The sequence below is a fragment of the Pseudomonas sp. NPDC090752 genome (assembly GCF_055584805.1).
This window is the reverse complement of sequence record NZ_JBVJLI010000009.1, coordinates 112,576-168,052: the sequence shown is the minus strand read 5'-3', so window position 1 is coordinate 168,052 and position 55,477 is coordinate 112,576. Positions and strand designations below refer to the sequence as shown.

At 62.5% G+C, this 55,477-nt stretch carries 53 protein-coding genes and 2 pseudogenes (2 of these 55 running past the window's edge); 42 read left to right on the top strand and 13 right to left on the bottom strand.

Annotation, left to right across the window (positions count from 1 at the left end):
• Positions 1-213, bottom strand: partial view of a GspE/PulE family protein gene (locus ACZ6YA_RS14535; protein WP_465897815.1) — the start only. The gene continues 1,473 nt to the left of window position 1, outside the view; only the first 213 of its 1,686 coding nucleotides appear in the window; its start codon is at positions 211-213; its stop codon lies beyond the left edge, outside the window.
• A gap of 199 nt (positions 214-412) precedes the next feature.
• Between ACZ6YA_RS14535 and ACZ6YA_RS14530 the strand changes: the two genes are divergently transcribed.
• The gene (locus tag ACZ6YA_RS14530) at positions 413-883 is read left to right on the top strand and encodes an Lrp/AsnC family transcriptional regulator (RefSeq protein ID WP_465897814.1); all 471 of its coding nucleotides are present in this window, start codon (positions 413-415) and stop codon (positions 881-883) included.
• Positions 884-985: 102 nt separating this feature from the next.
• On the opposite strand, the gene ACZ6YA_RS14525 is transcribed toward ACZ6YA_RS14530, so the two are convergent.
• On the bottom strand, positions 986-2,362 hold the full coding sequence (locus ACZ6YA_RS14525; RefSeq protein WP_465897813.1) for a CYTH domain-containing protein: 1,377 nt from the start codon (positions 2,360-2,362) through the stop codon (positions 986-988).
• 115 nt (positions 2,363-2,477) lie between these two features.
• Between ACZ6YA_RS14525 and argE the strand changes: the two genes are divergently transcribed.
• Positions 2,478-3,620 carry an acetylornithine deacetylase gene (gene argE, locus ACZ6YA_RS14520; RefSeq protein WP_465897812.1) on the top strand — a complete coding sequence of 381 codons (1,143 nt, stop codon included), beginning with the start codon at positions 2,478-2,480 and terminating at the stop codon, positions 3,618-3,620.
• 125 nt (positions 3,621-3,745) lie between these two features.
• The gene (gene argA, locus ACZ6YA_RS14515) at positions 3,746-5,044 is read left to right on the top strand and encodes an amino-acid N-acetyltransferase (RefSeq protein WP_400803910.1); all 1,299 of its coding nucleotides are present in this window, start codon (positions 3,746-3,748) and stop codon (positions 5,042-5,044) included.
• A 159-nt stretch (positions 5,045-5,203) separates the two neighbouring features.
• On the opposite strand, the gene ACZ6YA_RS14510 is transcribed toward argA, so the two are convergent.
• Together ACZ6YA_RS14510 and ACZ6YA_RS14505 are read right to left on the bottom strand one after the other, a co-directional pair.
• The gene (locus ACZ6YA_RS14510; protein WP_465897811.1) at positions 5,204-6,580 is read right to left on the bottom strand and encodes a glutamine synthetase family protein; all 1,377 of its coding nucleotides are present in this window, start codon (positions 6,578-6,580) and stop codon (positions 5,204-5,206) included.
• Between the two features lie 272 nt (positions 6,581-6,852).
• Positions 6,853-7,113: a hypothetical protein gene (locus ACZ6YA_RS14505; protein ID WP_465897810.1), complete on the bottom strand. Its 261-nt coding sequence runs from the start codon at positions 7,111-7,113 to the stop codon at positions 6,853-6,855.
• A gap of 41 nt (positions 7,114-7,154) precedes the next feature.
• Between ACZ6YA_RS14505 and ACZ6YA_RS14500 the strand changes: the two genes are divergently transcribed.
• The 7 genes from ACZ6YA_RS14500 to ACZ6YA_RS14470 all read left to right on the top strand — a co-directional run bounded on the left by ACZ6YA_RS14500 (position 7,155) and on the right by ACZ6YA_RS14470 (position 15,455).
• A complete protein-coding gene (locus ACZ6YA_RS14500) occupies positions 7,155-8,513 on the top strand; it encodes a glutamine synthetase family protein (RefSeq protein ID WP_400803905.1) in 1,359 nt (452 codons plus the stop codon).
• 48 nt (positions 8,514-8,561) lie between these two features.
• Complete coding sequence (locus tag ACZ6YA_RS14495) at positions 8,562-9,923, top strand: aspartate aminotransferase family protein (protein WP_465897809.1); 1,362 nt, start codon at positions 8,562-8,564, stop codon at positions 9,921-9,923.
• Positions 9,924-10,092: 169 nt separating this feature from the next.
• On the top strand, positions 10,093-11,190 hold the full coding sequence (locus ACZ6YA_RS14490) for a polyamine ABC transporter substrate-binding protein (RefSeq protein WP_465897808.1): 1,098 nt from the start codon (positions 10,093-10,095) through the stop codon (positions 11,188-11,190).
• 160 nt (positions 11,191-11,350) lie between these two features.
• Positions 11,351-12,445: a polyamine ABC transporter substrate-binding protein gene (locus tag ACZ6YA_RS14485; RefSeq protein WP_465897807.1), complete on the top strand. Its 1,095-nt coding sequence runs from the start codon at positions 11,351-11,353 to the stop codon at positions 12,443-12,445.
• A gap of 60 nt (positions 12,446-12,505) precedes the next feature.
• Positions 12,506-13,648, top strand: coding sequence for a polyamine ABC transporter ATP-binding protein (gene potA / locus ACZ6YA_RS14480; protein ID WP_403133669.1), 1,143 nt, complete (start codon positions 12,506-12,508; stop codon positions 13,646-13,648).
• Complete coding sequence (locus tag ACZ6YA_RS14475) at positions 13,645-14,565, top strand: ABC transporter permease subunit (protein ID WP_465897806.1); 921 nt, start codon at positions 13,645-13,647, stop codon at positions 14,563-14,565. Before potA ends, ACZ6YA_RS14475 begins: the two co-directional genes overlap by 4 nt.
• On the top strand, positions 14,562-15,455 hold the full coding sequence (locus tag ACZ6YA_RS14470) for an ABC transporter permease subunit (protein ID WP_465897805.1): 894 nt from the start codon (positions 14,562-14,564) through the stop codon (positions 15,453-15,455). The genes ACZ6YA_RS14475 and ACZ6YA_RS14470 overlap by 4 nt, the downstream gene beginning before the upstream one ends.
• Before the next feature lie 106 nt (positions 15,456-15,561).
• On the opposite strand, the gene ACZ6YA_RS14465 is transcribed toward ACZ6YA_RS14470, so the two are convergent.
• Positions 15,562-16,017: an REP-associated tyrosine transposase gene (locus tag ACZ6YA_RS14465; RefSeq protein WP_465897804.1), complete on the bottom strand. Its 456-nt coding sequence runs from the start codon at positions 16,015-16,017 to the stop codon at positions 15,562-15,564.
• A 313-nt stretch (positions 16,018-16,330) separates the two neighbouring features.
• Between ACZ6YA_RS14465 and ACZ6YA_RS14460 the strand changes: the two genes are divergently transcribed.
• The 16 genes and pseudogenes from ACZ6YA_RS14460 to ACZ6YA_RS14385 form a co-directional block, all read left to right on the top strand.
• Positions 16,331-17,419: an efflux RND transporter periplasmic adaptor subunit gene (locus tag ACZ6YA_RS14460; RefSeq protein WP_465897803.1), complete on the top strand. Its 1,089-nt coding sequence runs from the start codon at positions 16,331-16,333 to the stop codon at positions 17,417-17,419.
• On the top strand, positions 17,416-18,483 hold the full coding sequence (locus ACZ6YA_RS14455) for an efflux RND transporter periplasmic adaptor subunit (RefSeq protein ID WP_465897800.1): 1,068 nt from the start codon (positions 17,416-17,418) through the stop codon (positions 18,481-18,483). Before ACZ6YA_RS14460 ends, ACZ6YA_RS14455 begins: the two co-directional genes overlap by 4 nt.
• Positions 18,480-21,545 carry an efflux RND transporter permease subunit gene (locus tag ACZ6YA_RS14450; RefSeq protein WP_465897799.1) on the top strand — a complete coding sequence of 1,022 codons (3,066 nt, stop codon included), beginning with the start codon at positions 18,480-18,482 and terminating at the stop codon, positions 21,543-21,545. The genes ACZ6YA_RS14455 and ACZ6YA_RS14450 overlap by 4 nt, the downstream gene beginning before the upstream one ends.
• Positions 21,546-21,772: 227 nt before the next feature.
• The gene (gene oscA, locus ACZ6YA_RS14445; RefSeq protein WP_264311110.1) at positions 21,773-21,955 is read left to right on the top strand and encodes a sulfur starvation response protein OscA; all 183 of its coding nucleotides are present in this window, start codon (positions 21,773-21,775) and stop codon (positions 21,953-21,955) included.
• 48 nt (positions 21,956-22,003) lie between these two features.
• The gene (locus ACZ6YA_RS14440; protein WP_465897798.1) at positions 22,004-23,008 is read left to right on the top strand and encodes a sulfate ABC transporter substrate-binding protein; all 1,005 of its coding nucleotides are present in this window, start codon (positions 22,004-22,006) and stop codon (positions 23,006-23,008) included.
• Between the two features lie 185 nt (positions 23,009-23,193).
• Positions 23,194-24,012 carry a sulfate ABC transporter permease subunit CysT gene (cysT, locus tag ACZ6YA_RS14435; RefSeq protein WP_400803877.1) on the top strand — a complete coding sequence of 273 codons (819 nt, stop codon included), beginning with the start codon at positions 23,194-23,196 and terminating at the stop codon, positions 24,010-24,012.
• 13 nt (positions 24,013-24,025) lie between these two features.
• A complete protein-coding gene (gene cysW / locus ACZ6YA_RS14430; RefSeq protein WP_279929372.1) occupies positions 24,026-24,898 on the top strand; it encodes a sulfate ABC transporter permease subunit CysW in 873 nt (290 codons plus the stop codon).
• Between the two features lie 3 nt (positions 24,899-24,901).
• Positions 24,902-25,891 carry a sulfate/molybdate ABC transporter ATP-binding protein gene (locus ACZ6YA_RS14425; protein WP_008093195.1) on the top strand — a complete coding sequence of 330 codons (990 nt, stop codon included), beginning with the start codon at positions 24,902-24,904 and terminating at the stop codon, positions 25,889-25,891.
• Between the two features lie 365 nt (positions 25,892-26,256).
• A complete protein-coding gene (locus ACZ6YA_RS14420) occupies positions 26,257-27,045 on the top strand; it encodes an energy transducer TonB (RefSeq protein WP_465897797.1) in 789 nt (262 codons plus the stop codon).
• 30 nt (positions 27,046-27,075) lie between these two features.
• A complete protein-coding gene (locus ACZ6YA_RS14415; protein WP_465897796.1) occupies positions 27,076-27,795 on the top strand; it encodes a MotA/TolQ/ExbB proton channel family protein in 720 nt (239 codons plus the stop codon).
• A gap of 1 nt (position 27,796) precedes the next feature.
• On the top strand, positions 27,797-28,198 hold the full coding sequence (locus ACZ6YA_RS14410; RefSeq protein ID WP_465897795.1) for an ExbD/TolR family protein: 402 nt from the start codon (positions 27,797-27,799) through the stop codon (positions 28,196-28,198).
• 316 nt (positions 28,199-28,514) lie between these two features.
• Positions 28,515-29,096, top strand: a complete 582-nt coding sequence (locus ACZ6YA_RS14405) for an alpha/beta hydrolase (protein ID WP_465897794.1) — start codon at positions 28,515-28,517, stop codon at positions 29,094-29,096.
• 64 nt (positions 29,097-29,160) lie between these two features.
• Positions 29,161-29,991 carry a sigma 54-interacting transcriptional regulator gene (locus ACZ6YA_RS14400; RefSeq protein ID WP_465897793.1) on the top strand — a complete coding sequence of 277 codons (831 nt, stop codon included), beginning with the start codon at positions 29,161-29,163 and terminating at the stop codon, positions 29,989-29,991.
• A gap of 174 nt (positions 29,992-30,165) precedes the next feature.
• Positions 30,166-30,951, top strand: a complete 786-nt coding sequence (locus ACZ6YA_RS14395; protein ID WP_465897792.1) for a MetQ/NlpA family ABC transporter substrate-binding protein — start codon at positions 30,166-30,168, stop codon at positions 30,949-30,951.
• A gap of 195 nt (positions 30,952-31,146) precedes the next feature.
• A pseudogene (locus ACZ6YA_RS14390) lies at positions 31,147-31,287 on the top strand (amino acid ABC transporter permease); the annotation flags it as partial.
• Positions 31,276-31,611 (top strand): annotated as a pseudogene (locus tag ACZ6YA_RS14385) (type 2 periplasmic-binding domain-containing protein); the annotation flags it as partial. The pseudogenes ACZ6YA_RS14390 and ACZ6YA_RS14385, both read left to right, overlap by 12 nt.
• Positions 31,612-31,741: 130 nt before the next feature.
• Here the strand turns inward: ACZ6YA_RS14385 and ACZ6YA_RS14380 are convergent.
• Entirely contained in the window at positions 31,742-34,105 is a 2,364-nt protein-coding gene (locus ACZ6YA_RS14380; RefSeq protein ID WP_465897791.1) for a penicillin acylase family protein, read from the bottom strand.
• An 86-nt stretch (positions 34,106-34,191) separates the two neighbouring features.
• Between ACZ6YA_RS14380 and ACZ6YA_RS14375 the strand changes: the two genes are divergently transcribed.
• The gene (locus ACZ6YA_RS14375) at positions 34,192-34,758 is read left to right on the top strand and encodes a sugar O-acetyltransferase (RefSeq protein ID WP_465897790.1); all 567 of its coding nucleotides are present in this window, start codon (positions 34,192-34,194) and stop codon (positions 34,756-34,758) included.
• Here ACZ6YA_RS14375 and ACZ6YA_RS14370 read toward each other — a convergent pair.
• A complete protein-coding gene (locus tag ACZ6YA_RS14370) occupies positions 34,737-35,306 on the bottom strand; it encodes a DUF6436 domain-containing protein (RefSeq protein WP_465897789.1) in 570 nt (189 codons plus the stop codon). The genes ACZ6YA_RS14375 and ACZ6YA_RS14370 overlap by 22 nt on opposite strands.
• Positions 35,307-35,532: 226 nt before the next feature.
• Between ACZ6YA_RS14370 and bipL the strand changes: the two genes are divergently transcribed.
• Positions 35,533-36,459 carry a phospholipase BipL gene (gene bipL / locus ACZ6YA_RS14365; RefSeq protein ID WP_465897788.1) on the top strand — a complete coding sequence of 309 codons (927 nt, stop codon included), beginning with the start codon at positions 35,533-35,535 and terminating at the stop codon, positions 36,457-36,459.
• On the opposite strand, the gene ACZ6YA_RS14360 is transcribed toward bipL, so the two are convergent.
• The gene (locus ACZ6YA_RS14360; protein ID WP_465897787.1) at positions 36,460-37,212 is read right to left on the bottom strand and encodes a DUF2059 domain-containing protein; all 753 of its coding nucleotides are present in this window, start codon (positions 37,210-37,212) and stop codon (positions 36,460-36,462) included.
• Positions 37,213-37,322: 110 nt separating this feature from the next.
• Between ACZ6YA_RS14360 and ACZ6YA_RS14355 the strand changes: the two genes are divergently transcribed.
• Positions 37,323-37,958 carry a 2OG-Fe(II) oxygenase gene (locus ACZ6YA_RS14355; protein WP_465897861.1) on the top strand — a complete coding sequence of 212 codons (636 nt, stop codon included), beginning with the start codon at positions 37,323-37,325 and terminating at the stop codon, positions 37,956-37,958.
• Positions 37,945-38,454 carry a 2-thiouracil desulfurase family protein gene (locus tag ACZ6YA_RS14350; RefSeq protein WP_465897786.1) on the top strand — a complete coding sequence of 170 codons (510 nt, stop codon included), beginning with the start codon at positions 37,945-37,947 and terminating at the stop codon, positions 38,452-38,454. Before ACZ6YA_RS14355 ends, ACZ6YA_RS14350 begins: the two co-directional genes overlap by 14 nt.
• Here ACZ6YA_RS14350 and ACZ6YA_RS14345 read toward each other — a convergent pair.
• On the bottom strand, positions 38,393-38,908 hold the full coding sequence (locus ACZ6YA_RS14345) for a substrate-binding periplasmic protein (protein WP_465897785.1): 516 nt from the start codon (positions 38,906-38,908) through the stop codon (positions 38,393-38,395). The two genes, ACZ6YA_RS14350 and ACZ6YA_RS14345, sit on opposite strands and share 62 nt — an antisense overlap.
• Positions 38,909-39,105: 197 nt before the next feature.
• Between ACZ6YA_RS14345 and ACZ6YA_RS14340 the strand changes: the two genes are divergently transcribed.
• Positions 39,106-39,582 (top strand): DUF4399 domain-containing protein, encoded by a 477-nt coding sequence (locus ACZ6YA_RS14340; RefSeq protein ID WP_465897784.1) that lies wholly within the window; start codon positions 39,106-39,108, stop codon positions 39,580-39,582.
• Positions 39,583-39,747: 165 nt separating this feature from the next.
• On the opposite strand, the gene serA is transcribed toward ACZ6YA_RS14340, so the two are convergent.
• Positions 39,748-40,977 carry a phosphoglycerate dehydrogenase gene (serA, locus tag ACZ6YA_RS14335; RefSeq protein ID WP_400796149.1) on the bottom strand — a complete coding sequence of 410 codons (1,230 nt, stop codon included), beginning with the start codon at positions 40,975-40,977 and terminating at the stop codon, positions 39,748-39,750.
• 171 nt (positions 40,978-41,148) lie between these two features.
• On the opposite strand from serA, the gene ACZ6YA_RS14330 reads away from it, so the two are divergent.
• The 4 genes from ACZ6YA_RS14330 to ACZ6YA_RS14315 all read left to right on the top strand — a co-directional run bounded on the left by ACZ6YA_RS14330 (position 41,149) and on the right by ACZ6YA_RS14315 (position 45,342).
• Positions 41,149-42,546, top strand: a complete 1,398-nt coding sequence (locus ACZ6YA_RS14330) for an FAD-binding oxidoreductase (RefSeq protein WP_465897782.1) — start codon at positions 41,149-41,151, stop codon at positions 42,544-42,546.
• A gap of 25 nt (positions 42,547-42,571) precedes the next feature.
• Positions 42,572-43,237: a fumarylacetoacetate hydrolase family protein gene (locus ACZ6YA_RS14325; RefSeq protein WP_465897781.1), complete on the top strand. Its 666-nt coding sequence runs from the start codon at positions 42,572-42,574 to the stop codon at positions 43,235-43,237.
• Positions 43,238-43,422: 185 nt separating this feature from the next.
• Complete coding sequence (locus tag ACZ6YA_RS14320; RefSeq protein WP_465897780.1) at positions 43,423-44,340, top strand: SdiA-regulated domain-containing protein; 918 nt, start codon at positions 43,423-43,425, stop codon at positions 44,338-44,340.
• Between the two features lie 90 nt (positions 44,341-44,430).
• Entirely contained in the window at positions 44,431-45,342 is a 912-nt protein-coding gene (locus tag ACZ6YA_RS14315) for an SdiA-regulated domain-containing protein (protein ID WP_465897779.1), read from the top strand.
• Between the two features lie 106 nt (positions 45,343-45,448).
• Here ACZ6YA_RS14315 and rpiA read toward each other — a convergent pair whose 3' ends face one another.
• Complete coding sequence (gene rpiA, locus ACZ6YA_RS14310; RefSeq protein WP_465897778.1) at positions 45,449-46,123, bottom strand: ribose-5-phosphate isomerase RpiA; 675 nt, start codon at positions 46,121-46,123, stop codon at positions 45,449-45,451.
• A 146-nt stretch (positions 46,124-46,269) separates the two neighbouring features.
• Here rpiA and ilvA point away from each other — a divergent pair, with 146 nt between their 5' ends.
• Together ilvA and ACZ6YA_RS14300 are read left to right on the top strand one after the other, a co-directional pair.
• Entirely contained in the window at positions 46,270-47,784 is a 1,515-nt protein-coding gene (ilvA, locus tag ACZ6YA_RS14305) for a threonine ammonia-lyase, biosynthetic (protein ID WP_465897777.1), read from the top strand.
• Positions 47,785-47,822: 38 nt separating this feature from the next.
• Complete coding sequence (locus ACZ6YA_RS14300) at positions 47,823-48,248, top strand: DUF2269 domain-containing protein (protein ID WP_465897776.1); 426 nt, start codon at positions 47,823-47,825, stop codon at positions 48,246-48,248.
• 83 nt (positions 48,249-48,331) lie between these two features.
• Here ACZ6YA_RS14300 and ACZ6YA_RS14295 read toward each other — a convergent pair whose 3' ends face one another.
• Positions 48,332-48,988 (bottom strand): histidinol-phosphatase, encoded by a 657-nt coding sequence (locus tag ACZ6YA_RS14295; RefSeq protein WP_465897775.1) that lies wholly within the window; start codon positions 48,986-48,988, stop codon positions 48,332-48,334.
• A 141-nt stretch (positions 48,989-49,129) separates the two neighbouring features.
• Between ACZ6YA_RS14295 and ACZ6YA_RS14290 the strand changes: the two genes are divergently transcribed.
• Both ACZ6YA_RS14290 and ptsP read left to right on the top strand, forming a co-directional pair.
• Positions 49,130-49,609 (top strand): RNA pyrophosphohydrolase, encoded by a 480-nt coding sequence (locus tag ACZ6YA_RS14290; RefSeq protein ID WP_003249017.1) that lies wholly within the window; start codon positions 49,130-49,132, stop codon positions 49,607-49,609.
• A 22-nt stretch (positions 49,610-49,631) separates the two neighbouring features.
• Complete coding sequence (ptsP, locus tag ACZ6YA_RS14285; protein WP_465897774.1) at positions 49,632-51,911, top strand: phosphoenolpyruvate--protein phosphotransferase; 2,280 nt, start codon at positions 49,632-49,634, stop codon at positions 51,909-51,911.
• Positions 51,912-52,027: 116 nt separating this feature from the next.
• Here the strand turns inward: ptsP and ACZ6YA_RS14280 are convergent, their stop codons facing one another.
• Positions 52,028-52,774, bottom strand: coding sequence for an NRDE family protein (locus ACZ6YA_RS14280; protein WP_465897773.1), 747 nt, complete (start codon positions 52,772-52,774; stop codon positions 52,028-52,030).
• 130 nt (positions 52,775-52,904) lie between these two features.
• Between ACZ6YA_RS14280 and ACZ6YA_RS14275 the strand changes: the two genes are divergently transcribed.
• The 3 genes in view from ACZ6YA_RS14275 to ACZ6YA_RS14265 are tightly spaced (at most 48 nt apart) and all read left to right on the top strand, a layout consistent with a single transcriptional unit that may run on beyond the window.
• Positions 52,905-53,687: a sulfite exporter TauE/SafE family protein gene (locus tag ACZ6YA_RS14275; protein WP_465897771.1), complete on the top strand. Its 783-nt coding sequence runs from the start codon at positions 52,905-52,907 to the stop codon at positions 53,685-53,687.
• Between the two features lie 16 nt (positions 53,688-53,703).
• Positions 53,704-54,513, top strand: coding sequence for a prolipoprotein diacylglyceryl transferase (gene lgt, locus ACZ6YA_RS14270; RefSeq protein ID WP_012312269.1), 810 nt, complete (start codon positions 53,704-53,706; stop codon positions 54,511-54,513).
• A 48-nt stretch (positions 54,514-54,561) separates the two neighbouring features.
• A protein-coding gene (locus ACZ6YA_RS14265) for a thymidylate synthase (RefSeq protein WP_465897769.1) crosses the window boundary here: on the top strand, positions 54,562-55,477 show its 5' portion. Its footprint extends 56 nt past the window's final position; the window shows 916 of its 972 coding nt (coding positions 1-916); it begins with the start codon at positions 54,562-54,564; its stop codon lies beyond the right edge, outside the window.

Sequence of the window (55,477 nt, the reverse complement as noted above, 5' to 3'; positions counted from 1 at the left end):
CCACAGGCAAAGGCTGTCCAGGTGCAAGCGCTGGCCGGGACGCAGGCGATCTTCGAGGTTCAGGGCGGCAATGGTTTCGAGGGGATGGCGAGTCGGCTGCGTGGCAGCGAGATCGAGCACCTGCCGTGCATCGCGGGTGTTCAGGTGTTGGTCGGCCTGCAGGTCATTCAACAGGCGTTCGAGGTCGAGGGATTGATCGTCGGGCTTGCGCATGGCGGCATCCGTGCCAGGTGATGAGTTCCTGGTAAAGGCTAGCCGGGCTTGCTGTGCCGAGCGTTGGTAAAGGGTTTCGGGATCTTGCCGGGATGACTGCCGCCGGAAACTGCAGGCGATAGTTTTTCGTTATGATTTGACCAATTCGCCTCATTGGCAGATTTTTCAATTCAAAAATTAAGAGTTTGGGGGATTAATGATGCAAGGCGAACTCGATGCCTATGACCGGCGCATTCTGCAACTGCTGCAAGAGGATGCATCATTGTCCAGCGCGCAGATCGCCGAACGCGTGGGCCTGTCGCAATCGCCCTGCTGGCGCCGCATACAGCGGCTGAAGGAGGAGGGAATTATCCGTGGGCAAGTGACCTTGCTCGACCGCAAGAAGGTCGGCCTGAACACGCAGATTTTCGCCGAGGTGAAACTCAACGCCCATGGCCGTTCCAACTTCACCGAGTTCACCGAGGCGATTCGCGGTTTTCCGGAAGTGCTGGAGTGCTATGTGCTGATGGGGGCGGTGGACTTTCTGCTGCGTATCGTTACGCAGGACATTGAAGCCTATGAGCGATTTTTTTTCGAGAAGTTATCGAATGTGCCGGGGATTCAGGAGGTCAATTCGATCGTGGCGCTGTCGGAGATCAAGTCCACCACCAGTCTTCCGCTTATGCGGTGAAGCTTTCGCGGGGCAAGCCCGCTCCCACAGGTTCCCACTGATCCCAAGAACAGTGGATTTCCTGTGGGAGCGGGCTTGCCCCGCGAAAGGTGCGACGCGCAATCAAGCCTTGAGCAGGTGCTTCCAACCACGGCTCTGATCGACCGCCCGAGCCTGCTCGATACGCGCTTCAAGCAACTCGCCAGGCTCTTCACCCAACGACAGCTCTGCCAGTTCATGCAGCTTCTTCAGGTCGCCATACAAGCGGTCCATCTGCGGCGCTTCCAGCACCTGGCGCGCATGGTGCAGCCAGGCCAGCAGTTGTTCGATACGCGGCAGCTGTTCAGCCAGGTCTTCCGGACGCTGGGTATAAAGCCCCAGCTTCAGCGCGCGGCCTTCTTCACCCAGCAGATGGGCCAGCCAACTGGCCAGCTGCGCCTTGCCCTGACGCTCGCCACGGCCTTTGCGCTCTGCGGTCCAGGCGCGAGCCAGCAACCAGCGCGAGGTTTCCAGGGAGAACTGGCCCCAGCGCACGTCTTCAAGCTCTTCGAGGAACTGCTCAGGCGCGGCGCGGCGGATGTCTTCGTCGTCATTGCCAGCTTGCACAAGTGGGCGCCAGTCTTCCAGAAGCGCGTCGAGGTTGGCGCGCAGGTCGCGGGTGGTAGCGCGTGGCGCGGCCTGGCCGAGACTGGCGACCAGTGCACGCAGTTCGGCCAGGCACTGCACCCAGTCCTGCAGCAGGCGCCAGTGGCCATTGTGGCGATACTGTTCGGCCAGGCGCTGGCTGCTGCCGAGCAACTGCCAGGCGAGGGCAGTGAAGGCATCGTCCACCGCCATTTCCGCGTCCAGCTCGGTGCTGGGCAGGCCCAGTTCGTAGCTGTCTGGCTCCAGCAGGCGATAACCGCGCTCGGCCTTGCTGATGTCGCACGGCATCAGCGGCAGGCTGGCAGCCAGCTCCGCGGCCAGCTCCAGCAGGGCTTCGGGTTCACCCTCGCGCAGTTCCAGCTCCAGCTCGCAGATCTCTTCCTTGCGCTTGCCGGCGATCACGAAGCCCTGGTCCAGCGCTGCCTCGATCACCACCTTGCTCTTACCCCGCCCCCAAGCGATCTCGGCGAACTCGCGGGTGAAATCGGTGGTGAACAGGGGCTTGATGGTTTTCTTGTCCAGCTCGGCGAGTTGCTCGGGCCAGCAAGTGGCATCGAGCTTCTTCAGGTCGAGCTTGGCCTTTTCCAGGTTCCACTCGTACTCGTTGCGCTCGGACAGCCCCGCCACGCTTTGGCCGCGGCACTTCAAGGTCTGGATGATCACCTCACCGTCGCGGCGCAGACGCAGGGCAACGCGGGCGGCGGAAAGCTCGCGCTCCGGGGTGTCGAAGTACTGGTTGAGCAGTTCGCGGGTCTGCCAGCCGGACTTGTTGCGCTTTTTCAGCAGAGGGTGCTCGCGCAGTGCGGCCAGGGTCTCGCGGCTGGCGCGGAGCTTGAGTTCGGTTTCTTTGTGCATCGCAGGCTCGAAGGGAAGGCGTGATTGCCGTGCAGTCTACAGGACTGGGCTGGCAACGGTTTATTCCTTACGGCGGATAGCCCTATGATGGGCAACGCTTTCGAGGAGTACGCGCATGCCATTGCCAACGCTGAAAGACCAGTTTGCCGCTTTGATCGCCGCGCCCTCGGTCAGTTGCACCCAACCCGCGCTGGACCAGTCCAACCGCCAGGTCATCGACCTGCTGGCCGGCTGGTTGGGCGACCTGGGTTTCAGCTGCGACATTCAGCAAGTCAGCCCCGGCAAGTTCAACCTGCTGGCCAGCCGCGGCAGCGGCCCAGGCGGGCTGGTGCTGGCCGGCCATAGCGACACGGTGCCGTACGACGAGCAATTGTGGGCCAGTGACCCGCTGAAGCTGACCGAAGCCGACGGCCGCTGGGTTGGCCTGGGCAGCTGTGACATGAAAGGTTTTTTCGCGCTGGTCATCGAAGCGGTAATCCCGCTGCTGGAGCATGACTTCAAGCAGCCATTGCTGATCCTGGCCACCTGTGACGAAGAAAGCTCGATGTCCGGTGCCCGTGCCCTGGCCGAGGCCGGCCAACCGCTTGGCCGTGCGGCGGTGATCGGCGAGCCGACGGGCTTGCGGCCGATCCGCATGCACAAGGGCATCCTCATGGACCGCATCGATATCCTGGGCCGCAGCGGCCATTCCTCCGACCCCAACCTTGGGCGCAGCGCGATGGAAGCCATGCACGCGGTAATGGGCGAGCTGATGGGCCTGCGCCGGCAGTGGCAGGAAACCTATCGCAACCCGCAGTTCAGCGTGCCCACGCCGACGATGAACTTCGGTTGTATCCACGGCGGTGACAACCCCAACCGCATCTGCGGCCAGTGCGCCCTGGAATTCGACCTGCGCCCGCTGCCAGGCATGGATGCCGAGCAACTGCGCGCGGCCATCCGTGAAAAACTGCAGCCAGTGGCCGAGCGCCACGAGGTGCGCATCGATTACGCGCCGCTGTTCCCAGAGGTGCCGCCTTTCGAGGAAACCGCCGATGCCGAGCTGGTGCAGGTGGCCGAGCGCCTGACCGGCCATCGCGCCGAAGCGGTGGCGTTCGGCACCGAAGCACCTTATCTTCAGCAGCTGGGTTGCCAGACCATCGTCCTCGGCCCTGGCGACATCGCCTGCGCCCACCAGCCGGGCGAATACCTTGAAATGTCACGAATCGAGCCTACCGTGCGTCTATTACGTGACCTGATCCGGCACTACTGCCTCAATTAAACGTCCACCCTGTTGATTCGTTCTTGCCTAGAGGAGACCGCGCGTGACCGCAAGCCTGTTCCGACGATGATCCTGAACGCCGTGTGATCCAACGTTCTCCGTCCACTTTATCCACAGGCCCTGTCATGCCCGATTACGTCAACTGGCTGCGTCATGCCTCCCCGTACATCAATGCCCATCGCGACTGCACCTTCGTGGTCATGCTCCCCGGCGATGGGGTGGAACACCCGAATTTCGGCAACATCGTCCACGACCTGGTGCTGCTGCACAGCCTCGGCGTGCGCCTGGTGCTGGTGCATGGTTCGCGCCCGCAGATCGAGAGCCGCCTGGCCGCCCGTGGGCTGACCCCACACTACCACCGCGGCCTGCGCATCACCGATGCGGCGACCCTGGACTGCGTGATCGATGCTGTAGGTGCCCTGCGCCTGGCCATCGAGGCGCGTCTGTCGATGGACATCGCCGCTTCGCCGATGCAAGGCTCACGGCTGCGCGTGGCCTGCGGCAACCTGGTGACTGCACGGCCTATCGGCGTGCTCGAAGGGGTGGACTACCACCACACCGGCGAAGTACGGCGCATCGACCGCAAAGGCATCAGCCGCCTGCTCGACGAGCGCTCCATCGTGCTGCTGTCGCCGCTGGGCTACTCGCCGACTGGCGAGATCTTCAACCTGGCCTGCGAAGACGTGGCTACCCGCGCCGCCATCGAGCTGGGCGCCGACAAGCTGCTGCTGTTTGGCGCCGAACCTGGCTTGCTGGACGAGCAAGGCAAGCTGGTGCGTGAGCTGCGCCCGCAGCACATCGCGCCGCACTTGGCGCGACTGGGCACGGATTACCAGGGCGAGCTGCTGGATGCCGCTGCCGAGGCTTGCAAGGGGGGTGTGGCACGTAGCCATATCGTCAGTTATGCCGAAGACGGTGCGCTGCTTACCGAACTGTTCACCCGTGGCGGTGGCGGCACGCTGGTGTCGCAGGAGCAGTTCGAGGTGGTGCGTGAGGCGACCATCGAGGATGTCGGCGGGTTGCTGGAGCTGATCAGCCCGCTGGAAGAGCAGGGCATCCTGGTGCGGCGCTCGCGTGAGGTGCTGGAGCGGGAAATCGAGCAGTTCAGCGTGGTCGAGCGTGAAGGCATGATCATCGCCTGTGCGGCGCTGTATCCGATTGCCGACTCGCAGGCCGGTGAGCTGGCGTGCCTGGCGGTGAATCCCGAGTATCGTCATGGTGGGCGTGGGGATGAGCTGCTGGAGCGGATCGAGAGCCGGGCGCGGGCCTTGGGTTTGAATACCCTGTTCGTGCTTACCACGCGGACTGCGCACTGGTTCCGTGAGCGTGGCTTTGCGCCAAGTGGCGTGGAACGGCTGCCGGCAGCGCGCGCATCGTTGTACAACTATCAGCGTAATTCGAAGATTTTCGAGAAGCAGATCTGACGTGTATTGCTAGTTCCGGCCTCTTCGCGGGCAAGCCCGCTCCCACAGGAACGCCACAGCACTTGAAGGTTGTAGATTACTTGTGGGAGCGGGCTTGCCCGCGAAGCAGACGACACGGTCCCGAATGAAAAACGCCGCCCCAGAGGGCGGCGTTTTCGTTTACACGGTATGCAGATACCAGTTGTACTCAAGGTCGGAGATCGAGTGTTCGAACTCCTCCAGCTCGCTCTCCTTGCACGCGACGAAGATGTCGATGTACTTCGGATCGATGTACTTGTTCAGGATCTCGCTGTCGTCCAGCTCGCGCAGGGCATCGCGCAGGTTGTTCGGCAGGCTCTGCTCCAGCTGCTCGTACGAGTTGCCTTCGATCGGCTCGCCCGGCTCGACCTTGTTGGTCAGGCCATGGTGCACACCGGCCAGCACGGCGGCCATCATCAGGTACGGGTTGGCGTCGGCACCCGCCACGCGGTGCTCGATGCGCACTGCGTCCGCCGAACCTGTAGGCACGCGCAAGGCCACGGTACGGTTGTCCAGGCCCCAGCTCGGCGCGTTCGGCACGTAGAACTGGGCGCCGAAACGGCGGTACGAGTTGACGTTCGGGCAGAGGAACGCCATGGACGCAGGCAGGGTCTCGAGCACACCGCCGACAGCGTGACGTAGCGCGGCGTTCTGCTCGGGATCCTCGCTGGTGAAGATGTTGTTGCCATCTTTGTCCAGCACCGAGATGTGTACATGCAGGCCATTGCCAGCCTGGCCCGGGTAGGGCTTGGCCATGAACGTGGTGTCCATTTCATGGTCGTAGGCGATGTTCTTGATCAGGCGCTTGAGCAACACGGCATAGTCACAGGCCTTGAGCGGGTCGGCGACGTGGTGCAGGTTGACTTCGAACTGCGCCGGGGCGCTTTCCTTGACGATGGCGTCGGCCGGAATGCCTTGCTCCTTGGCACCTTCGAGGATGTCCTGGAGGCAGTCGGCGTATTCGTCGAGGTCGTCGATCAGGTACACCTGGGTCGACTGCGGGCGCTTGCCCGAGATTGGCGAGCGCGGTGGCTGCGGGCGGCCGTTCACGTTCTCCTGGTCGATCAGGTAGAACTCCAGCTCGAACGCGGCGCAGATGGTCAGGCCCAGGTCGTCGAACTTGCTCACCACCTGGCGCAACACTTCACGAGGGTCGGCGAAGAACGGCTCGCCTTCGATCTCGTGCATGGTCATCAGCAGTTGAGCGGTCGGGCGCTTTTGCCAGGGCTCGTTGCACAGGGTATCGGGGATTGGGTAGCAGATGCGGTCGGCATCGCCGATGTCCAGGCCCAGGCCTGTGCTTTCAACGGTCGAACCGTTGATGTCGAGGGCGAAGAGGGAGGCCGGCAGGTTGATGCCTTTCTCGTAAACCTTGTGGAGGCTGGTGCGCTCAATGCGCTTGCCACGCACCACACCATTCATATCTGCAATCAGAAGGTCAACGTAGAGAACCTCAGGATGTTCCTTAAGGAACGCGTTCGCTTCGTTAAGCTGAACGGCACGCGGGGGTACCGACATGATGCAACACCTTTGTTGTTAAAAATATCAATCAAGGGGGGCTTGCAGGACCAGTCAATCGAAAAGCCTTACTGATGTCAAGCCAACCCCATGATGCCCTGAAATGGCACATCTACGGCAGATTTGCTGCATATCGGGGCGTGCCATTATCCGCTATTTCCCTGCAGAAGGGCTATCTCCGACATGCCGTGTTTTATTTTTTACGGAGGTGTTGTGTAAAAAAATGAACAAGGCTAAGCTCGGTCACAACCCAAAACACAATAATACGAGGGTCACATGGTCCGCTTGTCGCGACCTGAAAGCGCTGCGTTTGCAGTGCGCTCGGGCATCCCTGTCGTTTCTGCAAGCCTCAATCGCACTGTGGCCGTCCTGGCCGCAATAATTGACGTTTTGCGCGCCTGGCCCACCCCTCGTAGCGGCGTTTCGCTTCCTTTCTTGTCTTCCTGCCTTTCAAACTCATTACGGACACGCTTGTTTTCAGTGTATCCACTGTGCGCGTGCTCGCCGGTTTTTGCTTTAGCAACCCAGTCCATCCAGAATCAGAGCGCGGACCACATTACCTCCTGAGGTATCTATGAGTAACAACCTCGACCAGCTCACCGATTGGTTGAAAGAGCACAAGATCACCGAAGTCGAATGCCTGATCAGCGACCTGACCGGCATCACCCGTGGCAAGATCTCGCCAACCAACAAGTTCATCGCCGAAAAAGGCATGCGCCTGCCCGAGAGCGTGCTGCTGCAGACCGTGACCGGCGATTACGTCGATGACGACATCTATTACGAACTGCTCGACCCGGCCGATATCGACATGATCTGCCGCCCCGACGAAAACGCCGTGTTCCTCGTGCCGTGGGCCATCGAGCCGACCGCGCAGGTGATCCACGACACCTACGACAAAAAGGGCAACCCGGTCGAGCTGTCGCCGCGCAACGTCTTGAAGAAAGTGCTGCAGCTCTACGCCGACAAAGGTTGGCAGCCGATCGTCGCGCCGGAGATGGAGTTCTACCTGACCAAGCGCAGCGAAGACCCAGACTTCCCGCTGCAGCCGCCGGTTGGCCGCTCGGGCCGTCCGGAAACCGGCCGCCAGTCGTTCTCGATTGAAGCCGCCAACGAATTCGACCCGCTCTTCGAGGACGTCTACGACTGGTGCGAACTGCAGCAGCTGGACCTCGACACGCTGATTCACGAAGACGGCACGGCGCAGATGGAAATCAACTTCCGTCACGGCAACGCCCTGCACCTGGCCGACCAGATCCTGGTGTTCAAGCGCACCATGCGCGAGGCGGCGCTCAAGCACAATGTGGCCGCCACCTTCATGGCCAAGCCAATGACCGGCGAGCCGGGCAGCGCCATGCACCTGCACCAGAGTGTGGTCGATGCGGTCACCGGCAAGAACATCTTCAGCAATGAAGACGGCAGCATGAGCGAGCTGTTCCTCAACCACATCGGTGGCTTGCAGAAGTTCATCCCCGAAGCGCTGCCGCTGTTCGCCCCCAACGTCAACTCGTTCCGCCGCTTCCTGCCCGACACTTCGGCGCCAGTCAACGTCGAGTGGGGCGAGGAAAACCGCACCGTCGGCCTGCGCGTACCGGATGCCGGCCCGCAGAACCGCCGCGTCGAGAACCGCCTGCCTGGCGCCGATGCCAACCCTTACCTGGCCATCGCCGCCAGCCTGCTGTGCGGCTATATCGGCATGGTCGAAGGCATCGCCGCCAGCGCGCCGGTGCAGGGCCGCGGCTACGAGCGGCGCAACCTGCGCTTGCCGCTGACCATCGAAGATGCCCTGGAACGCATGGAAGTCAGCCGCGCGCTGACTCAGTACCTGGGCAAGAAATTCATCACCGGCTACGTCGCCACCAAACGCGCCGAGCATGAGAACTTCAAGCGAGTCATCAGCTCCTGGGAGCGTGAGTTCCTGCTGTTTGCTGTGTGATCAACCCTGAGGCCGCCCGCCGGCGGCCTGTGGACCATGGAGAAGCACATGAGCGTCAAAAACCCGCAAACCCGTGAATGGCAAACCCTGAGCGGCGAGCACCACCTTGCACCTTTCAGTGATTACAAGCAGCTGAAGGAGAAGGGGCCGCGCATCATCACCAAGGCGCAGGGCGTGCATTTGTGGGACAGCGAGGGGCACAAGATCCTCGACGGCATGGCCGGCCTGTGGTGCGTGGCGGTCGGTTATGGGCGTGAAGAGCTGGTGCAGGCTGCCGAAAAGCAGATGCGCGAGCTGCCGTACTACAACCTGTTCTTCCAGACCGCCCACCCGCCTGCGCTGGAGCTGGCCAAGGCCATCACCGATGTGGCGCCCGAGGGCATGACCCATGTGTTCTTCACCGGCTCCGGCTCCGAAGGCAACGACACCGTGCTGCGCATGGTTCGTCACTACTGGGCACTGAAGGGCAAGCCACAGAAGCAGACGATCATCGGCCGCATCAACGGCTACCACGGTTCCACCGTTGCCGGTGCCAGCCTCGGCGGCATGAGCGGCATGCACGAGCAGGGCGGCTTGCCGATCCCGGGCATCGTGCACATCCCGCAGCCGTACTGGTTCGGTGAGGGTGGCGACATGTCGCCGGACGCGTTCGGTGTGTGGGCAGCCGAGCAGTTGGAGCAAAAGATTCTGGAAGTCGGCGAAGACAACGTCGCCGCCTTCATCGCCGAGCCGATCCAGGGCGCCGGCGGCGTGATCATCCCGCCGGAAACCTACTGGCCGAAAGTGAAGGAGATTCTCGCCAAGTACGACATCCTCTTCGTCGCCGACGAAGTGATCTGCGGTTTTGGGCGCACCGGCGAATGGTTCGGCTCGGACTACTACGACCTCAAACCCGACCTGATGACCATCGCCAAGGGCCTTACCTCCGGTTACATCCCCATGGGCGGTGTGATCGTGCGTGACAGCGTGGCCAAGGTGATCAGCGAAGGCGGCGACTTCAACCACGGCTTCACCTATTCCGGCCACCCGGTGGCGGCTGCGGTAGGCCTGGAAAACCTGCGCATTCTGCGCGACGAGAAGATCGTCGAGAATGCCCGCACGGATGTGGCACCGTACTTGCAAAAACGTCTGCGTGAGCTGCAGGACCACCCGCTGGTGGGCGAGGTACGCGGCCTGGGCCTGCTCGGCGCGATCGAGCTGGTCAAGGACAAGGCCACTCGCAGCCGTTACGAAGGCAAAGGCGTGGGCATGGTCTGCCGCAACTTCTGCTTCGACAACGGCCTGATCATGCGCGCGGTGGGCGACACCATGATCATCGCGCCACCCCTGGTGATTAGCCATGCCGAGGTGGATGAGCTGGTGGAAAAGGCGCGCAAGTGCCTGGACCTGACCCTCGAAGCGATCCGTTGAGCGCCTGCTAGGCTAGCGAAGTGACATTAAGTCGTTACAAGGGGCTGCTTTCCTTGAAACAGCGCCTTGTAACTTGCCAGACTAGCGGCTGTTCCAGTCGCCCGGCGCTCTGCACCGTAGGTCCTGGCTGCTGAACAGATGGCTAAATAAAAATTCTGGAGCATGACGCATGAAGAAAATGGGCAAGACGTTGCTGGCTGCAGCCCTGATGGGTGCCATGGCCACCGCTGTTCAGGCTGACGACAAAGTACTGCACGTGTACAACTGGTCTGACTACATCGCCCCGGACACCGTGGCCAACTTCGAGAAAGAGACCGGCATCAAAGTCGTCTACGACGTCTTCGACAGCAACGAAACCCTCGAAGCCAAGCTGCTGGCAGGCAAGTCCGGCTATGACATCGTCGTGCCGTCCAACAATTTCCTGGCCAAGCAAATCAAGGCCGGCGTCTACCAGGAGCTGGACCGCTCCAAGCTGCCGAGCTGGAAAAACCTCGACCCGGCCCTGCTCAAGGCCGTTGGCGATGCCAGCGACCCGGGCAACAAATTTGCCTTCCCGTATATGTGGGGCTCCATCGGCATCGGCTACAACCCAGAGAAGGTCAAGGCCGCGCTGGGCATCGACAAGATCGACTCGTGGGACGTCGTGTTCAAGCCTGAGAACATCGAAAAACTCAAGAGCTGTGGCGTGAGCTTCCTCGATGCACCGACCGAGATGATCCCGGCCGCCTTGCACTACCTGGGCAAGCCGAGCGACAGCACCAAGAAAGAAGACCTGAAAGCTGCGGAAGATCTGTTCCTGAAGATTCGCCCTTCGATCACCTACTTCCACTCCTCCAAGTACATCTCGGACCTTGCCAACGGCAACATCTGTGTGGCCGTGGGTTACTCGGGTGACCTGGAGCAGTCCAAGGCCCGTGCCCACGAAGCGGGCGACAAGGTCAAGCTGGACTATGTCATTCCGAAGGAAGGTGCCGGCACCTTCTATGACATGGTCGCGATTCCGAAGGACGCCGAGAACGTCGACGCTGCCTACAAGTTCATGGAATACCTGCTGCAGCCGAAAGTGATGGCCGGTATCACCAACGCCGTGCGCTTCCCGAATGGCAACAAGGCGGCCACCGAGTTCGTGGACAAAGACATCACCAGCGACCCGGCTATCTACCCGTCTGACGAAGTGAAGGCGCAGCTGTACGCCATCAAGGCACCAGAGAAGGCCGCCCAGCGCGACATCACCCGCAGCTGGACCAAGATCAAGTCGGGCAAATAACCCCGATGCAACACCTCTGGGCCGGGCTTTCCCGGCCCAGAGCCAGTGAATGGCAATTGTTGATTGCGGCATCGAGGCTGCGAAGGTAAGTTGCGCGCCGGTTTTATGCGCGCGGCAGCACCGCGCCGTTACCAGGGCACTGATTTTGAGGACCACCCACTTGTCTATTTCTGTTTTACGCAAAGCCTTGATGGCTGGAGCGGGCCTGACGCTGGCATGCAGCGTCCAAGCGGCGCCTACGGTGCACCTGTACAACTGGTCCGACTACATCGGCCCGACCACACTCGCGGACTTCGAAAAAGCCACCGGTATCAAACCCGTGCAGGACGTTTTCGACTCCAACGAAACCTTGGAAGGCAAGCTGCTGGCCGGCAACACCGGCTATGACGTGGTGGTGCCGTCCAACCATTTCCTCGGCAAGCAGATCAAGGCGGGCGCGTTCCAGAAGCTCGACCGCAACCTGCTGCCCAACTATTCCAACCTTGACCCGGCGCTGATGAAGCGCCTGGAAAAGAACGACCCGGGCAACCTGTACGCCGTGCCTTATCTTTGGGGCACCAATGGCATCGGCTACAACGTCGAGAAGGTCAAAGCCGCGCTGGGCGTGGACACCATCGATTCCTGGGCCGTGCTGTTCGAACCCGAAAACATGAAGAAGCTCTCCAAATGTGGTGTGGCCTTCCTCGACTCGGCGGACGAAATGCTCCCGGCGGTGCTCAACTACATGGGGCTCAACCCCAACAGCACCGACCCCAAGGACTACGCCAAGGCCGAGCAGAAGCTGCTGGCGGTGCGCCCGTACGTGACCTACTTCCACTCGTCCAAGTACATCACCGACCTGGCCAACGGCGACATCTGCGTCGCGGCAGGCTTCTCCGGTGATGTGTTCCAGGCCAAGGCCCGCGCTGAAGAAGCGAAGAAGGGCGTGAACCTGGCCTACGCCATTCCCAAGGAAGGCGGCAACCTCTGGTTCGACGTGCTGGCGATCCCCAAGGACGCCAAGAACGTCAAAGAGGCGCATGCCTTCATCAACTATTTGCTGAAACCTGAGGTTATCGCCCAGGTCAGTGATTACGTCGGTTACGCCAACCCGAACCCCAAGGCTGGCGACCTGATGGACCAGGCCGTGAGGACTGACGCCGCGGTATACCCACCGCAGGAAGTGCTGGACAAGATGTTCGTCAACAGTGAGTTGCCACCCAAGGTGCAACGTTTGATGACCCGCAGCTGGACCAAGGTCAAGTCGGGCAAGTAACAATCCAGGCCCGCTGACCAAGCAGCGGCGGGCACACAAATCTTGTTGGGAGTTTCACTCATGGCAGTTGCCTCCGGTGCCTATAAGAAAGCCCTCGAGGGTGGCCAGCAACCCAAGCAGGTGCTGGTCAAGATCGACCGGGTCACGAAGAAGTTCGACGAAACCATCGCCGTAGACGATGTGTCACTGGAAATTCGCAAGGGCGAGATCTTCGCCTTGCTGGGCGGCTCCGGCTCGGGCAAATCGACCTTGCTGCGCATGCTGGCCGGCTTCGAGCGTCCGACCGAAGGGCGGATTTTCCTCGATGGCGTCGACATCACCGACATGCCGCCCTATGAGCGGCCGATCAACATGATGTTCCAGTCCTACGCACTGTTCCCGCACATGACCGTGGCGCAGAACATCGCCTTCGGCCTGCAGCAGGACAAGCTGCCCAAGGCCGACATCGACGCCCGCGTGGCCGAGATGCTCAAGCTGGTGCACATGACCCAATACGCCAAGCGCAAGCCGCACCAGCTGTCCGGTGGCCAGCGTCAGCGGGTGGCCCTGGCTCGCTCGCTGGCCAAGCGCCCCAAGCTGTTGCTGCTCGACGAGCCGATGGGCGCGCTGGACAAAAAGCTGCGTTCGCAGATGCAACTGGAGCTGGTCGAGATCATCGAGCGCGTCGGCGTGACCTGCGTGATGGTGACCCACGACCAGGAAGAGGCCATGACCATGGCCCAGCGCATCGCCATCATGCACCTGGGCTGGATCGCCCAGATCGGCTCGCCTGTGGATATCTACGAGACGCCGACCAGCCGCCTGGTGTGCGAATTCATCGGCAACGTCAACCTGTTCGAGGGTGAAGTGGTCGACGACGCCGAAGGCCACGCGATCATTGCCAGCCCGGAGCTGGAGCGCAAAATCTACGTCGGCCACGGCATCACCACCTCGGTCGAAGACAAGCACATCACCTACGCCCTGCGCCCGGAGAAAATGCTGGTCACCACCGAGCAGCCGACATGCGAGCACAACTGGTCGCGCGGCAAGGTCCACGACATCGCCTACCTGGGCGGCCACTCGGTGTTCTACGTCGAGCTGCCGAGCGGCAAGGTAGTGCAGTCGTTCGTCGCCAACGCAGAGCGCCAGGGCACGCGTCCGACCTGGGGCGATGAAGTGTACGTGTGGTGGGAAGACGACAGCGGCGTGGTACTGCGGTCATGAAACTGCGCAAGCTCAAGCGAGCCTTCCAGCGCCTGGTCCCGGAGGGGCGGCACCTGGTGATCGGCGTGCCGTTCATCTGGCTGTTCCTGTTCTTCATGCTGCCGTTCTTCATCGTGTTGAAGATCAGTTTCGCCGAAGCCGACGTGGCGATCCCGCCGTATACCGAAATCTACAGCTACGTCGAAGACAAGATCCAACTGGTGCTCAACCTGGCCAACTACGGCCTGTTGACCGAGGATGAGCTGTACATATCGGCTTACCTGGGCTCGTTGAAGATGGCGTTCATCAGCACCGTGTTGTGCTTGCTGATCGGCTTCCCGATGGCCTACGCCATCGCCAACGCCAAGAAGGAGACCCAGACGGTCCTGCTGCTGCTGATCATGATGCCGACCTGGACCGCGATCCTGATCCGCGTCTATGCCTGGATGGGCATCCTCAGCAACAACGGCCTGCTCAATGGCTTCCTCATGTGGATCGGGTTGATCGACCAGCCGCTGCAGATCCTCAACACCAACCTGGCGGTGTACATCGGCGTGGTCTATTCGTACCTGCCGTTCATGATCCTGCCGCTGTTCGCCAACCTGGTGAAGCACGACCAGAGCTTGCTCGAAGCCGCCTCGGACCTGGGTTCGAGCACCTTCAACAGCTTCTGGAAGATCACCGTGCCGCTGTCGAAAAACGGCATCATCGCCGGCTGCATGCTGGTGTTCATTCCGGTGGTGGGTGAGTTCGTGATCCCGGAACTGCTGGGCGGCCCGGAAACCCTGATGATCGGTAAGGTGCTGTGGCAGGAGTTCTTCAACAACCGCGACTGGCCGGTGGCGTCCGCCCTGGCGGTAGTGATGCTGGCGATCCTGATCGTGCCGATCCTGCTGTTCAACCGCAGCCAGGCCAAAGAAATGGAGGGCCGCGCATGAAACGCTTCAGTTTCTCCAAGCTGATGCTGGTGCTCGGCTTGCTGTTCATCTACCTGCCGATGCTGATCCTGGTGATCTACTCGTTCAACGCCTCCAAGCTGGTGACGGTGTGGGGCGGCTGGTCGATCAAGTGGTACGTTGGCCTGCTCGACAACACCCAGCTGATGGGTTCGGTGATGCGCTCGCTGGAAATCGCCTGCTATACGGCGGTGGCGGCGGTGGCGCTGGGTACCCTGGCGGCCTTCGTGCTGACCCGGGTCACCCGCTTCAAGGGCCGCACGCTGTTCGGTGGCCTGGTCACCGCGCCGCTGGTGATGCCCGAGGTGATCACAGGCCTGTCGCTGTTGCTGCTGTTCGTGGCCATGGCGCAGATGATCGGCTGGCCGCAGGAGCGCGGCATCGTCACCATCTGGATCGCCCACACCACGTTCTGCGCGGCCTATGTGGCGGTGGTGGTGTCGGCGCGGTTGCGTGAGCTGGACCTGTCGATCGAAGAAGCGGCGATGGACCTGGGTGCCAAGCCCTGGAAGGTGTTCTTCCTGATCACCATCCCGATGATCGCGCCCTCGCTGGCGGCGGGCGGCATGATGTCGTTCGCCCTGTCGCTGGACGACCTGGTGCTGGCCAGCTTCGTTTCCGGGCCCGGTTCGACCACCTTGCCGATGGAAGTGTTCTCGGCGGTGCGATTGGGCGTTAAGCCGGAGATCAACGCCGTGGCCAGCTTGATCCTGCTGTCGGTGTCGTTGGTGACTTTCTTTGTCTGGTTCTTCAGCCGCCGTGCAGAAGAACGTCGTCGCAAGGCGATCCAGCAGGCGATCGAAGAAGGGGCTGCGGCCCATGTGTCGCAGCCGCAGGTTAAGCGGCCTGCCGCAGCGGCTGCTTCGGCCTGACCGGCCTCTTCGCGCCGACAAGCCCGCTCCCGCAGGATCACCACAGATTTCAAGACTGTGGCGATCCTGTGGGAGCGGGCTCGCCCGCGAAGGCTTCACCACAAATTCAGAGCCAGACCGCATCCCAATGCGGATAGTCTCTGACACTTTTGACCAACCCCGCCCGCAACGGGTTGGCAACAATGTACCTGGCGACATGCACCACACTCTCCTCCCGCCGCAACGCATGGTCCTGATAGCCCGGCTGCCATATCGGCTTGTGCCTCACGCCTGCTCTTCGCAACGTGATGGCCGTGCGTGACTTGAACCTGCGCATCAATGTACCCAGTGTCACTGCTCTCAACTCGACCAGCCAGTGCAGGTGATCTGGCATCACAATCCAGGCCAGTGAATCGCACTCTCGGCTTTCATGCGAAATGCGCAGTTGTTTGATGGCCAGGCGAGCGTGCTGGAAGTCGTGAAAAATCGGCTTTCGTTGGTGGGTGATGGTGGTCAGCAAGTAGAGCCTGCCGGGCTCTGAGAAGCGACCGCGTCGCAGTAGGTGTGGTTGAGCGAGAGTCACTGAATTCGTCCTTGATAAGTAATCCCTTAATGAAAAGTAGTGTTTGTACGGGTTAGGTCTCACATCAGTTCGTTACTGCATGTGCCAGTAATGAATGGATGGCCGGGCCGGCCCTTTCGCGGGCAAGCCCGCTCCCACAGAGTTACCTCAGATCTCGAACTCGAGGTGATCCTGTGGGAGCGGGCTTGCCCGCGAAGAGGCCCGAACAGCCGCCATACCCGCCCAACTGACCTCCATCAGTGTTTTTTCTGAACCCTGATCTACGCTAACAGTCGCATCCCACGAATCATTTGCGCGCAAGCTAGGAGCCTGCATGAGGGTGACGCGTCCACTGTTGGCCGTAGGCCTGGGGCTGCTAGGCCTGCTCACAGGCTGCGGCAAGGAAGAACTGCCCGAGGTCATGCCTCGGGTCGGTGTCGTGCAAGTGCAACCCACCGATTTCGCCGCCAGGGTCACCCTGACCGGTGACGTGCAGGCGCGGGTGCAGACTGACCTGTCGTTCCGTGTGGGCGGCAAGATCATCTCGCGCAGCGTCGATGTCGGCGACCACGTCAAGGCCAACCAGGTGCTGGCGCGGCTGGACCCGAAAGACCTGCAGAACAACGTCGACTCGGCCAAGGCCGAAGTGTTCGCCGCGCAGGCTAGGGTCACTCAGACCAGCGCGGCGTTCGTCCGCCAGCAAAAGCTGTTGCCCAAGGGCTACACCAGCCAGAGCGAGTACGACTCCGCCGAGGCCGCGCTGCGCAGCAACCAGAGCGCGCTGAAAGCCGCCCAGGCACAACTGGCCAACGCTAATGAGCAACTCAGCTACACCGCGCTGGTGTCCGAGGCCGATGGCGTGATCACCGAGCGCCAGGCCGAGGTCGGTCAGGTGGTGCAGGCGACCATGCCGATCTTCAGTCTGGCCCGTGATGGTGACCGCGATGCAGTGTTCAACGTTTACGAGTCGCTGCTGGTGGCGCCGCCGAGTGATGCGGGCGTGATCGTCAGCCTGCTCGACGACCCCAAGGTGCAGGCCCAGGGCTTTGTCCGCGAAGTGACCCCGACCGTCTCCGCGCAGAGCGGCACAGTGCAGGTCAAGGTGGCTCTGCGCAACGTCCCGCCGGCCATGCAGTTGGGCTCGCCAGTGACCGCCACCGCCAATGCCCAGGGCAGGCCAAGCATCGAATTGCCTTGGGCGGCGCTGACCAAGGCATTGCACGAACCCGCTGTCTGGGTGGTGGGTGACGGCGACAAGGTCGAACTGCGCAAGGTCCAGGTCACCCGCTACCTGACCGGCAAGGTGGTCATCGCCCAAGGTATCAAAGGCGGTGAGACGGTCGTGGTCGCCGGTGGCCAGCTGTTGCATCCGGGCATGCAGGTGGAAAAAGTCGATGCCAAGGATGGAGGGGCTGCACCATGAAGCGCGTGCTGCTGATCTGTGCTGCAGGCCTGCTGTTGGCGGCGTGCGGCAGCGAAGAAGAACAACCCGAGGTCGTGCGCCCGGTGCTTTCGACCCTGGTCGAGGCCCAGGCGCAATCGCAGCTTGGCCGCTTCGCCGGGACGATCCAGGCGCGCTTCGAGAGTACCCTGGGCTTCCGGGTAGCCGGACGCATCGCCCGGCGATGGCTGGATGTCGGCGCGCAGGTGAAACCCGGCGATACCCTGGCCACCCTCGACCCCACCGACCAGCAGAACCAGTTGCGCGCTGCCGAGGGCGACCTGGCCAAGGTCCAGGCGCAATGGATCAACGCCCAGGCCAACGCCCGCCGCCAGCAGCAGCTGTACGACCGCGGCGTCGGTGCCCAGGCCCAGCTGGACATCGCCCAGACCGACCTGAAGACTACCGGCGCCAGCCTGGAACAGGCGCGTTCAGCCGTCAGCCAGGCCCGCGACCAGCTCGACTACAGCACCCTGCGCAGCGACCATGCAGCAGTGATCACTGCCTGGCAGGCCGAAGCCGGGCAGACCGTCACCGCCGGGCAGGCGGTGGTCACCCTGGCCCGCCCCGACGTCAAGGAAGCCGTGATCGACCTGCCCATCGGCATCGCCGAAGCCCTGGCCAAGGACCTCACCTTCACCGTCGCTTCGCAGCTCGACAGCAGCATCAACACCACCGCCACCCTGCGCGAACTGGAGCCCCAGGCCGACGCCGCCACACGCACACGACGCGCGCGTCTGACCCTGGCCAGCACCCCTGCAGCCTTCCACCTGGGCACGGCGATCAGCGTGACCCTGACGTCGGCGATCACCCCGCGCAGCGAATTGCCCCTGAGCGCGCTGCTGGAGCGCGATGGCAAGACCCAGGTGTGGGTGGTCGACACCCAGCAGAAAACCGTCGCTACCCGTGATGTGAAATTGGTGGAACGCACCGCCGACAGCATCGTGCTGGCGTCCGGAGTGCAACCTGGCGAGCGCGTGGTCACCGCCGGCGTCAACAGCCTCAAGCCCGGGCAGAAAGTCACCTATGACGAGGACGCGCAATGAAAGGAAGCTTCAACCTGTCCGAGTGGGCACTGCGCCACCAGTCTTTCGTCTGGTACTTGATGTTCGTCGGTTTGCTGATGGGGATCTTTTCCTACTTCAACCTGGGCCGTGAAGAAGACCCGTCCTTCACCATCAAGACCATGGTGATCCAGACCCGCTGGCCGGGCGCGACCCAGGACGAAACGCTGTACCAGGTCACCGACCGCATCGAGAAGAAGCTCGAAGAGCTCGACTCGCTCGATTACACCAAGAGCTACACCCGCCCCGGTGAGTCCACCGTCTACGTCTACCTGCGCGACACCACCAAGGCCGCCGACATCCCGCAGATCTGGTACCAGGTCCGCAAGAAGATCCAGGACATTCGCGGCGAGTTCCCCCAGGGTATCCAGGGGCCAGGGTTCAACGACGAATTCGGTGACGTGTTCGGCTCGATTTACGCCTTCACCGCCGACGGCCTGACCCTGCGCCAGTTGCGCGATTACGTCGAGCAGGCCCGCGCCGAGGTGCGCGAAGTGCCCAACATCGGCAAGATCGAGCTGATCGGCACCCAGGACGAAGTGTTGTACCTCAAATTTTCCACCCGCAAGCTGGCAGCCCTGGGCATCGACCAGCGCCAGGTCATGCAAGCCCTGCAACAACAGAACGCCGTGACCCCTGCCGGGGTGATCGAGGCTGGCCCGGAGCGCATTTCGGTGCGCACCACCGGGCAGTTCGCTTCGGAAAAGGACCTGCAGACCGTCAACCTGCGCATCAATGACCGGTTTTTCCGCCTGGCCGATATCGCCGATATCGAGCGCGGCTACGTCGACCCGCCCTCGCCGATGTTCCGCTACAACGGCCAGACCGCCATTGGCCTGGCGATCGGCATGAAGGCTGGCGGCAACATCCAGGTGTTCGGCGCCGCGCTGGAAAAGAAAATGGCCAGTGTGATCAAGGATCTGCCGGTGGGCGTTGGCGTGCACACGGTGTCCGATCAGGCGGTGGTGGTCAAAGAAGCGGTCGGCGGCTTCACCAGCGCCTTGTTCGAGGCGGTGGTGATCGTGCTGGCGGTGAGCTTCGTCAGCCTCGGCGTGCGTGCCGGGCTGGTGGTGGCCTGCTCGATTCCGTTGGTGCTGGCGATGGTCTTCGTGTTCATGGAGTACAGCGGCATCACCATGCAGCGGATCTCGCTGGGCGCGCTGATCATCGCCCTGGGCCTGCTGGTGGACGATGCGATGATCACCGTCGAGGTCATGGTCACGCGCCTGGAAATGGGCGAGAGCAAGGAGGCGGCGGCGACCTTTGCCTACACCTCGACGGCATTCCCCATGCTCACCGGCACCCTGGTGACCGTGGCCGGCTTCGTGCCGATCGGCCTCAACGCCAGTTCCGCCGGCGAGTACACCTACACGCTGTTCGCGGTAATCGCCGTGGCGTTGATCGTGTCCTGGGTGGTGGCGGTGTTCTTCGCGCCGGTGCTCGGTGTGCATATTCTCAAGGCGGACAAGCTCAAGGCCCACGAGGCAGAGCCCGGCCGGGTCGGGCGTGCCTTCGAAGGCGGCCTGATGTGGTGCATGCGCCACCGCTGGCTGACCATCATCGGCACCATCCTGCTGTTCGCACTATCGATCTTCAGCATGCGTTTCGTGCAGAACCAGTTTTTCCCGTCCTCTGACCGCCCGGAAATCCTCGTCGACCTCAACCTGCCGCAGAACGCCTCGATCGAGGAGACGCGCAAGGTGGTCGACCGGCTGGAGGCAAGAATCAAGGACGACCCGGACCTGGTGCGCTGGAGCACCTACATCGGCCAAGGGGCGATCCGCTTCTATCTGCCGCTGGATCAGCAATTGCAGAACCCGTATTACGCCCAGTTGGTCATCGTCAGCAAGGGCTTCGAGGAGCGCGCGGGGATGATGGCGCGCCTGCAGAAACTGCTGCATGAAGAGTTCGTCGGTATCGGCACCAACGTCCAGTCGCTGGAGATGGGCCCGCCCGTGGGCCGGCCGATCCAGTATCGGGTCAGCGGCAAGGACATCGACCAGGTGCGCAAGCACGCCATCGACCTGGCCACGCTGCTGGATGCCAACGAGCACATCGGCGAGATGATTTTTGACTGGAACGAGCCCGGTAAGGTCCTGCGCGTCGAAATTGCCCAGGACAAGGCGCGTCAGCTGGGGCTGTCGTCCGAAGACGTGGCCAACGTGATGAACAGCATCGTTAGCGGCGCGCCGGTGACCGAGGTCAACGACAACATCTACCTGATCGATGTGATCGCCCGCGCCGTGGACAGCGAACGGGGTTCGCCGGACACCCTGCAAAACCTGCAGATCGTCACCCCAAGCGGCACCTCGATACCGCTGCTGGCCTTCGCCACCGTACGCTATGAACTGGAGCAGCCGCTGGTGTGGCGTCGCGACCGCAAGCCGACCATCACCATCAAGGCCTCGGTTAACGGCGAGATCCAGCCCACCGACCTGGTGGCGCAGCTCAAGCCGAAGATCGACGAGTTCGCCAGCCAGTTGCCGGTCGGTTATGAAGTGGCGACGGGCGGTACGGTGGAGGAGAGTGCCAAGGCGCAAGGCCCGATCGCCAAGGTCATTCCGCTGATGCTGTTCCTCATGGCGACCTTCCTGATGATCCAGCTGCACAGCACACAGAAGCTGTTCCTGGTGGTCAGCGTGGCGCCACTGGGGCTGATCGGCGTGGTGCTGGCGCTGGTGCCTACGGGCACGCCGATGGGCTTCGTGGCGATCCTCGGTATTCTTGCCCTGGCCGGCATCATCATTCGTAACTCGGTGATCCTGGTGACCCAGATCGACGAGTTCGAGGCCCAGGGCTATTCGCCGTGGGATGCCGTGGTGGAGGCCACCAACCACCGGCGGCGGCCTATCCTGCTGACGGCGGCGGCGGCCAGCCTGGGCATGATCCCGATTGCCCGCGAAGTGTTCTGGGGGCCGATGGCCTACGCCATGATCGGCGGCATCATCAGTGCAACGCTGCTGACGCTGTTGTTCCTGCCGGCGCTGTATGTGGCCTGGTACAAGATTCGCGAGCCTGAACACAAAGCTTCAAGCACACATTGACCCGTGTGGGAGCGGGCTTGCCCCGCGAATGCGGTGGTGAATTCACCGCAGTATTTGCGGGCAAGCCCGCTCCCACAAAGGACCGCGTCAACGCCTTAATAAATGGTTATATAAACATTCTTAAACAGTATTTTTAAGAATATCCGCGCCTCACTACTATTGCCCTCAAGCCAGGCGCAAATCCCCTTCACACCTCTGCCCGGCACCTCACTCACAGGAGAACGAGCATGAGTGCATCTCTGCGTAGCATCGACGGTCAGGACGAAGCCACCATTCTGCGTGAGATCCAGAGCGCCCTGCGCGATCTGCGTTTCGGTGCGGTGGAGATTACCGTGCACAACGCTCAGGTCGTGCAGATCGAGCGCAAGGAGAAGTTCCGCCTGCAACAGCCTGGCCACAAGCCTGGCTGATACCGCCCCACCTTCAAAACTAGAAAAATGCCAATCGGGAGCTTCACCATGTCCATCCGCCGTTATGCGCTCGCCGCCCTGGCCAGTGCCGTTTTTGCCGGTTCCGCCATCGCCAAGGACTACGAACTGCTGAACGTGTCCTATGACCCGACCCGCGAGTTGTATCAGCAGTACAACGCCGAGTTCATCAAGCACTGGCAGCAAGCGCACCCGGACGACAAGGTGAAGATCCAGCAGTCCCACGGTGGTTCGGGCAAGCAGGGCCGCGCGGTGATCGACGGCCTGCGCGCCGACGTGGTGACCCTGGCCCTGGCCGGCGACATCGACGAAATCGCCAAGCTCGGCAAGACGTTGCCGGACAACTGGCAGACCCGCCTGCCGGACGCCAGCACCCCGTACACCTCGACCATCGTGTTCCTGGTGCGCAAGGGCAACCCGAAAGGCATCAAGGACTGGGGCGATTTGATCAAGAAGGACGTCTCGGTCATCACCCCGAACCCCAAGACCTCCGGCGGCGCCCGTTGGAACTTCCTCGCTGCCTGGGCCTACGGCCTGAAACAGGGGGGCGAAGCCAAGGCCACCGAGTACGTGAAAGAGCTGTTCAAGCACGTACCGGTACTCGACACCGGCGCCCGTGGCTCGACCATCACTTTCGTCAACAACGGTCAGGGCGATGTGCTGCTGGCGTGGGAAAACGAAGCCTTCCTGGCGCTGAAGGAAGACGGCGGCGCCGACAAGTTCGAAATCGTCGTGCCTTCGTTGTCGATTCTCGCCGAGCCACCCGTAGCCGTGGTCGACAAGAACGCGCAGAAAAAGGGCAACGAGCAGATCGCCGAGGAATACCTCAAGCACCTGTACAGCCCGGCCGGCCAGAAAATCGCCGCCGAAAACTTCTATCGCCCACGTGACGCGAAGGTCGCTGCCGAATACGGCAAGCAATTCCCGAAACTGGATTTGGTAACCATCGACAAGGACTTCGGTGGCTGGAAGACTGCACAACCGAAGTTCTTCAACGACGGCGGTGTGTTCGACCAGATCTATCAGGCGCAGTAATGCCATGGTGAAGCTGGGGCCGCTTTGCGGCCCATTCGCGGCGCAAGGCCGCTGCCACATTGGATCGCGGTTCCCTGTGGGAGCGGCCTTGCGCCGCGAATGGGCTGCAAAGCAGCCCCAGGATTCAAAAGCCTGCACCGGCCCGGCATGACTGCCGGGCTTCGTGCGTTCAACCAGGGATTTTTATGTCACGTCGCATTTCCCCCGTCATACCCGGCTTCGGGCTGACGCTGGGCTACACCTTGGTGTACCTCAGCCTGATCGTGCTGATACCGCTGGCGGCCATGTTCATTCATGCCTCGCAGCTCACCTGGGAGCAGTTCTGGAACATCATCAGTGCGCCGCGGGTGATCGCCGCGCTCAAGCTGAGTTTCGGCACCGCCCTGTTCGCCGCCATCATCAATGGCGTCATCGGCACCCTGCTGGCCTGGGTGCTGGTGCGCTACACCTTCCCCGGGCGCAAGATCATCGATGCGATGATCGACCTGCCGTTCGCCTTGCCAACCGCCGTTGCCGGTATCGCCCTGACCGCCCTCTATGCCCCGCAAGGCTGGGTCGGCCAGTTCGCCACCGACTTGGGTTTCAAGATCGCCTACACCCCGCTGGGCATCACCCTGGCACTGACGTTCGTCACCCTGCCGTTCGTGGTACGCACGGTGCAGCCGGTATTGGCCGATATCCCGCGTGAAGTCGAAGAGGCCGCCGCCTGCCTGGGCGCGAAGCCGCTGCAGGTGTTCCGCCATGTGCTGGCGCCTGCCTTGCTGCCCGCCTGGCTCACCGGCTTTGCGCTGGCCTTTGCCCGTGGCGTCGGCGAGTATGGTTCGGTGATCTTCATCGCCGGCAACATGCCGATGAAGACCGAGATCCTGCCGTTGCTGATCATGGTCAAGCTCGACCAATACGACTACACCGGCGCGACCGCCATCGGCGTGTTGATGCTGGTGGTTTCCTTCATCCTGCTGCTGCTGATCAACCTGCTGCAGCGCCGCATCGAAACCCCTTGAAGGAGGCCCGGCCATGTCCAGTTCATCCCTGAGCACTACCGCCGCCGCCAATGCCGCGCGGCGTGGCAGTGCCACCTCGCGGCGCATCCTGATCGGCCTCGGCTGGCTGGTGTTCGCGCTGTTTCTGCTGTTGCCGCTGGTGATCGTGGTATCGCAGGCGCTGAAGAACGGCTTCGGTACCTTCTTCGAGGCGATCTTCGAGCCTGATGCATTGTCTGCACTCAAGCTGACCTTGCTGGCGGTGGTCATCTCGGTGCCGCTGAACCTGGTGTTCGGCGTCAGCGCCGCCTGGTGCGTGAGCAAGTACACCTTCCGTGGCAAGAGCATCCTGGTCACCCTCATCGACCTGCCGTTCTCGGTGTCGCCGGTGATCGCCGGCCTGGTCTACGTGCTGATGTTCGGCGCCCAGGGCCTGTTCGGCCCGTGGCTGCAGGACCACGATATCCAGATCGTCTTCGCCCTGCCGGGCATCGTCCTGGCGACCATCTTCGTCACCGTGCCCTTCGTGGCCCGTGAACTGATTCCGCTGATGCAGGAGCAGGGCACCCAGGAAGAGGAAGCCGCGCGCCTGCTCGGCGCCAACGGCTGGCAGATGTTCTGGCACGTGACCCTGCCGAACATCAAGTGGGGCCTGATCTACGGCGTGGTGCTGTGTACCGCGCGGGCCATGGGCGAATTCGGCGCGGTGTCGGTGGTGTCGGGGCATATCCGTGGCGTCACCAACACCTTGCCGCTGCACGTGGAGATCCTCTACAACGAGTACAACCACGTCGCGGCCTTCAGCGTGGCCAGCCTGCTGCTGATCCTGGCGCTCTTCATCCTGCTGCTCAAGCAGTGGAGCGAGAACCGTATTAACCGCCTGCGCCATAGCGCCGCGGAGGAATGATTCATGTCGATCGAAGTTCGTAACGTCAGCAAGCGCTTCAACAGCTTCCAGGCCCTGGACAACATCAACCTGGATATCCACAGCGGTGAGCTGGTGGCTCTGCTCGGCCCGTCCGGCTGCGGCAAGACCACCCTGCTGCGCATCATCGCCGGCCTGGAAACGCCGGATGACGGCAGCATCGTCTTCCACGGCGAGGACGTGTCAGGCCACGATGTGCGGGATCGCAACGTCGGCTTCGTGTTCCAGCACTACGCGCTGTTCCGCCACATGAGCGTGTTCGACAACGTCGCCTTCGGCCTGCGCATGAAGCCCAAGGGCGAGCGGCCGAGCGAGAGCAAGATCGCCGAGAAGGTCCATGAGCTGCTGAACATGGTGCAGCTGGACTGGCTGTCCGACCGCTATCCCGAGCAGCTTTCCGGTGGTCAGCGCCAGCGTATCGCCCTGGCCCGCGCCCTGGCGGTAGAGCCCAAGGTGCTGCTGCTCGATGAGCCGTTCGGCGCCCTCGACGCCAAGGTGCGCAAAGAGCTGCGCCGCTGGCTGGCGCGGCTGCACGAGGACATCAACCTGACCTCGGTGTTCGTCACCCATGACCAGGAAGAAGCCATGGAAGTGGCGGACCGCATCGTGGTGATGAACAAGGGCGTGATTGAGCAGATCGGCTCGCCGGGCGAGGTGTATGAAAAGCCGGCCAACGACTTCGTCTATCACTTCCTCGGCGACTCCAACCGCCTGGCACTGAGCGAAGGTCATCACGTGCTGTTCCGCCCGCACGAGGTGTCGTTGTCGCGCCATGAGACCGAGGGGCACCATGCTGCCGAGGTGCGGGACATACGCCCGCTCGGTGCCACTACCCGGGTGACGTTGAAGGTGGAAGGGCAGAGCGAGCTGATCGAGGCCGAAGTGGTCAAGGACCACGACAGTCTCACCGGGTTGGCGCGTGGTGAGACGCTGTTCTTCAGGCCGAAGGTGTGGCAGAAGGTGGCGGATATCTGATTCGTCAGGTGAATATGAAACCCGGGCATGGTCCCGGGTTTTTTATTGCCCGCGCGACCGTATTCGCGGGCAAGCCCGCTCCCACAGGGAATGGCGCTGAACCCTGTGGGAGCGGGCTTGCCCGCGAACGAGGGCGTAGCCCTCGCATTTTGTCGATGCCTTGCGCGAATATTTCATATGCCGACAAGGCATCGCCAAATCACCTCTCGCCCACACCCCCCGAAACCCGCGGGCTAGAGACGGTGCCTGAAATTTGTTATTCCATAACGAGCTAACTTTAACTTGAAACATTACTTTAAGAACTAAGCCCCTGCGCCCGATGATTCAGCCACACACCTGAATCAAGAACCCCAGGAGTTTGATCAATGGGTAATGTCCAGACGGCCGTCAGGGCCTACGACCAGCCATGGCGCCCGGCCCCGGGTGACCTGGTCGAGCTTGGACGGACGCTTCGCCTGCCACTGGGTCAGCTGCGCCTGCAACGCACCCCGGTCAGCGGCCTCAAGCGCCGCGACAAGCTGGCGCTGGGGCTGCTGGTGCTGGCCCTGCACGGCGCTGCTGCCTACTGGGTGAGCCAGTCGCCGACGCCTGCGCTGCCGGTGGTACCGCCGCAGATTCCGCCCATGACCATCGAGTTTGCTGCGCCTGCGCCGCCCGTGGTCCAGCCGCCACCTCCGGCACCTGCACCGCCAGTGGTGGAGCCGCCGCCACCGGTGGTCGACGAGCTGGCCGCCAAGCCCAAACCGAAGCCCAAACCTGTGCCCAAGCCGGTCGCCAAGCAACCGCCCAAGCCACAGCCCAAGCCGGTCGAGTCACCACCCCCTGCGCCCGCTCCGGTCGCGGCCCCGGTGCCGCCCGCACCACCGGCCCCGGTGACGCCACCCTCGGCCAACGCCGCGTACCTGAAGAACCCGGCGCCGGAATACCCACAAATGGCCCTGCGCCGTGGCTGGGAAGGCACCGTGCTGCTGCGGGTCGAGGTATTGCCCAGCGGCAAGCCGGGGCAAATTCAGATCCAGAAGAGCAGCGGCCGCGACGCCCTCGACGCCGCCGCGCTGGCTGCGGTCAAGCGCTGGAGCTTCGTCCCCGCCAAGCAGGGCGACGTGGCCCAGGCCGGCTGGGTCAGCGTGCCGATTGATTTCAAACTTCGCTAACTTTTTCCCAGAACACAGGAAGACATCACCATGAGCCTGCTGGCATCCCCCCTCGAATCCGTTGAAAGCGCAGTCATCTGGCTGCTGGTTGGTTTCTCTGTCGCCACCTGGGGCCTGGCCCTGGTCAAGGTCGTGCAGTTCGTGCGGTTGAAGAACCAGGACAAGCGCTTCCACCAGCAATTCTGGGCCGCATCGAGCCTGGATTCGGCCGCCGAGATCAGCCACGAACTGCCTGGCCCGGCAGCCCGGGTTGCCCAGTCAGGTTATGCGGCGATTGCCGTAGGCGACACCCAGGCCAACGACCTGAGCCACGCCATCAACCACCAGGATCGCCTCGAACGTGCCCTGCGCCAGCAGATCGTGCGTGAGCGCCGCTCGCTGGAAACCGGGCTGGCCGTAGTGGCCAGTATCGGCAGCACCTCGCCGTTCATCGGCCTGTTCGGCACCGTGTGGGGCATCATGGAAGCGCTCAAGGGCATCAGCGCGGCGGGCTCGGCCAGCCTGGAAACCGTGGCCGGCCCGATCGGCGCGGCGCTGGTCGCCACCGGTGTGGGTATCGCCGTCGCCGTCCCGGCGGTGCTGGTCTACAACTACTTCCTGCGCCGCCTCAAGCTGACCGCCGCCGACCTGGATGACTTCGCCCATGACTTCTACAGCCTGGCGCAGAAGAGTGCCTTCCGCGTGCTGGTGCACCCCGCCGTGCACAAGGCCCAAACCGGTTTCACCCAGCCAGTGAAGGAGGCGTCCTGATATGGCCTTTTCGACCCAGGACAGCGACGAAGTCCTCAGTGAAATCAACGTCACGCCGCTGGTGGACGTCATGCTGGTGCTGCTGGTGGTGTTTATCGTCACCGCGCCGCTGCTGACCAACGCCATCCCCATCAACCTGCCCAAGACCGAGGCCGTGGCGCCGGTGGAGCAGAAGGACCCGCTGGTGGTGAGCATCGATGGCGGCGGCAAGTTGTTCATCAACAAGGACGAAATCCAGCCGGACCTGCTGGAGACCAACCTCAAGGCGGCCAAGGCCAAGGATGCAGAGGTGCGTGTGCAGCTGCAGGCCGATGATGGTGTGAACTATGGCGAGGTGGCCCGGGCCATGGCGGCGATTGAACGTGCGGGGATCAGCAAGTTGGCGGTGATTACGGCGCGGTGATCTTCAGTGTTTTCTTCAGGCAAGTGGCTCTTAATGGGGCGTATGGGCTTTATCTCTTGACAGGGGTGGGCCTTTTTTTTTGCCTTGAGGGGATGTGTGGGGCTGCAAGGTGCCTGTCATTGCATTTCTAGCGCCTGTGAGATCGAGCGCCGCGCGGGCGGCGCTCGATCTGCGCATCACTACAACTCTCACGGCAGGCACATCCAAACAACAAAAATCAAAAATGGTTATTAATAAATAGCTTCTTATTCCTTTACGAATATAACCCTCTCCCTATACTTGTCTCCAAGCACGCAAACTTACCGGAGGCGTCCCCATGCGCAATGAGTCGATTCGTTACCTGATTGTGCCGGGCTGGCAAGGATCGCCAGACAACCATTGGCAGAGTCACTGGCAGCGCACCCTGCCCAACAGCGCCCGGGTCGAGCAGCACGACTGGCTCACCCCGCAACGCGAGGACTGGGTGCAGGCGCTGGCGCAGGCCATCGCCGCTGAAGATTCGCCGGTGATTCTCATCGCCCACAGCCTGGGCTGCATCACCGTCGCGCATTGGGCCGCACAAGCCAGCCCAGGCGTGCTCCGCCGTGTGCGCGGTGCGCTACTGGTGGCCCCGGCAGATGTCGAGCGCCCAACCTGCTCGGCCGCCTTGCGCAATTTCGCGCCAATCCCGCTGCAGGCGTTGCCGTTCCCCAGCCAGGTGGTCAGCTCCGACAACGACCCGGCGATCAACGTACCGCGTGCGCTGTACCTGGCCCAGGCCTGGGGTGCCGAAGCGGGTTTGCTGAGCAACGCCGGGCATATCAACGTCAAGTCCGGGCATGAACGCTGGGAACAAGGTTTCGCCTACCTGTATCGCCTGCAAAGCCGGGTCGAGCAGCGCGCACTGCGCCGCGCCTGATCGGCCCTACTGTTTACCGTTAGCCTGACGCCCGGCCGCTGGAGGCCTGGGGCGGGAGTTCGTCATGACCTTTCAAAACCCGTTCGGCCAGCCGCTGCTGACCTTCCCTGAACTGGACAAGAGCCCCTTGAGCATCCGTGCCAAGGCGCTGGTGTTCATCGACCCGCGTTCGCAGCAGTTGCGCCAGGCTCTGGAACGCCTGGCGCCGCAACCGCTGCCGGTGCTGATCCGCGGCGAGACCGGCACCGGCAAGGAACTGCTGGCACGGCAGATCCACCGGGCCAGCGACCGTGGCGGGCTGTTCGTCTCGGTCAACTGCGCGGCCATCAGCCATACCTACGCCGACGCCGAGCTGTTCGGCTACAGCGCCGGCACCCACGGCGGTACCGCCAGCAGCCGCGCCGGCTGGTTCGGCTCGGCCAACGGCGGCACCCTGTACCTGGACGAAATTGCCGACCTGCCGCTGGAGATCCAGGGCAAGCTGCTGGCCGCGCTGGAAAACCGCGAAGTCACCCGTGTCGGTGCGCAACAGCCGCAACCGGTGGATGTGCGCCTGGTGGCCGCCACCAGCATTGACCTCGCGCGGGTGGTCAAGGCCGGCAGGTTCAACGAGCGCTTGTACCAGTACCTGCGCGAAGGCGCACTGGAGCTGCCGCCGTTGCGCGAGCGGCGCGGGGATATCCTGCCGCTGGCCGAATACTTCGTCGGCATCTACACCGCCCGCCTGCAGCGCCCGGTGCCACTCATTAGCGAAGCGGCCCAACAGGTGCTGGAAGCCCACGCCTGGCCCGGCAATACCCGGGAGCTCGAGAACATCATCCACTTTGCGCTGCTGGTCAACGACAGCGAGGAGATCCAGCCGGAGGACCTCGACCTGCCAAACCCCGCGCGCTAGACATCGCTCATAAGCAAAGCCGGTGGTGGCGTTTTGTTTTTGGAATAAGCAGCTAATTAAAAGGTATTGTTGCGGAATAAAAAATCTCGGTATCTTCCGCCTCACGCCCACTGATGAAACGGTTGGGCACCGACTTCGCCATCGCCGATGGCCAGAATCAGAACAAGGACCACCATGAAGAAGACCCTGCTGACCACCGCCCTGGCCGCCGCCCTGTCGTTCTCCGGCCTGGCTGCCGCCGCCGAGAAACTGGTGGTTGCCGCTACCCCGGTACCCCATGCCGAAATCCTCGAGCTGATCAAGCCGACCCTGGCCAAAGAGGGCGTGGACCTGCAGATCAAGGTCTTCACCGACTACGTGCAGCCCAACGTGCAGGTCGACCAGAAGCGCCTGGACGCCAACTACTTCCAGACCCTGCCGTACCTCAAGAGCTTCAACGAAGGCAAAGGCACCCACCTGGAAACGGTGATCGGCGTTCACGTCGAACCGTTCGGTGGCTACTCGAAGAAGATCAAGAACCTGTCCGAGCTCAAGGACGGCGCCACCGTTGCCATCCCTAACGAAGGCAGCAACAGCGGACGCGCCCTGATCCTGCTGCAGAAAGCTGGCCTGATCACCCTGAAAGACCCGAAAAACGCCCTGGCCACGCCGAAAGACATCGCCGAGAACCCGAAGAACCTGAAGTTCCGCGAGCTGGAATCGGCCATGCTGGCGCGTGTGATCGACCAGGTCGACCTGGACATGATCAACACCAACTACGCCCTGGAAGCTGGCCTGAATCCGGCCAAGGATGCGCTGGTGATCGAAGGTGCTGACTCGCCGTACGTGAACTTCCTGGTGGCCCGCCCGGACAACAAGGACAGCGAGGCTATCCAGAAGCTGGCCAAGGCGCTGACCAGCCCAGAGGTGAAGGAATTCATCGCCAAGAAATACAGCGGTGCGGTGCTGCCGGCGTTCTGATTAGCCTGCTTTACCCCTGCGTGAAAAACGCCGACGCCTTTGCGTCGGCGTTTTTGTTTGTGGCCGGCTGGCGCGGGCCAGGGCGATAAGATTTCAGCGATATCAATATGCAATAAAGGTATTTATAAAAAGTTTTTTATAGCTTTAAAGTCTACTGATCTGGCCATGTGCCCACTTCAGAATCCTTTCGACGCCATGACTTTCGACACCGCGTTCATGCTCAGTACATTGCCCGCCTTCTTCAAGGCCGTCGGCGTGACGTTGCAGGTCGGCCTGTTCGCCATTGCCACTTCAATGCTGGTAGCGCTGCTCAACGCTACCATACAACTGCTCAAGTTCGAGAAGAACAGCGAGTCGCTGCAGGCGCTGGCCAACGGCCGTGGCGATGCCTATGCCCAGGACAACCTGATCCTGTTCAGCTGGGCCAAGCAGAACCCGGGCTACCGCGTGCTACCGCAGCTGCTGGGCGAAGAGGCACCGATTGCACCGGCGGTGAAGAAAGGCAACATCGAACTGCGTGACTGGGTGAATGCCGAGCTGGCCAAGCTGGGTGAGGAGAAGTTCCTGCTCAAGCTGTATGACCAGTACGTGCGCAAGGAACTGAGCGATGACACCAAGCCTGAGAGTGTGATTGTCGAAGGCGGCAAGTGGCAGGGGTGATGGACTCATTGATTTAGTGGCCCCCTGTGGGAGCGGCTTTAGCCGCGAACACCGGCAAAGCCGGTGCCATACACCGCGTCGCTTGCTTCGCGGCTAAAGCCGCTCCCACGGGGTCTGCGGTGCACTCTCGCTACTCTGCTGGAACCAGCCTGAGCGTGCTCTGCGCCGGAATCACCCCCATCTGCGCCCGCTGATAGCGCCCCTCGATGTACCCCTCGGCCTGATCTGCATAATGCCTGTCGAACGGTACCCCACTCTGTCCGACTGGGTTGCTGGTCAGCGCCTGTCCGGCGTCGGCAAAGTCGATCAGCCGACGTGTCGAGGGGCCATAGGTCACCGGCCACGGCGCCGGCCCGATCTTCGCCGACAGGTTATTGGGCACCTCATGCGTGCCTGGCGCAGCAAACGGCCCGACATTGAAAATCAGGTTCAGCGGCTTCTTCACGCCCAGCGGATGGTTGTGTGTCAGGGTATGGGCCTTGCCCCATTGCCAGCTGGCCGGGTCTTTGCCAAAGGTTTCGCGCAGATGTTCAAGCGTTTGCTGCCAGGCGATCCGCACGACGGCGGTGCGGTCGGTGCGTTCATTGGCACCGCGGGTGCTCCACCACGGCGATTCGGCGTCGGCGGCCAGGCGTGGCAGGGCGGCGTCGATGGTGCGGGTGCTGATCAGTACCGGGAACCAGGTGTCACCGAGTTCGTCATGCAACGCGGCATACGCCAATTGGTAAAGAAACTGGTTGAACAGCGTGGCGCTGGTCGAATCCAGTGGGTAGTCACCGCGCCAGGCCGCCAGTTGTTCGACCAGCTCCTTTTCCTCATCGCCTTGGGCAATGCCGCGCAAGGTCGCCAATAACGGCGCGAGGGTGCGTGGGCCGTAATCGTTGGCGGTGTCCAGTTGCAGGGCCTGGCTGTTGTCGATGTCCCACTTCACGTCCGGGTTGGCCAGGTGGCGATCCAGCTGTCGGCCCCGGTCCGGCAAGTTGTAGTAGCCCGGGACTGGCACCACGGCGGGCGGCTGGTAGTTGGCCGAAACGATGTAGCCGCTGGCCGGGTTTTCCTGTTGCGGGTTGACGCTGAAGGGATAGAAACCCAGCTTGTCGGCTTGTGCGCTTGAGCCATCGAGGATGAACGTCGGGTTGGCGCCTTCCGGGCGGATCGGCAGTTGCGCCGCAGCCCACCAGCCAATATCGCCTCGGGCATTGCCCCAGACAAAATTGAGCCCAGGCGCCTGAACCTTGGCTGCCGCCTCGCGCATCTTGGCAAGGGAGTCGGCGCGGTTGAGCTGGTAGAAGCCTTCGAGGATCGGGTTGTCGGTTTCCAGGAATGCCCACCACATTGCGATCGGCGCAGCACCAGCCGTCGCGCCCAATACCTCGTTGACGATCGGCCCGTGGGGTGAGCGACGCAGTTCGACGGTGACCGGCTGCTCGCCTTTGACGGCGATCTGCTGCTGGGTCTTTTCCAGTATTCGCCATTGGCCATCGACCATGACCTGATCGCTGTTGGCCGGGTTGGTCTTTTCCGCAATCAGGTCGACATCGTCGTTCTGGAACATGGTCAGGCTCCAGCCGAAGTCGCGGTTGTGGCCGAGCAGCGCGAACGGGTTGAGTGCCTGGAAGTAGCCATACAGGTTGAACCCCGGCGCCGAAAGTTCGGCTTCGTACCAGACTGCTGGCACCGCGAAGCTGATGTGCGGATCCCCGGCCAGCAACGGCTTGCCGCTGCGAGTACGGCTGCCGGCCACAGCCCAGGCATTGCTGCCTTCGAACTGCGGGATGCCGGCATCGCCAAGGGCTTCATGGCTGAGCCGGGCGAGGGCTTCCAGGCTTTGCCAGTCGGCTGCCGCCAGCGGTGTGCCCAGTGCCCCATCAGGCTTCCAGTCGAGGTCGAAGATTTTCAAGTACTGCGGGCCGAGCTGGTCGCGGATATAGGTGAGCGCAGGCTCGGTGCGAAATGCAGCGGCAAAACTGTAGGCCAGGTAGCCGGCGATGCTCAGGGTGTCCTCAGCGGTGAACGGCCTGGCCGCGATACCGAGCAGGTCGAATTCCATGGGTTTGGGGTGGCCGGCCTGCCAGTTGTTCACGCCATCGAGGTAGGCATGCAGAGCCTGCCAGGCGGGTGATTGGCGGTCCAGGCGCTGCACCATCAATGCCGCCTGGTCGCGGATGCGCAGGCTGCGGAACAGGGTGTCGGTGGGCAGCAGCTTTTCCCCCAGCACCTCGGCCAGTTCGCCACGCGCCAGGCGCCGCATGATCTCCATCTGAAACAGTCGGTCCTGAGCATGCACGTAGCCCAGGGCCCGGTACAGGTCCGCTTCGTTCTGCGCCTGCAGGTGTGGCACGCCGCGAGCGTCATAACGCACGCTGACCGGGGCCTGCAGGCCGGCCATCGCCACCTCGCCGTCGCGCTGTGGCAGTTTGCCGTGCACGTACCAGTAACCGGCGCCGGCGGCCACGGCTACCACCACGGCCAACAGGGTCAGGCTGCGTTTCATCGAGACTCCTTGTGCAATCGAGCGGAAACTGTGGTCCGATCATCGACGGATTCGCGCACACAGCATAGCCCCCGATAGGAGTTTCCATGTCCCTCAGCGAAAAACAGAAAATGCTCGCAGGCCAGCCCTATCACGCCAGTTGTCCCGAGCTGCAGGCCGAACAGATCGCCAACAAGCACTGGATGCACCGTTACAACACCAGCGTCGAACTGCTCAACGACGCGCGCAACGGCCTGCTCGCCGAACATCTCGGCCATGTTGGCGAAGGCACGGTGATCCGCCCGCCGTTCTTCTGCGACTACGGCTACAACATCAGCGTCGGCCGCAACACCTTCATGAACTTCAATTGCGTGATCCTCGACGTGGTGCCGGTGCGAATCGGCGACGACTGCCAGATCGGCCCGGCGGTGCAGATCTACACCGCCGACCACCCGCTCGACCCCCAGCAGCGGCGCAGCGGACTGGAAAGCGGGCGGCCGGTGAGCATTGGCAACAACGTGTGGATCGGCGGTGCGGCGATCATCCTGCCGGGGGTGACCATTGGCGACAATGCAGTAGTTGGCGCTGGCAGCGTGGTCACCCGAGATGTGCCTGCGGGCGCAGTGGTGGTGGGTAACCCTGCGCGGGTGCGTCAGCCGGCCCAGGGGCAATAGCAGCCGACCGCCAGGGTGTTCGAAGCGGTGACCTGGCGGCCATCGAGCAGCGCCTTGAGGATTGGCTCGACGAAGCTGTTGCTGGCGTTGCATACCGCGCCTTCGCTGTAGGGGCCGAAGTAGGCGAGGTGGCCTTGGCGATCCCAGATTGCCACGGCGGGGGAGGCGGGCAGTTGTTCGCTGCCGGGCAGGTGGGCGATGGGCTGCAGGCCGGCGAGGTTGGCCGGCAACTGGCCGTGGCTTCCGGGCTTTTGCACGACGTGGAAGGTGACGTCGTTGCCCGCGAAGTGGCTGACCAGCTCGCCCAAGTGCTGCTGGTTGCCAACGTTGCAGGGGCAGGCCGGGTCCCAGAAGTGCACCACGCGGATCGGGCCGGGGCCGGCGAGTTCGGCCGGGAGGCGCAGCTGGCTGCCTTCGAACAGCGTGGCCTGGTTGTCGAACGGGCGCAGGTAGCGTGATTGGAAGCTGTCGTAGGCCCACCAGAGCACGGCGGCGCTGATCAGCAGTGCCAGAATGCCCGGAGTCGATTTCAAAATGCCGCGCTGCATGGAATTTCCACATGGCTTGATGCGGCGCAAATCCCTTGTGGGAGCGTGCTTGCCCCGCGAATGCGCCAGATCGGATGAAGATGTTGCCGTGTCTGACGCGTTCGCGGGGCAAGCCCGCTCCCACAAGGGATCTGCGTCGTTTGGCAGTGATGTTTCCAAGCTTGCCACGATGGGGCCAAGAGCTGAATATCACAGGTCAATACTCGCTTCGCTGTGGATGTACCCGATGCCTGCTGCTTTTCACCCCGACCGCCTGCGCTCCAGCCTTGCGCCGTTCAGCGCTCGCCAGCCGTTGTCGGCCCTGGCGCAGCACTACCAGCGCTTCTATGGCCTGAACCTGCCAGTACAAAGCTGGCTGGGTGGATTCCAGGCGGCGGGTTTCGATCTGGTCGGGCAAGCCTGGCTGCCGGCGCAGCCGGTGGCGACGCTGTTTCTGCTGCATGGTTACTACGACCACATGGGCCTGTATCGGCACGTGATCGAGTGGGCGTTGAAACAGGGTTATGCGGTCATCAGTTGCGACCTGCCGGGGCACGGGCTGTCCAGCGGCGAGCGGGCCAGCATTACTGACTTCGCGTTGTACCAGCAGGTGCTGGATGCCTTGTTCGAGCAGGCACACCACCTCGAACTGCCGCGTCCATGGCACCTTTGCGGGCAAAGTACAGGTGGGGCGATTGCGGTGGATCACTTGCTGCATCAGGGGGCGCAGAGCCCGATCGATGGCCAGGTGATCCTGCTGGCGCCGCTGGTGCGGCCACGTGCCTGGCGCTGGTCGAAATTCAGTTATCGGGTGCTGCGCCATTTCGTCAATGGCATCGAACGGCGCTTCAGTGAGAACAGCAACGACCCGACTTTCCTGCCGTTCCTGGAAGCCGACCCGCTGCAACCACGACGCCTGCCGACCGCCTGGGTCGGTGCGCTGATGGCCTGGGTCAAGCGTATCGAGGCCGCCCCTTGCAGCACGCGGCAGCCGTTGATCGTACAAGGTGAGGCGGACGGCACCGTGGATTGGCCCTACAACCTCAAGGTGCTCAAGGCCAAGTTCAGCGAGCCGCAGATCCTCATGCTGCCTGAGGCCCGCCACCACCTGGCCAACGAGCTGCCGAGCATCCGCGAGCGTTACTTCGACTTCATCGACCAGCGGCTGGGCTGATCACTTGAGGTTGGCGCCGCTCTGGCCGACCGCCAGCCCCGCACGCACGGCGGCGACTGCGGCCTGGTAGTAGGCCTTGCCATCCGGCGATTCGGCGAAGGTGGCGAATTCTTCGAGTTCTGCGTCGGACAGGTCGCGATAGACATACAGCAACGTATTGTTGAGGTCTTCGCCAATCTGGTTCATCAGCCGCTGGCGCTGGCCGTCGAGCAGGCCCTGGGCCTGGCCGCCACCGAACAGGCCTGGGATCATCGAACTGAGGCTGTCGGCGGCCACCCCGGCAATCGCCAGGCTGACTTCGGCTCCGGCTTCACGGGCCGGCAGGGCCTGGGCCAGGTGGCCGATGATCAGCAGGCGGTTGTCGCTGGCCTGGATTTTCGGCAAGCCCTTGGCGTTCTTGGCCAGTTGGTCCTTGCGCGTGGCCAGCAGTTCGGCGGCGACGATCTTGCGCCCCAACGGTGACTGGAAGAAGGCCAGCGCCGGCGCCGGGTTGGGCAACGCGCTGCGCAGCTGCGCCTGGGCACGGCGGTCCATGCCCTCGGCCTGGAAGCGCTGATTGCTGTTGTTGACCAGCGCCTGGTAAACCGTAGGCGGCAGGCTATTGCGGTAGCGCTGCTGGGCGGCGCTAACGGCATCGTTGAAATGGGCGCGCTGGTCGGGCCAGCCGGCGGCCTTGTACAGCTGATCGAGGCTGTCTGCCCAGACAGGCATGGTGCAGATCATCAGCAGAAGCAGGGAAAACAGACGGCGCATTCAGGACTCCTGTCGGCAGGTGGCTATTGTCCTTGGCTCGGCGCCGGTTTGTCGAGACGGGCGCGTGATTCTCGGCCAAGTGGCGCTGTGCGAGTGCAGGGCTTATGGATATGATGCGCGCCATGCACATCTCCCTTGAACACCCGATGCTAGCGGCCGTCGTCGACGATCTGGCAACCCATGGTTGGTCGCAGCAGGCCCTGTTCGTGCCTGGCGAACTGGTGCGCGCGCTGGCGAGCGAATGTCGGCGCCGGGATGCCGAAGGCCAGCTCAACCCTGCCGGGGTAGGGCGCGGCGTGGCGCAGGAGGTGCGCGAGGCGATCCGTGGCGACCAAATCGAGTGGATCGACCCCGGCCAGGCCGAGGCCTGCGACCGCTATCTGGAAGCCATGGACCAGTTGCGCCTGGCCATCAACCAGGGGCTGTTCCTTGGCCTTGAAGACTTCGAATGCCATTTCGCCCTGTACTCGCCAGGGGCATTCTATCGCCGGCACCTGGACCGCTTCCGCGACGACGACCGGCGCATGGTTTCCGCTGTGCTTTACCTCAATGAAGGCTGGCAGCCGCAGGACGGCGGCCAGTTGCGCATGTTCCTGGCTGACGACGTGGTGCATGATGTGCAGCCTTTGTCCGGCACCCTGGTGATCTTCCTTTCGGGCGAGGTGCCCCACGAAGTGTTGCCCGCGGGGCGCGAGCGGCTTTCGTTGACCGGCTGGTTCCGGCGCCGTGGCAATGACCCGTTCTGAGCTGCCAAAGGTGCTGGTCAGCGCCTGCCTGCTGGGGCAGCCGGTGCGTTATGACGGGCGGGCCAGCGGGCACTCGGATTTGCTCCAGCAATGGCAGGCCGAAGGGCGCGTGGTGCCTTTGTGCCCGGAGGTGGCCGGCGGTTTGCCGACACCCCGTCCGCCCGCAGAGATCCCAGGTGGCCAGGGTGATGCGGTGCTCGACGGTGGCGCGCAGGTGATCACGGTTACCGGTGAGGATGTCAGCAATGCGTTTCTGGCCGGGGCGCAGCAGGCGCTGGCACTCGTGCGTCGGCATGGCATTGGGGTGGCGGTGCTCAAGTCTGGCAGCCCATCTTGTGGCAACCAGCTGACCTACGATGGCACCTTCAGTGGGGTGAAGGTGCCGGGCGAAGGGGTGACGACGGCCTTGCTACGGCGTGAGGGGGTGCTGGTGTTCAGTGAGCTGCAGCTGGAGCAAGCGCGGCAGGCGCTGGCAGGGCTGGCTGCGAGGCCGTGAACCATTTGTTGTCCAGTTCCTTCATGCGGCCACTGTCGTTGAGGCGCTGAAGTGCATTGTTGACCGCACTTTCGAATGCCGGGTTGTTCTTCTGGAACGGGATCACCAGCTTCTTTTCGCCGAAGGGCTGGCTCACATCGAACGGGCTGTCCTCCTTCGGTGAATCACCAGAAGGCGTCAGGGCAATGTCGTACTTGCCACTTTCCACGCCGGGCAGCACGTCTGCCTCGTCCGTTTCGACGAACTCTGCGCGCAGGTCCAACTCGCGGGCCAGGTCCTGGCCGAGTTCGATTTCAAAACCCGTCAAGCGTTCGTTTTCCTTGAACGAGTAAGGCGCGTTATCGGCCTGCACGGCAATGCGCAGTTCGCCCCGGTCGGCTATTTCGTCTATCAGCTCGGCTTGAGCCAACGGCGTGATGAGTACTGCCAGAAGTACGCCTATGGTCGAACGCATGTAATGCCCCTTTTTTGGCAAATGAATAACTATCGCCACGACTTTCTTCCTCGTCGTGGTCGAGCGCAGCCTATGACCTTGAAGCCTTGGCGAGGTTTAACCCTAACTGAAATATTTCTCTTTGTGGGCTATGGTGAACTACCGCCGCCGTAGGATTTTTCTGGCGGTGGCTTTTGAGTGAATTACAGGAGAAGTGAATGAACAGCCTATTTTCGCGTGCTGCCGTTGCCGGTCTGCTGATGGGGGCCTCGGTGTTGGCCAGCGCTGCGGATGCGCTGAAGAGCCAGGAGCCGCCCAAGGATGCCAAGGTCTTCATCGTTTCCCCCGCCGATGGTGCCACGGTCGACAGGACCTTCACCGTCAAGTTCGGTATCGAGGGCATGGACCTCAAGCCAGCGGGTGACCAGACCCCGCACACCGGCCATCACCACCTGCTGGTGGATGTCGACAAAGAACCCGTGGCCGACATGCCGCTGCCCACCAGCCTGATGCCAGAAGCCGGCACCGCACTGCCAACCGGCCCGCAGGTGCTGCACTTCGGCAAGGCCCAGACCGAAGCTACTATCACCCTGACGCCGGGCAAGCACACCCTGCAGCTGGTGCTGGGTGACCAGTACCATGTGCCGTTCAAACCGAGCGTCGAGTCGAAGAAGATCACTGTTACTGTGAAATAGGTGCTGAATCTTTCGCGGGCAAGCCCGCTCCCACAGGGAAAGCACAAGCTTCAAGGGCTGTGCAGTACCTGTGGGAGCGGGCTTGCCCGCGAAGCAGACGAATCCGATTTCGCTGACAAAAAAGGGAGGCCACCAAGGCCTCCCTTTTTCATCCAGCGATCACGCTCAGAACAGTACGCGCGAGCGGATGGTGCCCTTGACGTGCTGCAGCTTCTCTTGCGCCAGGTCCGAGTACTCGGCATCGACGTCGATAACCACATAACCCACTTTCTCGTTGGTCTGCAGGAACTGACCGGAGATGTTGATCCCGTTTTCGGCGAAGACTTTGTTGATCTCGCTGAGCACGCCCGGGATGTTTTCGTGGATGTGCAGCAGGCGGTGCTTGCCTGGGTGCGCCGGCAAGGCCACTTCCGGGAAGTTGACCGAGGACACCGAGGTACCGTTGTCGCTGTACTTGACCAGCTTTTCGGCCACTTCCAGGCCGATGTTGGCCTGGGCTTCGGCGGTGGAGCCACCGATATGCGGGGTCAGGATCACGTTGTCCAGGCCGCGCAGCGGGCTTTCGAACTCTTCGTCGTTGGAGCGCGGTTCGACTGGGAACACGTCGATGGCGGCGCCGATCAGGTGCTTGTCCTTGATCGCGGCGGCCAGGTGGTCCAGCTCGACCACGGTGCCACGGGCAGCGTTGATCAGGATCGCGCCCTTCTTCATCGCGCGGATTTCTTTCTCGCCGATCATCCACTGGGTGGATGGCAGCTCAGGCACGTGCAGCGAGACGATGTCGGCCAGGCCCAGCAGCTCGTTCAGGCTGGTGACCTGCACGGCGTTGCCCAGCGGCAGTTTGGTCAGTGGGTCGTAGAAGTAGACCTGCATGCCCAGGTTTTCAGCGAGCACCGACAGTTGAGTACCGATCGAGCCGTAGCCGACGATGCCCAGCTTCTTGCCACGGATCTCGAACGAGTTGGCCGCGCTCTTGATCCAGCCGCCACGGTGGCAGGAAGCGTTTTTCTCAGGGATGCCGCGCAGCAACAGGATGGCTTCGGCCAGCACCAGCTCAGCCACCGAACGGGTGTTCGAGTAGGGTGCGTTGAACACGGCGATCCCGCGTTCACGGGCAGCTTCCAGGTCGACCTGGTTGGTGCCGATGCAGAAGCAGCCCACGGCGACCAGTTTCTTGGCGCAGTCGAAGATCTCTTCGGTCAGCTGGGTACGCGAACGGATGCCGATGAAGTGGGCATCAGCGATCTTTTCCTTGAGCTCGGCTTCAGGCAACGAACCAGTGAGGTATTCGATGTTGGTGTAGCCGGCAGCCTTGAGGGTATCGACCGCGTTCTGGTGCACACCTTCAAGAAGAAGGAACCGGATCTTGCTCTTGTCGAGAGAAGTCTTGCTCATCTGCGTAAACCTGTATCCCGGAGAAAAAATGGCGAGGAGTGATGCTAGGCGCAGCGCGGGCCTTAGCATGAACAGCGGGAGGGCTATGCTAGCATACGCGACACAATCTGAGCTTATCCCGACAGGTGAAGAGTGCTCAGGGTGACTATGAATAAGTCGAGAGTTCCAGCGATGACCTTCCCCGCTGCAATTGATGAACTGATGACCCTTGTCGACCCCGGCAAGGTCTTGACTGACGCGGCTTCCCTGGAAGCGTTTGGCAAGGACTGGACCAAGCATTACCCGCCCGCACCCAGCGCCATCGTGATGCCCAAGAGCGTAGAACAGGTGCAGGCAATCGTCGCCTGGGCCAATCGCCATCAGATCGCGCTGGTGCCCTCCGGTGGCCGTACCGGGCTTTCCGGCGGTGCCGTGGCGGCCAATGGCGAAGTGGTGGTCGCCTTCGACTACATGAACCAGATTCTCGACTTCAACGCCTTCGACCGCACAGTGGTCTGCCAGCCGGGGGTGATCACCCGCCAGTTGCAGGCCTTCGCCGAAGAGCAGGGCCTTTACTACCCGGTGGACTTCGCCTCCAGCGGCTCCAGCCAGATTGGCGGCAACATCGGTACCAATGCCGGCGGCATCAAGGTGATTCGCTACGGCATGACCCGCAACTGGGTCGCCGGTCTGAAAGTGGTCACCGGCAAAGGTGAACTGCTGGAGCTGAACAAGGACCTGATCAAGAACGCCACCGGCTATGACCTGCGCCAGCTGTTCATCGGCGCCGAAGGCACACTGGGCTTCGTGGTCGAGGCGACCATGCGCCTGGACCGCGCCCCGCGCAACCTCACCGCGATGGTATTGGGTACCCCGGACTTCGACTCGATCATGCCGGTGCTGCATGCCTTCCAGGGCAAGCTTGACCTGACCGCGTTCGAGTTCTTCTCCGACAAGGGCCTGGCAAAAATCATGGCCCGCGGTGATGTGCCTGCGCCGTTTGCTACCGATTGCCCGTTCTATGCCTTGCTGGAATTCGAGGCCAGTACCGAAGAGGTGGCCAACGAAGCGCTGGCCACCTTCGAGCACTGCGTCGAGCAAGGTTGGGTGCTGGACGGGGTGATGAGCCAGAGCGAGACCCAGCTGAAAAACCTGTGGAAGCTGCGCGAGTACCTGTCGGAAACCATCTCGCATTGGACCCCTTACAAGAACGACATCTCAGTCACGGTTTCCAAGGTCCCGGCCTTCCTGCGCGATATCGATGCCATCGTCAACCAGCATTACCCCGACTACGAGGTGGTCTGGTATGGCCACATCGGCGACGGCAACCTGCACCTGAACATCCTCAAGCCCGAGCACATGAGCAAGGACGACTTCTTCGCGTCGTGCACCAAGGTCAATAAATGGGTGTTCGAGATCGTTCAGCGCTACAACGGCTCAATCTCCGCCGAGCACGGCGTGGGCATGACCAAGCGCGACTACCTGGGCTACAGCCGCTCGCCGGATGAAATTGCCTGCATGAAGGCAATAAAGGCCGTCTTCGACCCTAACGGCATCATGAATCCGGGTAAGATCTTCGCTCCTGAATAAAAAGCAGTAAGCAAAGGAGTCGGCCATGAGTTACCAGCACCAGTACGTAGACGGCACGCGCATCCACTTCCCGCTGGGCAAGGTGGTGTGCATCGGCCGTAACTATGCCGAGCATGCCAAGGAACTGGACAATCCCATTCCGACCGAACCGCTGCTGTTCATCAAACCCGGCAGCTGCGTGGTGCCGCTGGAAGGCGGGTTCAAGATTCCGACAGACCGTGGCTCGGTGCATTACGAGGCGGAAATCGCCGTGCTGCTGGGCAAGTCACTGTCCGCGCATGCTTCGGAAGAAGAAGTGCTCGACGCCATTTCCGGCTACGCCCCGGCGCTGGACCTGACCCTGCGCGACCTGCAGTCCAAGCTCAAAGAGAAGGGCTTGCCATGGGAGCTGTGCAAGAGCTTTGACGGGGCCTGCGTGCTGCCGCCGTTCGTGTCCGCCGCCTCCTTTGAAGACGTGACCGACATTCCGGTACGTCTGACCATCAACGGCGAAGTGCGCCAGGACGGCAACAGCGCGATGATGCTCAACCCGATCGTGCCGATCATCCAGCATATGGCGGCGTGCTTCTCGCTGCAGGCGGGGGATGTGATCCTGACCGGTACGCCGGCTGGCGTTGGCCCGTTCAATGTGGGGGATGAGCTGGTGCTGGAGTTGCCGGGTGTGAGCCGCTTCGAGAGCCGAGTGCTTTAAAGCTGATACCGCGTCGCCTTCTTCGCGGGCAAGCCCGCTCCCACAGGTACAGCACCGCGCCTTAGGGCTGCACCTAACCTGTGGGAGCGGGCTTGCCCGCGAAGCAGGCGACGCGGTTTACCGTTTTTTCACAACCCATCCGGATAATGCGCGAACCTTCGCCTATTTCCCCAGGAATACCCTGCATGCCCGATGCCTCCGCTTCCCCCAAAACCAAGCGCCGCTTCTACCGGCGCTGGCCATTCGGCCTGGCCGCGGCTGCGGTGATCGGCTATGGCGTGGCCGTGGCGATGCATTGGGATGACCGTGGCCTGCTGTGGGTCAAGGAAGGCTTTGAAACCAGCGCCGAGCGCAGCGAAAGCGTCTGGCTGCCGGACTACCAGGTCGATATCGACGCCAAGCCCTTGCCGGGCATGGATGATGACGAAGCCTCGGACGTGGCGTTCAACCCGCATACCCGTACGCTGTTCGTGGTCATGGGCAAGAACCCGTTCCTGGTCGAGTTGAGCCTGGAGGGTGATGTGCTGCGGCAAATCCCCTTGGAGGGCTGGAATAACCCCGAAGGTGTCGCCGTGCTGGAAGATGGCCAGCTGGCCATCACCGATGAGCGGCTGCATGACCTGACCGTGGTCAAAGTGGATGCGCAGACCCGATCACTGAACCATGCGGATTTCCCAAGCCACGACCTCGGCCCGTCGGTAAAGAGCAACAAGGGCTTCGAAGCCATCGCCTGGGACCCGATGCGCCAGCGCCTGGTGATCGGCGAGGAACGGCCGCCGAAGCTGTACACCTGGAGCACCGATGGCCGCACCCCGCTCAAGGGTGACAAGCAACTGCTGGCCAGCGACGAACTCGACCTGCGCAATCTATCGGCATTGGGTGTCGACCCGCGTACCGGCCACCTGCTCGTCCTGTCGGCTGATTCGAACATGCTGCTGGAGCTCGACGAACAAGGCCAGCAGGTCAGTTTCATGACCTTGCTGGGCGGTTTCAACGGCCTCAAGGACACCATTCCGCGCGCTGAAGGAGTGGCCATGGATGACCAGGGCAACCTGTACATGGTCAGCGAGCCGGCGCTGTTCTATCGCTTCAAGAAAAACTGACAGCAACATCGGACCCTTCTGATGCTGGCATTAAGCTTAACTTCAGTTGTTCATGGTTAGATTCGCCGTCCTCAAACCGAGTCTGCCTTTATGCGTCGCACTGTTCGTCTGCCCCTGCTTCTGGCTGTCCTTGGCCTGCTCGCCGTGCTCGTCCTGGGTGCGGCCGAGCGGCATTTCCGCCTGGCCGAGCGTGGCTGGTTCAACCTCAAGACCTGGTGGCAGCCGGCTGAACTGAGCATGGGCCTGGAGCGCTACCAGGTGGTGATCGAGGCGCAGCCGATCGAAGGGCTGGACGACGATGTTTCCGCGCTGACCTACGACCCCGACCGCAAGACCCTGTTCACGGTGACCAACCAGCGTTCCGAGCTGATCGAGCTATCCCTCGACGGGCGCATTCTGCGTCGCGTGCCTTTGACTGGCTTCGGCGACCCGGAGGCGGTGGAGTACGTGGGGCCGAACAGCTATGTGATCACCGATGAGCGCACGCAGCGGCTGATCCGCGTGCGTCTTGAGGACGACACGATGTTTCTTGATGCCAGCGATGCCGAGCAACTGAGCCTGGGGATCGGCCTGAACGGCAACAAGGGCTTCGAGGGCCTGGCCTACGACTCGGCGGGCAAGCGCCTGTTCGTAGCCAAGGAACGCGACCCGATGGTGATCTACGAGATTCACGGTTTTCCCCACGACAACCCGGAGCAGCCCTATGCGGTGCACGTGGTTCAAGACCGCAAGCGCGATGCGCGGCTGTTCGTCAGGGACCTGTCGAGCCTGCAGTTCGACGAGCGCAGTGGCCATCTGTTGGCGCTGTCGGATGAATCGCGGCTGGTGCTGGAGTTGGATGTGAAGGGCAAGCCGCTGAGCACAATGGCGTTGCGCAAGGGGTATCAGGGGCTGATGCAGACGGTGCCGCAGGCAGAAGGGATTGCGATGGACGAGGCGGGGACTATCTATCTGGTCAGTGAGCCGAACCTGTTTTACGTGTTCAAGCAGCCGGCTGATTGAGCGGGGCCGAGGGGCCTCTTCGCGGGCAAGCCCGCTCCCACAGGTTTATCCACAAGTTTCAAGACCAGTGGTATGCCTGTGGGAGCGGGCTTGCCCGCGAATGGCATCACTCGGCTTTCAGGGTTTTCACACCTTCCGAAGTGCCCAGCAGCAGCAGGTCTGCCGGCCGCGCGGCGAACAGGCCATTGGTGACCACGCCGACGATCGCATTGATTTGCGCTTCCAGCTCCACCGGGTTGGTGATCTGCAGGTTGTGCACGTCGAGGATGACGTTGCCGTTATCGGTCAGCACGCCCTCACGGTAGACCGGATCGCCGCCCAGCTTGACCAGCTGGCGCGCCACGTGGCTGCGGGCCATCGGGATGACTTCGACCGGCAGCGGGAAGGCGCCCAGCACCGGCACCAGCTTACTGCCATCGGCGATGCAGATGAAGGTCTTGGCCACTGCCGCGACGATCTTCTCGCGGGTCAGCGCCGCACCGCCGCCCTTGATCAGGTTCAGGTGCGCGTCGCTCTCGTCGGCGCCGTCGACGTAGAACTCCAGCTCGCTGACGCTGTTCAGTTCGTAGACCGGGATACCATGGCCCTTCAGACGCTGGGCAGTGGCCTCGGAGCTGGCGACCGCGCCATCGAACGCAGTCTTGTGCTGGGCCAGGGCGTCAATGAAAAAGTTGGCGGTCGAACCGGTGCCGACGCCGACGACGCTCTTTTCATCCAGCTTGGGCAGAATGAAGTCGACAGCGGCCTGGGCGACGGCCTGTTTGAGTTGGTCCTGGGTCATGCGGGCTCCGAAAAGGGGCAGGGCGGTTTGCAAAGTGGCCTAGTATAACGGCTCGCTTGAAGGCTCGGGCGGCTTTGCTGTGGTCGCCCGACGTAGCGCTGGGGTAGACTCGCAGCCCTTGTCCCGCGGCCAGTGATGCGTTCCCGATGCTCGAACAGTACGTCAAGAAGATCCTCACCTCGCGCGTCTACGACGTCGCTGTCGAAACCCCACTGCAAAGTGCCGGGCAACTGAGCAAGCGCCTGGGCAACCAGATTCTGCTCAAGCGCGAAGACCTGCAGCCGGTGTTCTCCTTCAAGATTCGCGGGGCGTACAACAAGCTGGCGCAACTGAGCCCGGAAGAACTGGCGCGCGGCGTGGTCACCGCTTCCGCTGGCAACCACGCTCAGGGCCTGGCCCTTGCCGCGCGTGAAATGGGCATCAAGGCCACTATCGTGATGCCCAAGACCACCCCGGAGATCAAAGTCGAAGGCGTGCGTTCGCGTGGTGGCAAAGTGGTGTTGCATGGCGATTCCTTCCCTGAAGCGCTGGCCTACTCGCTGAAGCTGGTCGATGAGAAGGGCTTTGTGTACGTCCATCCTTACGACGACCCGCACACCATTGCGGGCCAGGGCACTGTGGCCATGGAAATCCTGCGCCAGCACCCGGGCCAGCTGGACGCGATCTTCGTGCCGGTGGGCGGTGGCGGCCTGATCGCCGGCATCGCGGCCTATGTGAAATACCTGCGCCCGGAAATCAAGGTGATCGGCGTCGAGCCGGATGACTCCAACTGTTTGCAGGCAGCGATGGCAGCTGGCGAACGTGTGGTGCTGCCGCAGGTCGGGCTGTTTGCCGATGGCGTGGCGGTGGCCCAGATCGGCCAGCACACTTTCGACATCTGCCGCTTGCACGTGGATGAGGTCGTGACCGTCAGCACTGACGAGATTTGCGCGGCGATCAAGGATATCTACGACGATACCCGCTCGATCACCGAACCTGCCGGCGCCTTAGGTGTGGCCGGTATCAAGAAATACGTCGAACTCTACGGCGTGACCGGCCAGACCCTGGTCGCCATCGACTCGGGCGCCAACGTCAACTTCGACCGCTTACGCCACGTCGCCGAGCGCGCCGAACTGGGCGAGAAGCGCGAAGCGATCATCGCCGTGACCATCCCCGAGCGCCCGGGTAGCTTCAAGGCCTTCTGCGAAGCCATCGGCAAGCGCCAGATCACCGAATTCAACTACCGCAAGCACACCTCCGACGAGGCGCATATTTTCGTCGGCGTACAGACTCATCCAGAGAACGATCCGCGGGCTGCGCTGGTGCAGCATCTCTGCGAGCAGGGCTTCCCGGTCACCGACCTGACCGACAACGAACTGGCCAAACTGCACATTCGTCATATGGTCGGCGGCCATTCGGCCGGCGCCAGCGACGAGATGGTGCTGCGCTTCGAGTTCCCGGAACGACCGGGTGCGCTGTTCAACTTCCTCAACAAGCTGGGTGGGCGCTGGAATATTTCGATGTTCCATTACCGCAACCATGGCGCAGCCGATGGGCGTGTGGTTGCGGGATTGCAGGTGCCGGAAGACGAGCGGCACCTGGTGCCGGCAGCGTTGGCCAAGATCGGTTACCCGTACTGGGATGAAACCGAAAACCCGGCCTACAAGCTGTTCCTGGGTTGAGCGGCTAAGCTTGGCTAACCACCCAAGGACGTGAAGACATGGAACACCTGACCACCCTCAAGTCCCTGCACGTCATCGCCACCGTGCTGTTGCTTCTTGGCGCGCTGGGCCTGGCGATCTGGACCGTTCTGGCGCGTCGCCGGGGCGATGCCGAAGCCTACGGCAAGCTGCTACGTCGGCCACTGGTGTTCGTATGGTTGTTGATGGGCGTGTGCCTGGTGAGCATGCCGTTTACCGGCTGGTGGCTGGTGCACCTGGTGGGCTGGCCGTTGGGCCAGACCTGGGTGTTGGCGTCCAGCGTCATCTATACCTTCGGCGCGTTTGCCATGTGGTGGTTGCTGGTGCGGCTGAACAGGCTGCGCAAGGCCGAGGTGGTGGGATTGCGGTTTACCTTGGCCTTGGCCGTGTTCAGCGGGGTTTGCTTCCTTTCCATCGCCGGGTTGATGGGTGCCAAGCCTGTCTGACAGCCTTCTTTTACACCGGCCGGCCTCTTCGCGGGCTTGCCGAGACGTCGGACCGCCCGCGAAGAGGCCGGCACTGCAATACATCAATCTCTGAGTGAAACCACCGGCCACCCGCGCCGCTCGGCCTCAGCCCGCAGGTTAGGGTCCGGGTCCACCGCCACCGCGTGCGTCACCCGCTCCAGCAACGGCAAATCATTCATCGAATCGCTATAGAAATAGCTGTCTTCCAGATCGAAGCCGTTCTCCAGCATCCACCGCTCCAGCCTCGTCACCTTGCCTTCACGGAAACACGGTATATCGGTACTGCGCCCGGTGTAGCGGCCGTCCTGTACTTCGCACTCGGTCGCCAGCAGCACGCGCACGCCCAGGCGACGGGCAATCGGCGCGGTGACGAAGCGGTTGGTGGCGGTGATGATCACCAGCTGGTCGCCGGCATCGCGGTGCTGTTGCAGCAGGGCCAGGGCCTTGGGCAGGATGATCGGCTCGATGCAGTCGCACATGAACTCGCGGTGCCATTGGTCGAGCTGGGCGGGTTCGGTGGCTGCAAGGATTTCCATGGAAAAGGCCAGGTAGGCCTGCAGGTCCAGGGTGCCGTTCAGGTAATCCTGATAGAAAGCGTCGTTGCGTTGTTTGTAGGCGATCGGGTCGAGAATGCCCCGCTCGCACAAATAATCACCCCAGGCGTGGTCGCTGTCGCCACCGAGGAGGGTATTGTCCAGGTCGAATAAAGCCAGGCGCATCGTGGTCACTCGCATCAGCTACTGGGTAGGCCCGCAGAATACGGAGTTTTCACCTCGCTGCACATAAGCTTGGCGGGCGCGTTGCTGCGCTCGCAGGCTTTGTGGAACAATGCGGTGACATGCGTTTGCGAGGTTGCTGCCGTGATCGACCCGGATGGTTTTCGCCCAAATGTCGGGATCATTCTCACGAATGATGCCGGGCAGGTGCTATGGGCTCGGCGGATCAACCAGGATGCCTGGCAATTCCCGCAGGGGGGGATCAACCCTGACGAGACGCCGGAAGATGCCCTGTACCGCGAGCTGAACGAAGAAGTTGGCCTTGAACGCGATGATGTGGAAATTCTTGCCTGCACCCGCGGCTGGTTGCGTTATCGTTTACCCCAGCGACTGGTCCGTACCCACAGCCAACCGCTGTGCATCGGCCAGAAGCAGAAATGGTTTTTGCTGCGCCTGGTGAGCAATGAGCAACGGGTGCGGATGGACCTGACCGGCAAGCCGGAGTTCGACGGCTGGCGCTGGGTCAGCTATTGGTACCCGTTGGGCCAGGTGGTGACCTTCAAGCGTGAAGTGTACCGCCGCGCCCTGAAAGAGCTTGCACCGCGTCTGTTGACGCGCGACTGACGACGGAGTTCGACCCCGAGCCATGCTCAATACGCTGCGCAAGATCGTCCAGGAAGTGAACTCCGCCAAAGATCTCAAGACGGCGTTGGGCATCATCGTCTTGCGCGTGAAGGAAGCCATGGGCAGCCAGGTCTGCTCGGTCTACCTGCTCGACCCGGAAACCAACCGCTTCGTGCTGATGGCCAGCGAAGGCTTGAACAAGCGCTCCATCGGCAAGGTCAGCATGGCCCCCAACGAGGGCCTGGTCGGCCTGGTCGGTACTCGTGAAGAGCCGCTGAACCTGGAAAACGCCGCCGATCACCCGCGTTACCGCTACTTCGCCGAAACCGGCGAAGAGAAATTCGCCTCCTTCCTGGGTGCTCCGATCATCCACCACCGCCGCGTGGTTGGCGTATTGGTGATCCAGCAGAAGGAGCGCCGCCAGTTCGACGAGGGTGAAGAAGCCTTCCTGGTCACCATGAGCGCCCAGCTTGCCGGGGTTATCGCCCATGCCGAGGCCACCGGTTCCATCCGTGGCCTGGGGCGCCAGGGCAAGGGCATCCAGGAAGCGCGCTTCGTTGGTGTGCCGGGCTCGCCGGGTGCCGCCGTCGGCCGCGCTGTGGTGATGCTGCCACCGGCCGATCTGGAGGTGGTGCCGGACAAAACGGTCGAAGACATCGACGCCGAACTGAAACTGTTCAACAACGCCCTCGAAGGCGTGCGCGCCGACATGCGCAAGCTGTCGGCCAAGCTGGCGACCCAGCTGCGCCCCGAAGAGCGCGCGCTGTTCGACGTGTACCTGATGATGCTCGAAGACGCAGCCCTTGGTGGTGAGGTGACCGACGTCATCAAGACCGGCCAGTGGGCCCAGGGCGCCCTGCGCCAGGTGGTCGGCGAGCACGTCAACCGATTCGAACTGATGGACGACGACTACCTGCGCGAGCGTGCTTCGGACGTCAAGGACCTTGGCCGCCGCCTGCTGGCCTACCTGCAGGAAGCCCGCTCGCAGTCGCTGGTGTACGCCGACAACACCATTCTGGTCAGTGAAGAGCTGACTCCGGCGATGCTCGGTGAAGTGCCGGAGGGCAAGCTGGTCGGCCTGGTTTCGGTACTGGGCTCGGGCAACTCCCACGTCGCCATCCTGGCCCGGGCCATGGGCATCCCGACGGTCATGGGCCTGGTTGACCTGCCGTATTCCAAGGTCGATGGTATCGAGCTGATCGTCGACGGCTACAAAGGTGAGGTGTTCACCAACCCCAGCGACGTGCTGCGCAAGCAATACAGCGAGGTGGTCGAAGAGGAGCGCCAGCTGGCTCAAGGCTTGGACGCGCTGCGCGAGCTGCCCTGCGTCACCCCGGATGGCCATCGCATGCCGCTATGGGTAAACACCGGTCTGCTCGCCGATGTGGCCCGTGCCCAGCAACGTGGCGCCGAGGGTGTAGGCCTGTACCGCACCGAAGTGCCGTTCATGATCCAGCAGCGCTTTCCCAGCGAAAAGGAACAGCTGGCGATCTATCGCGAGCAGTTGGCGTCGTTCCACCCGCTGCCGGTGACCATGCGCACCCTGGACATCGGCGGCGACAAGGCCCTGTCTTACTTCCCGATCAAGGAAGAGAACCCGTTCCTGGGCTGGCGCGGCATCCGCGTGACCCTCGATCACCCGGAAATCTTCCTGGTCCAGACCCGCGCCATGCTCAAGGCTAGCGAAGGCCTGAACAACCTGCGCATCCTGTTGCCGATGATTTCCGGTATCCACGAACTGGAAGAGGCCCTGCACCTGATCCACCGTGCCTGGGGCGAAGTGCGCGACGAAGGCACCGATGTGCCGATGCCACCGGTGGGCGTGATGGTTGAAATCCCGGCGGCGGTGTACCAGACCAAGGAACTGGCGCGGCAGGTGGACTTTCTCTCGGTCGGCTCCAACGACCTGACCCAGTACCTGCTGGCCGTGGACCGCAACAATCCGCGGGTCGCGGACCTCTATGACTACCTGCACCCGGCGGTGCTGCAGGCCTTGAATACCGTGGTGCGCGATGCCCATGGCGAGGGCAAGCCGGTGAGCATCTGCGGCGAGATGGCCGGTGACCCGGCGGCGGCAATCCTGTTGATGGCCATGGGCTTCGACAGCTTGTCGATGAACGCCACCAACCTGCCGAAGGTGAAGTGGATGCTGCGCCAGGTGAACATGAGCAAGGCCAAGGAGCTGCTGGCCGACGCCCTGAGCCATGACAACCCGCAGGTTATCCACAGTTCGCTGCAGCTGGCGCTGAAGAATCTCGGCCTGGCGCGGATGATCGGGCCTGGGGCCAACAAGACCCTCTGAGGTTTGCACCGGCCTCTTCGCGGGCAAGCCCGCTCCCACAGGTACTCCACAAGCTTTGATTCAGTGGAGAACCTGTGGGAGCGGGCTTGCCCGCGAAGAAGCCGGAAAAACCGCCCTCAAACCAGCAGCTCAACTTCCCCTAGGTGGCCGCCAAACGGCCCGAAGCTGCGCTCGATCAGCTGCCTTCTCCCCTGATCATCCACAATCAGCAGAGTACTTGCCCGTGTTCCATAGTTCTGACTGGCAATAAACACGCTCGATAGCAGCTTCTCTGTCGCCAGCCCCACACCCGTTTCCGGCAATTCGCCCTCAGGTGCCGGCTCTCCATCGGCCAGCAACGCCAGCAAGCGCTGCGGGTCCGCTGAGTCCAGCAACCCTTCCAGCCCACTGCGCGCCTTCACCAGTTTGGGCCAAGGCGTATCCAGCCCAGCATTGGAAAGCCCGTACACGCCAGCCTCCAGCAGGCGCGGCGCCGCTTCGCGGGCGTGCAGATACCCCAGTTGGCCCACATCACCCACCAGCAGATTGAATCCCGAATACTGTTTGCTGCGGCTGGCGACCTGGTCCAGGTAGGCTTCGACGCCAAGCTCACCTTGCAGAAAGGCCGCCACCAGCTCGCCGCGCGAGCGCGGCCCCAAGGCTTGCCCAGGGTCACGGATATTGGTCAGCGCGGCAAACCGCCCCTGCGGACCCACACCCAGCCATGTACCGCCGGCTTCGAGGTCGCGCCCGGCATGCACCCCGGGCGCATCTTCCCAGGCCGCCAGGGCCTGGGTGGGCCGGGCATAGAATTCGTCGCGGTTGGCCGCCACGATCAGCGGCAGAGCATGCCCCGGCCGCCAGGCGAATACGATCAGGCACATCGGTTGGGCCTCTGTGTTTTTTGCCACTGTACCCACTGCGGCGGCGGTGATCCATCCTGTCACAGAGTTCACTAGAGCCTCGTGCCCGGCTTCCGTTACCATGCCGCATTGTTTTTCTCGGGGACGACGAATGGAGTTCGCACTCTATCTGCTGTTGGGCGCCTGCGCCGGCGTGCTGGCCGGGCTGTTCGGCGTGGGCGGGGGCATCATCATCGTGCCGGTGCTGGTGTTCAGCTTCACCTTGCAGGGCTTCGACGCATCCGTGCTGACCCACCTTGCAGTCGGCACTTCGCTGGCCACCATCGTCTTCACCTCGATCAACGCCGTGCTCGAGCACCATCGCAAGGGCGCCGTGCAGTGGCCCATTTTCGCCTGGATGACCGTCGGCATCCTGCTCGGCGCCCTGGTCGGTGCCAAGACCGCTTCGCTGATTCAGGGCCCGCAGTTGCAGAAGATCATCGGCGTGTTCGCGCTGATCATCGCTGTACAGATGGCACTGGACTTCAAGCCCAAGGCCAGCCTTGGCATCCCCGGCAAGCCGGCGCTGATCGGCGCGGGTGGGGTGATCGGCTGGGCGTCGGCGATCTTCGGCATTGGCGGAGGCTCGTTGACCGTACCGTTCCTGACCTGGCGCAGCCTGCCGATGCAGCAGGCAGTCGCCACTTCCTCGGCCTGCGGCCTGCCGATTGCCGTGGCCAGCGCGTTGAGCTTCATGTGGTTGGGCTGGCACGAACAACACCTGCCGGCGCACAGCGTGGGCTATGTCTATCTGCCAGCGCTGGTCGGCATTGCCGTGACCAGCATGTTTTTCGCCCGCTTCGGCGCGCGCCTGGCGCACAAGCTGTCGCCGCGCCTGCTCAAGCGTCTGTTCGCCGCGCTGCTGTTCTGCGTTGGCCTGAGCTTCCTGATTTGAAACGAGAGGAATACCCATGCTGCCTTACCCGCAGATAGACCCCGTGGCCGTGGCCCTCGGGCCGCTGAAAATCCACTGGTACGGCCTGATGTACCTGATCGGCATCGGTGGCGCCTGGCTGCTGGCTTCGCGCCGGCTCAACCGCTTCGACCCCACCTGGTCGCGCGAGAAACTCTCCGACCTGGTGTTCTGGTTGTCGATGGGGGTGATCGTCGGCGGGCGCTTGGGTTACGTGCTGTTCTACGACCTGCATGCCTACCTGGCCAACCCGACGCTGATCTTCGAGGTGTGGAAGGGCGGCATGTCGTTCCACGGCGGCTTCATCGGCGTGATGCTGGCGGCGCTGTGGTTCGGCAAGCGCAACAACAAGTCGTTCTTCGAACTGATGGACTTCGTCGCCCCGCTGGTGCCGATTGGCCTGGGTGCCGGGCGCATCGGCAACTTCATCAATGCCGAATTGTGGGGCAAAGCCACCGACGTGCCGTGGGCAATGGTCTTCCCCCCGTTCAGTGACCCGGCCCAGCTACCCCGTCATCCGTCGCAGCTGTACCAGTTCGCCCTGGAAGGTGTGGCATTATTCGTGATTCTTTGGTTGTACTCGCGCAAGCCGCGCCCGACCATGGCTGTTTCCGGCATGTTCGCGCTGTTCTACGGTATTTTCCGCTTTATCGTGGAGTTCGTGCGGGTGCCTGATGCCCAGCTTGGCTATATTGCCTTCGGCTGGTTGACCATGGGTCAGTTGCTCTGCGTGCCGATGATCGTCGGCGGCTTGTTCCTGATCTGGTTGGCCTACAACCGCAAACCTACGGCGAAACCAGCCGTCTGATTTTCACGGCAGGGGCGATCCCCCTGCCGTTCTTGTTACAGGAAAGTCATGAAACAGTATCTAGATCTGGTCCGCGACGTCATCGAAAACGGCACGCTGCAAGGCAACCGCACCGGCATCCGCACCATCAGCCTGCCGGGCGCCATGCTGCGTTTCGACCTGCAGAAGGGCTTCCCGGCCATTACCACGCGCAAGCTGGCGTTCAAGTCGGCCATCGGCGAGATGGTCGGCTTTCTGCGTGGCGTTAAAAACGCCGGTGAGTTTCGCGAGCTGGGCTGCAAGGTCTGGGACCAGAACGCCAACGAAAACGCCCAGTGGCTGGCCAACCCGTTCCGCCAAGGCCATGACGACCTCGGCGAAATTTATGGCGTGCAATGGCGCCAGTGGCCGGGTTACAAGCGCATCCCGCTGAACAACCCGGCGGCGATCGAGATGGCCGAAAAAGCCGGCTTCCGCCAGATCGCCCAGGACGAGGAAGACGGCCAGGCGTTCGTCATTCTGTACAAAGCCATCGACCAGGTGCGCCAGTGCCTGGACACCATCGCCAACGACCCAGGCAGCCGGCGCATCCTGTTCCATGGCTGGAACTGCGCACAGCTGGACGAAATGGCGCTGCCGCCGTGCCACCTGCTGTACCAGTTCCACCCGAATGTCGAGACAAAGGAGCTTTCCCTGACCCTCTACATCCGTTCCAACGACCTGGGCCTGGGCACACCGTTCAACCTCACCGAAGGCGCAGCGCTGCTGTCGCTGTTCGCCCGCCTGACCGGTTACACGCCGCGCTGGTTCACCTACTTCATCGGCGATGCCCATGTGTACGAAAACCACCTGGACATGCTCAACGAGCAGCTCAAGCGCGAGCCGCTGGAAGCGCCGAAGCTGGTGATCAGTGAGCGCGTGCCGGACTTTGCCAAGACTGGCAGGTACGAGCCGGAGTGGCTGGAGAAGATCGAGCCGAGCGACT

Bases quoted from the DNA above. Each gene is read 5' to 3' on its own strand.
- ACZ6YA_RS14325 (WP_465897781.1), top strand. From the start codon at position 42,572: ATGAGTTACCAGCACCAGTACGTAGACGGCACGCGCATCCACTTCCCG.
- rpiA (WP_465897778.1), bottom strand. From the start codon at position 46,123: ATGACCCAGGACCAACTCAAACAGGCCGTCGCCCAGGCCGCTGTCGAC.
- argA (WP_400803910.1), top strand. From the start codon at position 3,746: ATGCCCGATTACGTCAACTGGCTGCGTCATGCCTCCCCGTACATCAAT.
- ACZ6YA_RS14275 (WP_465897771.1), top strand. From the start codon at position 52,905: ATGGAGTTCGCACTCTATCTGCTGTTGGGCGCCTGCGCCGGCGTGCTG.
- oscA (WP_264311110.1), top strand. From the start codon at position 21,773: ATGAGTGCATCTCTGCGTAGCATCGACGGTCAGGACGAAGCCACCATT.
- ACZ6YA_RS14495 (WP_465897809.1), top strand. From the start codon at position 8,562: ATGAGCGTCAAAAACCCGCAAACCCGTGAATGGCAAACCCTGAGCGGC.
- ACZ6YA_RS14315 (WP_465897779.1), top strand. From the start codon at position 44,431: ATGCGTCGCACTGTTCGTCTGCCCCTGCTTCTGGCTGTCCTTGGCCTG.
- ACZ6YA_RS14460 (WP_465897803.1), top strand. From the start codon at position 16,331: ATGAGGGTGACGCGTCCACTGTTGGCCGTAGGCCTGGGGCTGCTAGGC.
- ptsP (WP_465897774.1), top strand. From the start codon at position 49,632: ATGCTCAATACGCTGCGCAAGATCGTCCAGGAAGTGAACTCCGCCAAA.
- ACZ6YA_RS14530 (WP_465897814.1), top strand. From the start codon at position 413: ATGCAAGGCGAACTCGATGCCTATGACCGGCGCATTCTGCAACTGCTG.
- ACZ6YA_RS14375 (WP_465897790.1), top strand. From the start codon at position 34,192: ATGTCCCTCAGCGAAAAACAGAAAATGCTCGCAGGCCAGCCCTATCAC.
- cysT (WP_400803877.1), top strand. From the start codon at position 23,194: ATGTCACGTCGCATTTCCCCCGTCATACCCGGCTTCGGGCTGACGCTG.
- ACZ6YA_RS14405 (WP_465897794.1), top strand. From the start codon at position 28,515: ATGCGCAATGAGTCGATTCGTTACCTGATTGTGCCGGGCTGGCAAGGA.
- potA (WP_403133669.1), top strand. From the start codon at position 12,506: ATGGCAGTTGCCTCCGGTGCCTATAAGAAAGCCCTCGAGGGTGGCCAG.
- ACZ6YA_RS14525 (WP_465897813.1), bottom strand. From the start codon at position 2,362: ATGCACAAAGAAACCGAACTCAAGCTCCGCGCCAGCCGCGAGACCCTG.
- ACZ6YA_RS14455 (WP_465897800.1), top strand. From the start codon at position 17,416: ATGAAGCGCGTGCTGCTGATCTGTGCTGCAGGCCTGCTGTTGGCGGCG.
- ACZ6YA_RS14330 (WP_465897782.1), top strand. From the start codon at position 41,149: ATGACCTTCCCCGCTGCAATTGATGAACTGATGACCCTTGTCGACCCC.
- ACZ6YA_RS14440 (WP_465897798.1), top strand. From the start codon at position 22,004: ATGTCCATCCGCCGTTATGCGCTCGCCGCCCTGGCCAGTGCCGTTTTT.
- ACZ6YA_RS14280 (WP_465897773.1), bottom strand. From the start codon at position 52,774: ATGTGCCTGATCGTATTCGCCTGGCGGCCGGGGCATGCTCTGCCGCTG.
- ACZ6YA_RS14340 (WP_465897784.1), top strand. From the start codon at position 39,106: ATGAACAGCCTATTTTCGCGTGCTGCCGTTGCCGGTCTGCTGATGGGG.
- ACZ6YA_RS14355 (WP_465897861.1), top strand. From the start codon at position 37,323: ATGATGCGCGCCATGCACATCTCCCTTGAACACCCGATGCTAGCGGCC.
- ACZ6YA_RS14295 (WP_465897775.1), bottom strand. From the start codon at position 48,988: ATGCGCCTGGCTTTATTCGACCTGGACAATACCCTCCTCGGTGGCGAC.
- ACZ6YA_RS14470 (WP_465897805.1), top strand. From the start codon at position 14,562: ATGAAACGCTTCAGTTTCTCCAAGCTGATGCTGGTGCTCGGCTTGCTG.
- ACZ6YA_RS14415 (WP_465897796.1), top strand. From the start codon at position 27,076: ATGAGCCTGCTGGCATCCCCCCTCGAATCCGTTGAAAGCGCAGTCATC.
- ACZ6YA_RS14410 (WP_465897795.1), top strand. From the start codon at position 27,797: ATGGCCTTTTCGACCCAGGACAGCGACGAAGTCCTCAGTGAAATCAAC.
- ACZ6YA_RS14320 (WP_465897780.1), top strand. From the start codon at position 43,423: ATGCCCGATGCCTCCGCTTCCCCCAAAACCAAGCGCCGCTTCTACCGG.
- argE (WP_465897812.1), top strand. From the start codon at position 2,478: ATGCCATTGCCAACGCTGAAAGACCAGTTTGCCGCTTTGATCGCCGCG.
- ACZ6YA_RS14505 (WP_465897810.1), bottom strand. From the start codon at position 7,113: ATGGACTGGGTTGCTAAAGCAAAAACCGGCGAGCACGCGCACAGTGGA.
- ACZ6YA_RS14490 (WP_465897808.1), top strand. From the start codon at position 10,093: ATGAAGAAAATGGGCAAGACGTTGCTGGCTGCAGCCCTGATGGGTGCC.
- ACZ6YA_RS14360 (WP_465897787.1), bottom strand. From the start codon at position 37,212: ATGCGCCGTCTGTTTTCCCTGCTTCTGCTGATGATCTGCACCATGCCT.
- ACZ6YA_RS14370 (WP_465897789.1), bottom strand. From the start codon at position 35,306: ATGCAGCGCGGCATTTTGAAATCGACTCCGGGCATTCTGGCACTGCTG.
- cysW (WP_279929372.1), top strand. From the start codon at position 24,026: ATGTCCAGTTCATCCCTGAGCACTACCGCCGCCGCCAATGCCGCGCGG.
- ACZ6YA_RS14380 (WP_465897791.1), bottom strand. From the start codon at position 34,105: ATGAAACGCAGCCTGACCCTGTTGGCCGTGGTGGTAGCCGTGGCCGCC.
- ACZ6YA_RS14395 (WP_465897792.1), top strand. From the start codon at position 30,166: ATGAAGAAGACCCTGCTGACCACCGCCCTGGCCGCCGCCCTGTCGTTC.
- serA (WP_400796149.1), bottom strand. From the start codon at position 40,977: ATGAGCAAGACTTCTCTCGACAAGAGCAAGATCCGGTTCCTTCTTCTT.
- ACZ6YA_RS14425 (WP_008093195.1), top strand. From the start codon at position 24,902: ATGTCGATCGAAGTTCGTAACGTCAGCAAGCGCTTCAACAGCTTCCAG.
- ACZ6YA_RS14510 (WP_465897811.1), bottom strand. From the start codon at position 6,580: ATGTCGGTACCCCCGCGTGCCGTTCAGCTTAACGAAGCGAACGCGTTC.
- ACZ6YA_RS14345 (WP_465897785.1), bottom strand. From the start codon at position 38,908: ATGCGTTCGACCATAGGCGTACTTCTGGCAGTACTCATCACGCCGTTG.
- ACZ6YA_RS14450 (WP_465897799.1), top strand. From the start codon at position 18,480: ATGAAAGGAAGCTTCAACCTGTCCGAGTGGGCACTGCGCCACCAGTCT.
- ACZ6YA_RS14400 (WP_465897793.1), top strand. From the start codon at position 29,161: ATGACCTTTCAAAACCCGTTCGGCCAGCCGCTGCTGACCTTCCCTGAA.
- ilvA (WP_465897777.1), top strand. From the start codon at position 46,270: ATGCTCGAACAGTACGTCAAGAAGATCCTCACCTCGCGCGTCTACGAC.
- ACZ6YA_RS14420 (WP_465897797.1), top strand. From the start codon at position 26,257: ATGGGTAATGTCCAGACGGCCGTCAGGGCCTACGACCAGCCATGGCGC.
- ACZ6YA_RS14475 (WP_465897806.1), top strand. From the start codon at position 13,645: ATGAAACTGCGCAAGCTCAAGCGAGCCTTCCAGCGCCTGGTCCCGGAG.
- ACZ6YA_RS14500 (WP_400803905.1), top strand. From the start codon at position 7,155: ATGAGTAACAACCTCGACCAGCTCACCGATTGGTTGAAAGAGCACAAG.
- bipL (WP_465897788.1), top strand. From the start codon at position 35,533: ATGCCTGCTGCTTTTCACCCCGACCGCCTGCGCTCCAGCCTTGCGCCG.
- lgt (WP_012312269.1), top strand. From the start codon at position 53,704: ATGCTGCCTTACCCGCAGATAGACCCCGTGGCCGTGGCCCTCGGGCCG.
- ACZ6YA_RS14300 (WP_465897776.1), top strand. From the start codon at position 47,823: ATGGAACACCTGACCACCCTCAAGTCCCTGCACGTCATCGCCACCGTG.
- ACZ6YA_RS14350 (WP_465897786.1), top strand. From the start codon at position 37,945: ATGACCCGTTCTGAGCTGCCAAAGGTGCTGGTCAGCGCCTGCCTGCTG.